Below are 53,207 nucleotides of genomic sequence, written 5' to 3' on the forward strand. Positions count from 1 at the left end.
TAGCAGTATTTACACTAGTACATAACTCATCTATTGCCCCTTGGACATTGGTAGAATTTAGTTTACTTACTGTATTATCATAACTTGTTTTCTCTGCTGTTGTTTCTATACTATCTACACTAGTTTTCACCTCGTTTAAGGCACCAACGAGACTAGTTTTATCTGTTGTAGTAAGTTGTGTTGTGTCCCCTATTTTATCCCCTAATTCTTTTTTAGCATCATCTATTTTCTTATTTGTTGCTGTATTATTATCAGTTATCTTTTTATCTAAATTAGTTATACTTGTTTTTATTTTTTCTTCATCTTTTTTAGTTAAAAATATTGCAGTTGGGTCAACAACTAATGTCACTTTCTCCACATTAGATACTTCTATGATAAATTTTAAGTATAAGTCTTTCATGGCTCCATTGCCAATCTTTGGCTTGTAAGTTTCGGGGCTTTTGCAAATTGCAATCATATCTCCTTCATTATCTATAAGAGCCATTTCTCTAACTGTGAATCCACCTATCGAACCAGGGATACATGCTGTTGCAATAATCCAGTTAGGATTATTTTCATCATTATCAAAAGCATTTATATTACCTTCCCAAACTTTATTTTTTAATGCTGTTTGGTCTTCTGTTGGATTATAATAATTTCCTCCACCATCTCCTGCTTGAATCTTCTCTAAAATTACTGGTTTACCTAACATTCCTGCGTTAGCAATCTTAGCTTTACCTATATTTGTTAGTATTGTGTAAAATTGTTCATCAGCCATTTATACCACCTCCTACCTTGGATATACTGTTAATATTTCTGAACTTATGTTATGAGCTAATGCAAACTTAGCTTTTACTTCTTTACTTGAATAAGGATATACTGTTATTTCTTCACTCATAATTGTTGTTTGTGCAAAATAAGTTCTACTTTTTAATAGAGATACTAACTTATAGCTTACAGATAAATGAGAAGGTTTTATAACATTTACTCTCTTATATAAATCTTCTAAGCTTCTAGGAAAACCTTGAGTACTGGTTAATTCAATATCAAAAGTGTATGGAGCTATGTTTTCATTTATTTTTATATTTGCACCTGTATAAGACTGTAATATCGTTGACATTCTTTTAGGTGTCATAATATATTTACTTTGGAGTTTAGCAATGACTTTCCTTCTTCTAGTTTCTATATCTTCATCTAAATTTGTTACTAAACCTACTCTATTTTCCCAAAATTCAAGCCCCCATGTTGCAGTTTGAGGAAATAATTGCAATTCTATTTCTTTATTTAATAATTCTAGATTATCAAATTCGCTTCCTATAGCTTCATATATAGAGTTCATAACTAAAGATTGTTCATAGATAGGAGATAATGTTAGAAGCATTTCTCTACCCTTTTTAGAAGTTATCACGCTATCACCTCATTGATTATCTCACCTATTCCAACAACTTGGTCATTTAAAATAATATTTGTTGTTCCATCATTTATTGTCAAGTTAGAAAAATCTTGTATTCCTTCATCTGCAAGCATCATAGAACCTGTTAGCGAATAAATTGCATTATAAGAAACAGTACCTCCAATATCTATTTTATCAAGATATTTGTCTATTTTATTTTTTAAGATATTTAGCACAGTTTCTTGACTAAATCCATTTGCAAACACAAAACTAGCTTTTACATTAATTAGTAATGTTTGTGGAGTAGCTATAGTTACAATAGCACCTATAGGAGCTTTTCCATCTCGATTTTGACCCTCTTTCACATTTGGATATATATATTCTTGAACCTTATCTATTAATTCTTGTGTTGCTGCTTTTCTATTTTTATCTAGTATTAATACTTTTACTGTCCCTGGTCCAGCCCATTCTGGAACTACATAAGCATATCCAACTCCATCAACTTCTTTAGTCCAACGAATATAATCTGAACTAGCTCCACTAAGTTTATCTTCTTGTTCTGCTACAAGAACTCTTTCTCTAAAATGTTCTTCATCTTCTATATCTGTTCCACCTTTGAAATCTTCTTTATTAGTAACTGATTTAACACCACTAATAGAACCTAATAAAACAGTTATAGTATTTTGAGCTACATTCCCTATAGTTCCTACAATCCTACATTCTGCTTTAATATCTACTGTTTCATTTGCTCCTATAGTTTTAGTTTCAATAAGCTCAAATTCTATGCTCTGTTTTTCATCTGTAGCTATAGTTGTAACAATAGTTCCTTTTGTAATGATAGTTCCTTGCATACCTGTAAATGTAATAACTCCAGTAGCCTTAGTTGGTTGATTTTTAAATACTCCCTTGCATTCTCCTAACCATTCTAAATAAGTTCCATAGCTAGTTTGAGGAAATGCTATCTTTAAATTATTTTGTAATCCTAGTTGTTTTAATTCAGCTATCTGCTCTGCTGTAGGTCTTGTTGCATCATAGATAAAGTCACCTTCTAATGTAGAAATATCTTGGAAGTTACTTAACATCCTTTGATGAACAGTTTCTTCATCTTCGGTTAAAAATACTGGTATAGGTAGCTCTCTTTCCATGTAATAATCACCTACCTTTTTATATTGCCATCAATTACTATATTTTCATCATCTATTGTTAGTACATCAAATTCATAACTAACAAGCCTACTATTTTCAAGCCAAACAAATATAAAATTACTAACTTCTTTTGTATATGGATGAACTAAAATAGTTTCTTTTATTAATCTAGTTATTTCAAGCTCTTTTGCACTTTGAGATAAGTTAGTAGCAATTAAGTCTTTTATTTCACTTCCATATACACTAGAATAAGCTGACCTTTTGTACCTAGGTGTTAATATAGCCTTTTGACACCATTGTTTATATGCTTGGACTTTATCACATTTTTTTAATGTTCCATCTGCATTTTTGACAAATTCACCTTTTATAAAGTCAAATAAAAAAGAACCCTTTAGGTCCAGTTCATTCTCATTATTATTTTTTAATTCTACAGTTTCAAAAGTTTCATTTTGAGGAAATAGGTTTGGCATTTGCAACCCTCCCAATTACTACAAATTCAGCTCCCATAATAGCTACTAACACCTTATCACCTATACTTAGTGGTTTTAATTCTTTTGGAGTTTCTATTTTATGCTTATGTCTATATTCTCCACTTGAAGCTTCATCTGAAAAAGTAAAATAGTCCTCTTTTAACATAAGATTCTCTAATACTAGATAATCCTGTATTTCATCTTTATAGCCACTAACTTTAAGCCCATTTGATGTTATTTCTGCAAGTTCACAACCCATTCCAAAAGTGCCATTTGCTACACTTTTATTCATATTTTCTTTCAATATTCTAGCAATTTTATTAAATCTAGCATCAGTCATTTGTATAAAACTTCCTCCTTATATATTCTAAAGTCCCTATATTGAGCTTCATTTTTGGGGTAGAATCTAATGTATGAGTAACATCTATAACATAATATTCTTTACTTTTTAAACTTACCTTGTCACCTGCTCTTATTCTATTTATATCTACTGCACAATCTACACTTATTGTTTCCTCTCCACTATTGAACATTGCTTCTGCTGCTTTCTTAGCTTCTTTAGCATTTTTTATCTTTTCATCTTGTTTAATTTTTTGTAGTGTTCCATACTTATCTGAGTCCTTCTTATATGTTCCAATAACAGATGCTTTTGTATTTTCATCTTTACTCTTACCTAGCACTTTTACACTTGTTACTGCATCATTAAAACTACTTGTAAAGTTAGCATCTTCTAATATACTATCTAATTTATATACATTTGCATTAGTACCAAGCTTAAATAATTTTAATTTATTATCCATCCTTACTCTAAATAAGTCCCCACCTTTACTCGCTGTTTCTTTTAAGTCCTTTTTAATCATATCTAAGATATTAGTCTTATGTATTACTTTAGCAAGTTTTACAGAAGTGTTCGCTAGATTGTAGTAAGGTATATTCCATTGTTTACAGTAATATTCAATTCTCTGTGTTGCTGTATTTTCTTTAAACGAGTATTGTTCTTCGCTTTCTTCCATGTAAACTGTTCTTTCTCTGCAAGATAATGTCAGTTTTTTACTCTTTTCACTTCTCCTAGTTTCCCATATGACTCCATCAAAGATTGTTTCTTCTTTTTTACTCTCATATGCTATATCAATCAGAACTATTTTATCACCTTTTTTAATATTTATATCTTTAAGTTGTTTAGGTTCTATTAAAGATACATCCATCTTGTATGCAACTCCGTCTATAGCTTCACTTAATGTTATTCCCTCGTTAAAATTTGCAATATCATATTTTCCATTTAATATTATTTTCATTTAGAAGGTATCACCAACTTTTGCCCTTTTTTAATCACATTAGGATTTTTACCAATGACTTTTTTATTTTCGGGTATATTGTAAATCTCTTTCCACCTTGAACCCTTACCTAAAAGATTTTTAGCTATCTTATATAATGTATCACTTGCTTTAACAGTATATATTTTAGATTTAGTTTGAGTATTAGGTCTATTATCTTTTAAGTCTGTTTTAGCATTACTCTTAGTCTCTTTTTTTAATGTCTCTATCTTCAGTTCTCTGTAAGTTCTAAATGTTATCTCAATGTCCCTATCTTCTTCTCTTCCTGCTGTTTGAGTATTGCTAAAACTAGATATTGTAACTAATCCATTGTAGCCAAAACCAGTTATAATAAGTCTTAGAGGTTCGGCTTGGTCTACCCATTTTTCAAGCATTGCAACTATTTCAATCGGATTTTTTAACTCGCTATATCTACAATAAGAAGCATCAAATTGAAAAGGTAGAAATGTTTTAAATGATATTTCTCTTATCTTCTCCCCTTCTTTTTTAATGTCAAATTCGCCTAAGTTTACTATATCTACAGTTTCAAACCTTTTTTCTTTTTTTATAGATAGAGAATCTTGCGGAGTTACTGGAAAGTGAAAATCTATTTTTTCTTTTTCATTTTTTAGATAAATATCTATTACCAAGTTATCACCTCTTTTTTTACAATAAAAAGCTCCTACAAGTTGTAAGAGCTTTAAAGTATTATACAAATATTAATTAAACATAAAATTTATTTGTTCTTCTATGCTATTAACTTCTGTATTTGTATTATTAATATGATTATTAAATTTTGGTGGATATATATGAAAATCATCACTTATGGCAACAGATTTGTCAGGTTCATCTTTTTTATTATATTGCATAACTGTTACGACTTCTTCTCCAGTATCATTTTCATAAAATTGAAATTGAATAGTATCATTGCTTTGATTATCATATACATCAATTTGCCTTAGTGTGGTTTCGTTTGGTTCTATAATTTTATATTTATAACCAAATATGTCTATGTTTGATTTTATTCCTTCATAAGATGTCATGTTAACACAATTTTTATTTTTTAAGTATACATCATTAAAAAACTTTGTTGGTTTATTGTTTTTCTTATTTTCGGATGGTTTTTGCTCATCTTCATTCTTTTTTTGTTGTTCTGCTAATTTTATAGCTTCTTCATCTTTTTTTTGTTTCTCTGTTTGAGCCTTCTGCTCTTTTTGTTTTTTAGTTTCTTCTTCCGCTTTCTTTTCAGCATCTTCTCTATCTTTATTACTAGAAACTTGATTGACTTGAGTAGAATTTTTATCATCTAAACCTCTTGTAAGATAAACAGTCCTAGCACAACTTAATGTTAATAATGCTAAAAAACATCCTAAGACTATTTTGCCTTTATTTTTAGCTTCAATAGCTTTCATTAAAAATTCAATTGAAAAAACAGCTAAAGTGATTGGTAAGAAACATATTGCTATAATACCTATAATAACTTTTAAGAAAGCATTTAGACTTTTAAATTTCTGCCACATAAAATTTCCCCCTCATAAATTTGCATATTTTAACAATATTATATCATTTATGAGGAAGATTTTTTTAACAACAATTCGACATTATCCAATATCTTGTAATGCTTCTCTTATTCCACTTTCTACTTGAGATAATAGTTCTTGTATCATTTCTTCTTTATTATCACTATTTTGAACATTTATAGATATTCCACCTAAATTTACAGTGTTATTAGAAGAATTAACACTGTTTGGTGTAGCTTCTTTATATTCTTTATTATCTGTATCCAAAACATTTGTAAGAGGAAATTGTCTAACATTATTTACAATATTAGAATAGCTTCCTCCAATTTTTTGAGAAGGAGTTGAACTTAAACCTAACATTTTTCCAGTTTGTTCATATAATTCTATTGCTCTACTTCTTCTAGTGTTTGTAAGAGGGATAACCATTTCAGCTCCATCTTCTCCACATATAGATGGTTTACTTGCAACTCCTCCTTCTGCAAAGTGACCAAATATATTACTTAGTATTCCACCACTACTTTCATTTACTGTCCTTTTGACAGTTGTTTGAGTAGTCTTAACATTAAAAGATGCAGATATTGGTGCTGAAACGGTTGCTCTTACACTATCCCAATAGCTTATAACTTGACTTGACATAGCACTAACTTGACTTACTACAGAACTACACATAGCAGAAATAGCACTTATTGCTGAACTACTTAAACTCGTAAAAGATGTCCTAGCTCCATTGTACATGCTACTACATGCTACCCTAACATTTGTTGCTAACATATTAAAAGAAGTTGTAGCACCATTGTATAAACTTGAACCTGCTTCTCTTCCTATTTGTGCTAGTTGCGTAAAGCTTTGTTTAGCCCCGTTATACATGTTTGTCGCTCCTTGCTGAACTGTTGCAGTAGCTTGGTTAAATGCCGTATCTATTCCATTTGTAAGATTACTATTATCTATTTGAGGAGTTGCACTATTTACAGCATTTGTTACTCCGTTTTGTGTAGCTGTAGCTAGTTCATTACTTTTTTGCTGTACAACTGGCACTCCTGCCTGTACTCCATTTACTACGCCATTAGTCAAATCTGTGCCTAATTGTTGCCCTGCTTGTTGTACAGTTGGGTTACCTTGAGTTAAAGCATTAGCCACTTCTTGATTTGCTTGTTGAACAGTTTGAGAAGCTGAACCTTGTATTTGACTTGAAGCTTGAGCAAATATACTTCTTACAGTTTCTAAAGCTTTTGGTCCTTCTATTCCTAAATTATTTAGATTTTCCAAAACTTTAGAAGCTTGTGTTTCTATTGGTGTGCTAAAGTCTACATTAGCAAATACTTGCCCCATCTTTCCATCCATTTTGCCTAGAGCTTCTTGCATTTGAGGTCCTATTTGGTTTATAGTTCCAAGCATACTATTTATTGCTCCATTCATACCATCCTTATTAAATCCACTTTTAAATGAATTAAATGTATCACTCAAGCCTTTTTTTAAGTTTGTAGTATCTAGTGCAGTAGAAGCTTGCGAGAAAATAGTTCTTAATGTATTTATAGCTTGTGTTCCTTCCAAACCTAGATTATTTAAATTTTGCAATACTTTAGTTTTTTGTGCATCTATAGAAGAATTAAAGTCTACTCCTTTGAAAATCTCACTTGCTTTACCTCCTAGACCTTTTAAAGTTTCTAAAGCTTGTGGTCCTGTAGCTTTTAAAGAGTTCAACATTCCTGTTACTCCGTCTTTTAATCCACCTATATTTGTTCCTTCCTTAAAAGCATTGAAAGCATCACTCATACCTTGTTTAATACGATTTGAAGAACCAGTTCCATATTCATTTATAAAATTCATAGTTTCTTGTATGCTATTTCTATAGTCTTCTGCATTTAGTTTTCCTGCTTTAAAAGCATCATCAAGATTTTTGGTGATTTTGTTAACTTTATCGCTAGGTTTCATATTAGCACTTACACCTGACAAAATTATAGCCATATCGTCATTTAAACCTCTCATCATAGTAAGAGAACTTTCTCCCATACCATCCAAGCTACTACTTAATGCCTTTGCTATTTCTCCTGACTTTCTTTCAGTTACATTTTTAGATTGTTCAAAAGCTGTTGAAAAAGCTTTTGTTACTTCTTGTAATTCTTCTTGACTAGCAGTTTTTAACATAGCTGTAGCATTTGAAGTTTCTCCTGCTATATCGCTCAAAGCTTCTTTTGTTATTACTTTTGCATCTGCCCAAGTCTTGCCAATAACATTTTTTATTCCAGAAATTTTTTCACCCCAGCTTTTATCTGAAAGTGCTATTCCGATCGCTTCCACTACACCTCCAATTATATTTATTAAATTCCCAAAAATTAATTTTATTGTTCCTCCTACACGTTCCATATGCCCTGTTACAAAATCACCAAAGATACCAAATCTCTCTTGTAAAGACATTATTGCTGTTTTATTATTAGAAATAGCAACAGACATTCCTGCAAAGGCTACGACTATAGCTCCTACAACGATTGGTAATAACATTGCACCTATGCTTGTAGCTCCTATAGCTACTTTAAGTAAACTTAATGATTTTATTGCACTACCAAAAGCAAAAGCTGTTTTAAGCACTAGTATTGCTCCAACTACAGACATTATCCCAGGAATCAGCACTTGGAATCCTGCCTTTATTTTATCAAAATTGTTAACAAATTTTTCTACTACTCCAACTATAGCATCACCAATTTGTGGCATTTTCTTAATTAAATCTTCTACAAATTGACGAGTCATAGGACCTAGTTTACTTCCTACCGATATTCTTACATCATCAATAGCGCTTTTTAAAATTTCAAATTGTCCTGACAGGGTATCTAGCTTCATGTCAGCAATTCTCTTAGCTTCTCCTTCACTTTCTGCAATAGCTGTAGTTAACTTATTAAAATCACTTTCACTAGCATTTACTACAGCCGCCCAACCTGCCATGGCTGTACGACCAAAAATAGAAGATATTGCAACACCTTTTTCAACATCTTCTAATCCGCCTAATTTTTCTCTAAGACTTCCTATTGTTCCTGCTAAATCTAAACTCCCATTTTTATTTTTCTTTAATTCTATTCCATACTTCTTTATTGCAGATGCAGCTTCTTCTGGTGGCTTTATTAATCTAACTAGACCTCCTCTTAGCGAAGTACCTGCCATGCTTCCCTTGACACTTGCACTAGCCATCAATCCTGTCGCAAGAGATAAATCTTTCATAGATACTCCTAATGCTCCCCCCATAGAACCAACATATTTGAACGTTTCGCCCATTAGCTCAACACTTGTATTTGAATTTGTTATAGTTGCTGCCATCACATCAACAAATTCAGTTGTGTCATTTGCAGTCATTCCTAACGCTGTTAGTCCATCAGTCACAATGTCACTCGTTAGTGCTAAGTCGGTTCCTCCTGCTGCTGCCAAGTTAAGAACGTCAGGAATTGCTTTTATCATTTGCTCGGACTTCCATCCTGCCATACCCATATAATACATTGCGTCTCCTGCATCTTTAGCTGTAAAACTAGTTTCTCTCCCAAGTTGTCTAGCTTTTGCAGTTAAAGCTTCCATTTCTTTTCCTGTTGCTCCACTTACGGCTTGTGTATTCTTCATACTTTGTTCAAAAGTAGCAAATCCTTTTACAGCAGAACCTACACCAATTCCACCTATTAAAGCTCCTGCGGTAGTAGCCAGTCTAGCAAATTTACTAATAGCTCCACTTACAAAAGAATCTATTTTTCCTGTAAGCCCTCCAAGTGCTGAACTAGCTTCATCTCTAATCTTAACTGCTGCTTCATATCTCTTACTCACAAATTCTTGTAATTTATTTTTAGTTCGAGAAATAGTATTTATAGCTTCATCAGCTTGAGACTTTATTTTTATGATAGTATCAGCTTTTAGATTCTGAATCTTAGCTTTTACTTTATCTATTATAGAACTAGATTCATCTTGTCCTCGTATGATTATCGGAGGTGTAGGTTTAGCAACTTCTTTTATCTTATTATTAACTTTGTTAACAGTAGAGCTTGCGTTATCTGTAGCTTTTAATCTTGCGGTTACTGTCTTTCTAGCTTTATTAACATTACTATTAACTTTACTAACTGTAGAACTAGCATTATCTTTAGCCTTTATTGTTGCGGTTACTGTTCTTCTAGCTTTATTCATGTTGCCATTTATTTTATTTATAGTGCTGGAAGCTCTATCATTTATTCTAATAGCTGGGTTAGCTTTTATTTTATTAAGCTTTTGCATCCGTTTTTCAGTACGTTCAGCTATTTTTTCAGCAGCACTCAGCTTGTTTTTAGTTTCTGCATCCCCTTTTACACCAATAACGACATCAATATGATACATCTCTTTTTTGGCTATTTCTCTCACCTCACTTTCTATTTAGATTTGTTTGCTTTTTCTTCTAATTCAATCTCATGTCTTACAAATTCACTTATTAATTTTTGTACTAATTTATCTTTTTTAAAGAAATCGTCTGGTAGAACTCTAGCTTTAACAAATATATTAAATAAATGAGTTACAACTCCACCATGCTTAATTAGTTTTTTATTTCAATTTCCTCTAATACCTCATCATATCTAGACAATTTTAAGATTTCATCTGCAATAGCTTGCAATTCACCTGCTAAGAAAAGTCTTTTTAGTGCTTCTCTTGCATTAGAATATTTATTTTCCTCCAAAAATCTTTTATTATTAAAATTAGGTTTTGTAATTCCTCTTTCTAATAACATTAGATTCATTAAATCATCATCTACTTTTTCTTCTGTAAGTCCATTCTTCAATTTTCTTGTTTTAGTACATTTTTTTCTTATATTTGTTATTTCTTTTTCTGTAAAAGCTTTTATAGTAATTGGTATTTTTACTCTGTCGATTTTAAGTGTTCTTGTAGGCGGTTCAATTACCCCTGTCAATCTTCTAAAAATTTCATCATCAGCTAAATTAAGCAATATTTCATTTTCTTTAGCTTCATCTAACTCATCATCCTCAAAATCATCTTCTATTTCTTCATCTATACTATAATCATCATTTTCTAAGTCTTCAGTAATGATATTATTTTCTTTTATTACTTCCTCGTTTTCTAATTCTCTTTTATCCATATCTAACATATTTTTTTCCTCCATATTTTTTATTTTAATAAAAAAGCTACAAACAAAATCAATTGTTTATAGCTTTAAGTGCAGTACTGTTTTATTTTAAAGTGCATCTAATAATTCATATCCTCTAAATGCACCTTCTAATTCCTCTTTTACATCTTCACCCGCTTTTGAATTTATGACAGGTATCTTTTTAAGTCTACAGTTTTTTAACCTTACTCTTTCATAACCAAAAGTTTCAGCATTTCTTAATTCATAAATTATCTCAAAAGTTTTAAAACCAAGTTTTAATATATTTGAATTAACCTTAAATCTAGTTAAAGAGAAAGACCCCTTTTTTGTCCCACCTCTTGAAATCTCGTCTTCACACCCTAATAACTTTACACTTTGCTCATCTTGTTCATAGTCTGCTTTTATTTCTTCTGCATACATTTCTTCTTCGCCATCTATAATTATTCTTACATTAGAACCATTCAGAAAACTGGCTTCTTCTATATAATCATCATTATACATAATCTATAACCTCCTTTATCCTAAATATCCAGTTCCAAAGATTTTCTTCATTACATCAACCTTAACAGCATCCCATTTCCAATAAAATTCATCAGCTTTGGCAGTAGCCTGTAACTCTGTATCTATCTCAACATTAAATTCAGATATAATACCTTGACTCATCAATTCTTCAAAATATTTCTTCAATGCACATATAACAGTTGTCTGCCCTGTTGAATCGTTAAATATTTTCCCTACAAATTCTTTTCTTTTTAATGAAGTATCTTTATTTATAGTGTTAATAAACATGATATTAGAGATATATCCCATTGCTTCGTTTTTATCGTCTACATACTTTTTAAATGTGTTTACATCATCAACTATAATCACATCTCCATCATCAAAATCAAGTATTAGTGTACCTGATTTCAAACACTCTTTTACTTCACTTTGGCTTAATCTTGGTTCTACTTCTTCAAATATAGTCTTAGCATTACATATACTTCCTGTTATACCTTTACTTACAGAAAGAGCAGCAATATAAACAGCTACTTCACTAGGTGTATATTTTACATTTTCATAATAAGCTGAACTTCCAATGTTAACTATATTTTCATCATTGAAACCTTTTGATTTATCATTTATCTGTTTTATATTATCCTCTTTTTTCCCACCTAGAAATAATAATATATCTTTTCCTAGCTCCTTATTCTTAGCTACCCAAGCTTTTGTAGTTTCCTGCAATGCTTCATCAGCCACACCATCAAGTACAAAAGAGTCAAAGCTATATCTTTCAAACTCCTCCAAAGCTTTTAAATAAGACTCATTAGTAATAGATGTGCAACCATCATTGCCACCCTCTAAAGCTTGATTTACTACATTTGCTATAGTTTTATCGCTATCAGCTACTTTAGTCGCAACCACATATTCATTATCTAAATTTGAGTTTATTTCTAGTACTATTTCATCTATAGTACCTTTAATACTCGAACTAAATAACTGCTTAGTTCCTTCAAAGAATATAAAGTCTTTTTTATCTGCATCTACTAGATTAGATTTTATTGTTACATTAAAGTTTCTAGCTGTTGGATACTTAGTTTCTAGCTTAATTACATCTTTTGCACTATTCTCTGTAGTATCTTTTAGTGTTAATGTACCCTTCTTTTGTTTTCCATCTACAAGCCTATATAATAACAGCTCTTTTACATTCCCTAATAAAGCTAGTTTTCCTAGCTTGAAAGCTGAATAACTCATATCATCACCAAATAGAGTTTTAAGCTGTCTCAAATCATTTTTTATTGTTACAACCTTGCCAACTTCTCCCCAATTAGCTTTAACTGGTATTGCTAATCTACCCTTTAATCCTGTGTTTGTAGACTTTTCTGCTTGTGTTTTAAAGCGATTGTAAAAACCAGGTATTTCTTTTCTTTCTTTTTCATTCCATGTACCAGTTGCCATTTTATTTCACCTCTCTTTCTAAGAAATCTTTTATAATCTTCTCAAACTCTGATTTTGTAAGTTCTTCTTTCTTACAATTAAATAAAGCACCTGCAACTACCATTTTTTCGTAGCCAAGTGCTTCACTATTTTTTAAGAAATCACTTTTCAAATATTTTTCTTCCTGCTTACTCACATTAGTCTTTTTATTATTTGTTTCAGCCAATCCTTGCACCCCCCTATCTTAAATTTCCACTATTATAAATCTCATTCATAATAGGTTCTTCTCTTTTTATTTTACCTATCATTTTAAGTACTACAGTCAACTGACCAGTTGTAAACATGTCTGATTCTCTATCTTCAACTACGCTAACAAGAGTTAAGTACATATTCTTATCCTCTCTAAGTCTTACTCTTTTATCTATTATTAACTTAGTCTCTAATTCTTCAAGAAACTTAACTATTTCATCCTTATTTTTACTTACAACATGACATTTCATAGTTTTTGTAATCTCAATTAGATGATAATTAATTCTTTTGTTTTCAACATTTGTAGTTCTCCATAATGCACAAGGTGCTATAAAGTTTTTCTTCCAATTATCTTTATAACTCTCGATTTCTAATAAATCTTTTGTATACTTAGATAGAGCTTCTACCCATCTATCATTAGTTATATCTTCTTTATCATCTAAAGCTATTACACTAAATTTCAGACACCTTATTATAGCTTCCCATTCTTCATCTATAACATCTTGACCAACTGCACCCTCATAAATACAAGTAAATACCTCATTAGAAGTATCATCTGTTATAGTTTTAAAATCTAAAGTCTCTATGACTTCTTTTGTAAGTTCATCCAGTTTATTAAATGTAGTCCTTTTCTCATATAACCAAATATTTATGGTCCTTCTAAAACCTATAACATCACCTTCATTGTCAGCATCTTCACCTTGGACAACTACAATATAAGGTTTTATAGTCTTTTTATTAGGGACAGTTGGTTCATAACAATCTTTAATTCTTGGTATGTTCTCAATTAAGGCTTTTCTTATTCCTGCTCTCATATTATTTACTCCAATGTCCTTCTATTAATTTCCCTATTTTAGCAATATTCTTGCTGACCGTAGATTCTAAAGAATGAGTGGGTTTAGTTCCAGGATGCTGCACCTTCATAACAGGATGTGAAGCTCCATTCCAAAATAAAGCTTTAGCATTCTTTGGTTTTATGATATGAGGTGCTGAACCTTCCTCTAAAACAGTTCCATAGTCAACTCCATGACCTAACCTAACAATGTATTGATTTCCTCCACCTAAACTTGTTCCTGTTATACCTTGTCTTGCATTTCCTGTCCTATCAGTCCATTTTGCACTATTTTTAGCTTCTCCTTCTAACATAAAAGCTATATTCATACACAAAATTGGCATTGTAGCCTTTTTTCTATCAATTTCATTTATAGCCTTAGTAAACACACTCATACTAAACCACCTCTAATCTATCTTTTCAAGACCACATATATATCCACAAATCTTTTCCTCAACTACAATAGGATTTACATAGTTTAATTTCATAGTACCTTCGATACATTTAAATGTTATATCACTTTCAGTATTCAATTTTAAATCAGCTTCTTTATCTGCAACCATACCAAAGTTTTTATTTTTATAAGCTGTACCAATAGTTTCACTACTTACTACTGTATCGTTGCTTTTTTCGGGATATATAACGACCGTTAATTCTTTCACTTCATTTGTAAGCTCAATAGCTCCATCCACTATTTGTTTAATTTCCTGCTCTATAGTTATTGTTTGAGGATTTAAAGCTATCCCCCGATTAATAGTCTTTATTATCTTATCAGCTCTTAACTTTCTCATTGTCCATCAACTCTTGTCATAGAAGTTTTATATCCTGTAATCGTTGTTTCATTCTTTGATTTTTCTTCTAAATAATCAGTTTTATATATATCTGCTAATGATAACCAGTATGAACTATTACTACTCTTAGTTTCTATAGGTCCTATTTTAATGCAATCATCTGTAGCGCCTTTGAGTAAACAACCTCTCCATGAAGCTTTTAAAACATTATTCTCATTAGATTCTAATAACATCACAAGTTGTTCGTCTGTAAAATAAGGATACTCTTCTTCTTGTAGATTGAGTTTTAATTTATCTAAATTGGTAATAGACATATCTACTCACCATCTTTATTAAGAAGCTCATTGTCACTATTATTCTTTTCTTCAACTTCTCCTAAAACTTCTATATATCCTTTTTCTTCCATAAGTTCTTGGTCTACTTTTCTAATCTCAAACACATCCTCTATTTTATAACAAGCATTATCATATTTTAAGTAAACTAAAGCTTTTACTTGCATTAAATTCTCTTTCTTTTTAGCCATAATATCGCCCCCTTTTTTTAAGATGCTACTGTAGCAAAGAAACAGTCATCTGCTCTTTCAAAACTTGGTATTCCGACCATAGATACTTTTGTATCTACTGCAACAGGGTCTTCTTTAACCATAGTTGTAATTGCTATACCAGTTTTTACAACCTGAGTATCTAGTTTTCCGCTACCATATTGGCTGTCAAATTCCTCTGGAGTAGTACCAAATATAGTTTTTCCTAGCGCTCCTTTTGGAATTAAAGATACAAGATTATCTTCATAATAATTCATTGACACTTCTTCTTCATTTAAGAAGATTCCATTCAAAAATCCTATTTCTAAATCTAATTTCTTCTTTAAAAATGAAATATAATCATCATCAGTAAGAATTATATCTCCAAAACTTCTAGTTTTTAAATCATTTGTTATAGCTTCGTTTTGAGTTATATATCTAAATGTTTTTTCAGTTAACAACATTCTTGTTGGCTTTTCTAAACCTTCATCAACGAATACCTTTTGCCATCTCTTTATATCTCCTACTATATCAGCTTTAGGATTACTCCACATTGCACTTCCTGTTAAAACTTCTTTATGATTAGTTGGTATATCATAATCAACAACAACATCCCCATCTTTTGTAATTAACTCTATTTCCCCCTTTTGCATCAATTGCGCTCTCATTCTTGTCATTTGAACTCCTGCTCCATCAACTAGGTTTGCATAATTTTCAAAAACTGTTTTTGTCAGAAATTCTACTAGATTTTGATTGTTGGCAGTTTGATATATAGTTAATTGTCTTCTGTCATTTTCATCAATTCCAATAGCTTCTTTAAAAAAAGGCATTTCTTTTTTCTTTATAGATACATCCGCTTTTAATGCTCTCACTTTTGCTGCTGAATTAAATGTACTCATTCTCAGTGCAACTGGATTTTTCTTACTACCTTTTGCTATCTCTATCTCCGTAGATAATTGCTTTGTTACTGGAAATAAGGCTTCATCAATAGTTACTCTTGGTGGTAAATTTTTAATATATAAAGCTATTTCCTTTGAATTTATAAAACTTTTTAATTCCATTAGTGTTTTCATCCTCCTATTTATATAAATAATATTCTTCCTGCTACTGCTTTTTCAGCTTCAGCAGTTATTTCTTCGTTTGTGTATTCTTTTAATCTAGCTTTATTCAAAAATCCATGTACCAAAATTGGTAATATTTCTGTTCCTTTTGAATCATTAAAATCAACTTCATTAAATAGTACACCATAAGTTGTTGCATCATTTGCAGGCAATCCAGTGCTATTTACTAAAATACCTGCTGGTAATACTCCATCAACTAATTTACTTTGCACATCAGTCTTTTTTACTTTGAAATTTAAATTGATATAATGTTCTCCTGCTATATCTCTAATGTCTTTTTTACCTACATAAATGGTTTTTGAGCTTTGTCTCATCTTTTATTCCTCCTTATATTTTATTTAAAAAAGCTGTCTAGTGCTTCTGTAGCCTTACTTGCTTCTGCTTTTTCAGCCGCTAATCTTTCTCCTAGACTCTTTTTCTCACTTCCTTCTTCACTTGATGTAGTAGAACCTAAACTATCAAGTGGTTTACCATCTATTTTTATTTTTATATCTTCTTTATCTTTAAATAAATAACTATCACTTTCTTTATAAGCCTTTATTTGTTCATCCAATCCAATGAAATTACCATCAATTAATTTAACATTTTCTTTATTTATCAGTGCTGCCAAAGCTTTTGGATTTCGAGGATTATAACTTTCAATAGCTCTTTCAAAAGCTGTATTAAACTTTAAAACCTCAATTTCTTTTTCTGCATTTTCTTTAATTTCTTTATTTGCATTTTTAAGACTTTCAATTTCATCTGACAACTCTTTATTATCTTTAACTTTGCCTTGTAAATCATTTAGTTGCTTATCTCTATCCCCTATTTGCTTTTTATACTCTTTAATCTCTTTATTAGCATTTTCTAGCTCTGTCTTTTCAACGTATCTAGAACTTTTAATATTATCTAAAAGAAGCTTATTTTCTTTATCTTTAGATAATTTTTCATAAACTTTTTGTCCTTCTTCATCTCCAAGTAACTTTTTAAAATACTCTAACATTCAATTCCCTCCTTTAATGATTTTCGTAAACTTTTTACTACTTCATTTGTTACAAGATTTAAATCAAACATATTAGGTATTGATATTTCATCTGAAACAAGTTTTATTATATTTTCATTTATTATTAATGTATAATTAGAATTATAATTTTCTCTTAAAAAATCTACTACTGGGTTACAAAGGGATTTCAATTTATATAACTCTAACTCTTTCCTTAAAACATTTTTTTCTTTATTTTCATTATTTAACTTTCTTTGTAAACAGTTTATTTCTTTAGATTCTCTTACTAATGATTTTATTCTTTCTTCTTCTGACTCCATACTTTATACCCTCCTTATAATTCAGCATAAAAAAAGCACTCATTAATATTTAATTAATAAGTGCTCACTTTATTTTTGTATCAATTCTTTTAACTTTTCTTTGTACTCAGCATAACTATTGTATTCATCATAGTTAAATCCAGGTGCATTTTTACCATATTTTTCTTTATATAATCGTCTCAACTCTAACAGCTTTTTATCTTTTCTCATTTCTTCAAGCAATCTAAATCCCTCCTAATAATTCGTTAAATATTTTATCTAAACTATTTAAATGTTCTTTAATAAAACTGTTTATTTCTTTATTATTCTGATACTTTAGTGTAAATAAATTAGCAAATATTTCTTTCTCTTTATTTCTGTTTTTACTCCAATACTTTTCACTATGAGTTGCTAATAAATCCTCAAACTCATTATTGGATAATGCTCCTAATATGTCACTAATAAATTCGTTATTATACAGCTCATTAGAATTAGTATATATACTTTGCAAGTTCTCAATATTCTTCATAACATATATAGAGCTACTTTCAATAGCTTTTTGAAACTTAATATTATTATAGCTCTTAATTTCTTTTATATCAATTCTATGTGCAAACTCATGAAGTAAAGCAGCTTCTTTATTATAAGACTTAAATTCCTTGATGTTTGGATTAATACCAACTAAATCAACCTTAGTATAATAAATAAAAGGTATTTTTTGACTATTATCTATTATTATTTTATTTGGATTTACATATTTATTAATATATTTTTGAACATACTTAGGTGCTTTCTTCGACTTATTCTTGATTGAATTAGTAATATTCTTTTTAATTCTATCATCTTTGCTATTTGTAGTTATTTTGTTCTTTTTATTTCTTTGTTTCTTAATGATTGGAGCACTATTATTTTGATGTTTTATTTCGTCATACCAACTATCAAGAATATCATTATCTCCACCACCTAACCAGTTCTCCATCATTTTAGAAGCTTCACTAATTGGTACAATCACTTGAACTGGATAACAAAGACAATTTGGATGTGGTATAGGATACTTTTCTGCTGGGAAAACTCCCTCGCCTAGTCCAAAACGATTTTGTTCTGCATATTCGTCGCATTCATCCTCGCCCCTCCATTTTACTTGTCTAATATAATGTTGAGAGCTTAGGTTCCATTGTAGTCCTACACAGAAAGGATTATTTATTGCATTTTGAACACTTGTTTCTACAAAGGCATGTGTTATAGAGGTTCTAGCAAGTCTTTGAGCTTGATAAGATATACTTTTATTCATGCCAATTTCTAACGTCTTAGCATCTGTTCTTTTAGTTGGATTAACATAATTATCTAAACTCTTTGCTAACGTCTTTGCATTAGCACCTCTTGCAATATTAGCTTTTATTAATCTATCAATATTTTTTCTATTTTTATTACTATAGCCCCAAATCCTACTATCTAATGACCTTTTATCTTTATAAAAGTTACCTGCAACTATTTTTTCCACAACATTAGTAGTTGTCTTTATACACATAGCATCACATGCAAGATTTATAGATTTATTTGGAACTATTGATTGATAGTAATACATTTGCAAGTCTTTAGCTATATTAGAAGCTTCTATTACGCTTTTTTCTGTAATAGGTACCAATCTTTGATTTAACTCGTTAATGTACTTCTCGATTGATTTATTTAGCTTTTTTAAGTATTTATTACTTAGATTTAACTCTTTATTTTTAGCAATATCACTTAAAATAGTTTTACTAGCATCTTTGTAGACATTTAATATCTCTATTTGTATTTTTTTATCTAATAATAAAAGTTTTTTTCTAGCTTCAAGAACTTTTTTTGCATAAGAGTTGTCTTTCATATTAATACCTTGTTATTCATTACTGTTCTTATTAGAGTTTTTATTATTAGATTTACTATTTAATTCTTCATCAATATCATCAACCTCTATATCTGCATCTTTTCTGAACTGGTCTTGCTCTACTGATTGTATTTTTTCAATATCTTCTAATACTTCATTAAAAGATGTTTCATAATCATCATCACTACCAAAATCTTTTATATAGCTTCTATGGCTTCTAACATTGTTGTTAACTTCCTCCATAGCAAGACGTTTATTATCTTCCTCATCTTCGGGTATTGGGAATTTCTTTTCTAAAACTATTAGATAATCTAGTTTAGTCCAAGTTTTATCATAGTTATCATAACAATTAAGTTTGTCACATGCTTCAATTATTAAGCTAATCAATAATTTTATACCTGGTTCCCAATCGTTCCATTTCTCATAACATCTAGCTATTAAATCATAGTAAATATATTTTAAAGCTTTAGCACTAGGGATATTAAGAAGCTGTTCGGGTTTTGGAATACTCAGCTTATCTGACATACTATCTTCAAGTCTCTTTAAAAACATATTGATTGGTTCAGCGCTAGAAAATGAACTTTCAACTCTTTTTGCTTGTGCCTGTTTTCCATTTTCGTTTGCATCATTACTTTTCAATGGCATCAATGCATTAGGAGCTATTTTGGTTTTATTTACAGTTTCTTCAGTAGCATCTATAATAGCAGTTTGACCAAACATTTGAAATCTTAGAGCATCTGAAAAATCAGAAACCCTCCTGTTAAGTTGATTTTGAAGCTCTTTTAACTGTGTTATGTCACTTTGACCTCTTGTATTTATTAAGTCACTTTCATTTAAAAATAAGACACATGGTATTTTTGTAAATATTGTATCGCATGTTTCAACACTAATAGGATTACTTAAATCTTTTTCTTTAAACTGTTCTATTTTAAACTTACACACATCATTTTCTAAATAATAAGTATATCTATTGTATAAATTATCATCATCCATTTTACTTATAAATCGAACCACTACAACTTTAGTTAGATTACCTTTCATATCAACTTCATAATTAAAGTCGCTTGAATCATGATAATATAAACTAATTGGCTCTTTTTTGTTAGCTTCAACTCTCAAAAGCACTCTTTTAGTTACTGTTGCAATCCTAAAAGCTTTTAGTGTCTCGCTCCAAAATTTATTATCATCTAGTATATCATCAATGAAAATTCTTAAATTCTCACATGCTTCCTTATCTTTTTTATCTCTAGCCTTAAATAATAAGTTAGGTTCTTTTCCTAAGAAAAACCTTGCTTGTTTTTTAATTAATGGTTCTATTTTATTGTCAATTAATTGTGTTGGAACATAGTCCAAATCATCATTTACAATCCAACTTTGACCTAATAAACTTTCATCAAGTTTATTCTTATCTTCTTCACTAATTGCACCTTTGTAAAAAAAATAATCCTCTTTTATTCTTGTCATTTCTTTTTTTTGTTCAGATGTTAAACCAAGCAAAGTATTTTTTACACTATCCACTAAAATACAGCCCCTCCTTTCTTATTATATTGATTTTGTATATTATTTTTCTTCAATCCTAAACCTTTGTTATAAATATCATTACTATATTTTAACTCTTTAATGTCTGATACCTCATATCCATCAAGTCCATACCATATAGCACTAAATGTATGAGGGTCTATATTAAATTCATCATATATTAAGTTTCCGTTTTTATCTGTAGCATATGTTAAGTTCTTTAATTCCTTTATTGTATGCTTACACTCACTTGAACAATAAATTTTTTTAAATCTCTTAACCTTCTTAGTGTTTTGTAATCTACTTCCAGCATATTTTTTAGCTCCAAATATATTAAAACCTTGTTGTCTAAAATATTTTATAGTTTTAGGTTCAGCAGAATCAGCTTTTATTAGTTCTTGAGTATCTTTAAATTCTTTAATATCTTTAACAGTCACATCATCTGTAGTTTGATTCTTATAATACTCCCAGTAAATATATAAATATTTATTTTCATGGTCTATAGCTAATCTCAAAAGTGCATTATATGATTTTTCAAATCCAAAGTCGAATCCAACTTTATAATACCTTTGTGGTATATTAGATATTTTATTTATAACTTCTTGATGCTCCATAACTTCAAACTGTGGTAATACCTTAGTTCCATTTATACCAAATCTTCCTTTTCTTGCTATTCTGTATAAGTCATAGTCATATTCTTTCATTTCATCAAGCTGTTCAATATAACTTTTCGGCAGAAAAAAATTATCATCTGCAACTGAATGATGATAATAGGTATTATTCTTTGTTACTATTCTATTTTTATATAATACAGTATCATCTAATACAAATCTGTCTTTTTCTTCATCTCTAAAAAAATGTTTATAGGTCCAGTTATCTTCGCCAATTGGGTTAGTTGAACAAATTATATGATTAGATAGACTTGGATGTCTCAAACGTCCTAAGAGTTCTTTAAAACCAGTGTATTTAACTTCCGAACACTCTTCTAGCCATATTATAGATACGCCATTTATTGACTTCAGTTTAGCTGGGTTATCCATTCCTTTAAAAATTATCTTACTTCCATTAGGAAAAATAACTCTCATAGGACTTGTTTTAAATGATAATATATCTCCTAAATTCATGCTTTCTGCAACTTCTTCCAATAGAGAAAAACAACTATCTCTCATTGTGTCATATACTTCCCTCACAACTAGAGCTTTTCTTTTTTCTTCAAGAAGCTTAATAATTATTTTAGTTGCTACATGATAACTCTTTGAGCTTCCATATCCTCCAACCAGAAAATAAAATTTATAATCCCAATTAAATATAAAATCATGAAAATGGTCATTAGATATAAATTTACTTTCCATTTTCTCCACCTGCTTTCACCACTTTTACAGTTATTTCTTTATTTTTATTTTCTTTGTCTAAATTACTCTTTTCGATTTCAAATTTTTCTTTATCCATTTTCAGCTTTTGTAATCTTTCTATATTCTTAGCTTTTTCTTTCTGTATCTTAGTTAATTCAGCCTCTAGCTTTTGCACTCTTTCAAATATAGAAACAGCTCTTGTGACAGTCTCTGTCTGTGTCTGTTCATTGTCTTTAAGTAAATTACCTTCTATCTTTAAAGTTCTTTTGTCTATGCTTTCTAGCGTAATTTTATCAGCTTTTTCTTCATACTGCTTTATTCTTTTCATATGTCTATGTTCTCTAACTGTAAGTAAACTTATTTCTAATTCAAGTCTGTGTATTTCATCTTTATTTTCACTTTTTATCAATTCAATTTCTTCATCTGTTAGAGTGTTAAAGAATATTTTTTCATATATACCATCTTTTAAAGCATTTTTATTATTCTTTTGACCACCCTTTTTCTTTGTAGTACTACATTTATTTGTTTGCAGTACTACATTCCAGTTATCTCTACATTTCCAATTACTTATTGTTTTCTCATTTTCATTTAATAACTCTGCTATCTCTCTATTTGCAATATTTCCATTATGCTCTTTAAATATATCAAAAGCTTTATCTCTGTTTGGACTTCTAGCCTTTGCCACATCACCACCTCGTTATTCGTTTTTACTTTTTTATTATGAAGCTTGTTTATCTACTTTTACTTCTTTGCTTTCTCTTGTCAATAAATAAAAGAATGGAGTATCTGCCAAAGCTAAGCAAAACTTAACTACATATTGACTCATTATCATAGTTACTAGACTTGGTACAGTACCCCAAAATCCAATCGTAATAAAAATGCTTGTGTCTATTAGTTGACTCAACATAGTACTAGCATTATTTCTTAACCACTTATGTTTTCCTCCAAACCTCTCTTTGAGTTTATGAAATATAAATACATCATTAGTTTGAGCTAATATATAAGCTGTTAAACTAGCTAATACAAACCTTACATTCTGCCCTAACACTACTTTTAGATTGCTTGAATACTCTGTTGCAAAACTCGCACTTGGAAGGGCTATAGCTATTGTAATCAATAAAAGGCTGAATAACTGCATTAAAATACCTCTTTTGACTGTTCTGTTAGCTTCTTCTTTGCCCCATATTTCTCCAATTACATCAGTGCATAAAAATGTTAGCGGATATGCAACAACCGCGGCAGGAACTATAAGCCCAAATATATCGATTACCTTTCCTGCTACAATGTTAGAAACCACTAAACTCGTTACAAATACACAATTTAATAATGTTAAATTTCTTTCTGTCTTTTTCAATATCTCACTCCATTCATATATTTTTGATATTTAACCCACTCACACATGCTGTGCGCTACTAACTTTTTTAAATCTGTTTTCTTATTACCTTCTTTTTTTAATCTTCTTATATGTATATCTCCATCTTTAAATGTATATAATTGCTGTCCAATGCTTGCTCCTACAGTCCAACTACTACTATCAACACTATAAAACTTGAATGACTTTAATATCTTTGTTTTAGTAAACCCTAACCCATGTACTTTCACACCTTTTTGATAAGCATACTCAACCATTTTTTGTATTAAAGGATACTCCTGTTTTTTTATATCATTTATTGCAAATCCTCCAACTGCAATATATTTATATGTTGCACATAGTTTTTTCCAGTACTCCACACCTCTTGTTTTATGCCAAACTGGTATACATTGTCTACCTACTTCATTTTCTATTTTTCTAGTCCATTTCTCTACCTGTTCCAATCCAAATATCACATCTACATCAACTTCAAAGAAATATTTTATATTGTAGTCTTTAATGAACTTTATATATCTATCAATATAGTTTTCCATTTCTTCTTTTGAGATTTCTGTGCCATTCATAAAAGAAAAAGCCCCCGAATCTAATAAGAAATTCTCATTTCCTACTATACTCATAGCTTCCAAACACGCTTTTTCTTTGTTAAAAAAAGTTTCTAAGATGTATTGAGGTTTACATTTCTCTATTGTTTCTAATCTTAACTCCTTATTCATTCCACTTTTTGTTGCTGCTAAAAATACCCTCATTTTTATATTTCAAACTCCTCATTACAGTGTGGACATTTCACCATTTTACCTTTTTTCTCTTTTTCTTCTAATTCTTCATCTAATATAAAATCTTCATCACTTATACTTAAATCTTCAAAATCATTAATATTAAAATTGAACTCTTTCATATCAATATTAACTATGTCAGATAATTCATCAACTAATTTATTATAATCCCAACTAGCATATTCATTAGTCTTGTTATCTACTAACCTGTAAGCTTTTATTTGCTCTTCTGTTAGATTCTTTAGAACTATGCAAGGTACTTGTTTAAGTTCTAATTGTTTAGACGCTTCATACCTCGTATGACCTGCTATTATTATGTTATCTTCATCAACTAAAATTGGGTTCGTAAATCCAAATTCATCAATTGATTTAATAACCTTTTCTATTGCTTCATCATTGCGTCTAGGGTTATTTTCATAAGGTTTTATATTTTCTAAATTAAGATAAACAACTTCTCTTTTGTTCAATTTAAGACCTCCTGTTCTAAATTTTTGTATAAAAAAAGACCTAGAAATTAATCTAAGCCTTTTTAATGGGGATACATATTATTAAGGGAGCAAGTTCTAAGAATCGAACTTAGATTAAACACCAGCACTTGCATGGTGAGTGAGGTTACCAAGCCCCACCCGATTTTTAGACCTCTGAATTAAGATAAAATTGTATGAGATTTTAATCTCAATTCATATACTATTTTTAGTGTATCCGTAGGTTAATTGAAATAGAAAAAAACTAAAGATTGAACATAGTTAGAATTGAACTAACAGCGTCCTCACGCCCTGCCTAGTCTGTTCGTAGTGACTAGGGCAATCCCTTAACCCTAGCCTAGTATATATTTAGTTTTGAGAGGGAAATTTTTTCATTTCCACAATACTATTATCTCATGTCTAAAACAAAAAAACCTGCACATTTTCAGCACTCAAAATAACTCTTATTTTTAATTTAGTTTGTAATCTAACAATTCAAAAAGTGGTTCTTGTTCTATTAATGCTTTCTTCCCAAATAACGCTATTGATATTGAGCTAATAGCTTGACTAGCTCTTACACTTAATTGTCTTTCTTCTAAATGTACTATATCAACCATTTCTTGCCACATTAAACCATCTATATATTTAAGTTCAATAATTTGTCTGTGTATAGGTTTTAAATTCCTTATAGCTAAGTCTATTGTAGATTTAATTATTTCTGCTTCATATAACTCTATTTCTTTTTCTGTTATTAAGTCTGATACATTAACAATAGCATCCTCAATTATGTTACTAGTCTTGTTTGTTTTACCTGTTTTGACACTATCATAACTTATAGCTTTTGTTAAATCACCAACCGAATTATCTTTTAACATTTGTATTTCATTTTTCAATTTTATTATATTTGCACTTAATTGTTTATAATTAGAAAGTTGTTTCTTAGTTGCATTAAAAAACTCTTTTTTAGTTTTAGACATACTCACACACTCCTATCAATTATGTTATAATATTATTGATGATAATTCTATATTTTTGACAAGCGGAGTGTGAAAGCACTCCTTTTTTCTTTTACTTAACAATATCTATAAGCGTTATATTTAGCTAAGTACTTAGCCATGCCATGCATAGCTTCATTAAAGCAATTATCTATATGCTTAAAGTCTACATCTACATAATCTTTAATATTTTCTTCATAATAATTAACATATGTTTCTTCCGTTTCATTTTCAGCTTTTCTACTTTTATTTATTAAATTAGAAATACCCTCAAAGTTGTAAACTATTATTAGCTTTTTAACTCCCATTTCTTTTATTTCTCTCATAGCTATTATTGCTGCTTTTATTTCTCCTGCTATATCTTTTAATAATAATGCTGCTCTATTTTCTCCATTGTCCCATTCTTCATAAACCATCCCATTATGTCTACATATAGCTACTCCAGACCCATATTTATTCAACTTTTCTGAATAACTTCCACTTATGTATGCTATCATAGTGTCTTTATCTTGCTTTATATCCTCTAGCCCTAAATTACATCCTTCTAAATATAGTTTTGCTTGTTTTAATGAGTAAAAGCCCTTATATTCTGCACATGAATACACTCTCACTTGTTTATATGCCTCCTCCCAATTATTGTATATTCCAGTTTTATGACCTTTTCTAACAGCATAATATTTGCTAGGCATTTTATTTAACCCTCCTTAAATAACATCTTCCAACTCAACCTCAACCCTTGGCTTATCACTATAATATTTACTAGCTACAACCTCAACAATCTGTGTATCATCCTTATAAGCTATCTCATTGAGTGAGTCAGCTATAATCTTGACTACATTGTCAATGTCAGGTTTTTTACTGGGTCTTAACACATTATTTCTTTTCTGCTCTTTAACTTTTTTACTATTACTTTTAGCTATAGAATAGTAACATCTTAAAGTCATTTTTATATAACCTTCAAAGTAATGTTTAACTTTTGATTGATATAGCCATTTTATTAACTCCTCATAATCTCTAGTCTTATTAGGTGTATAGGTCCTTTTAGTTATAGAGTTCATTCTAGGTCTTTCTTTGCCAACTGGTTCTCCATCTATTACAAGAAAAACTTTCATTTTTTCACCTTCTTAGCCTTCTTTCTACATTCCTTACAACAATAAACATCCTTAGATTTTTCCTCAAGATAAAATAACTTACCACACCAACTGCATCTTCTTCGTTTCATAAACTCACTTCCTAGTCACAAAACCTATTTATAAAATTTTCAACATATCTATATATTTCTTTGATAGAAGCATCTTCTTTATTTCCACCATCAATCATCCAATCAAGTATTCTTCCATTTATATCGTCTAATATGCCAAACGGGAAATTATACTTATTTAGAGCATCATTTAACTCTTGTATGTTGTTTATCTCAACTTTATTTTCAGTATTCTTCATACAATATTTCCCCTTTTTCAACTTGTTTATCTTCTATTTGTCCTAGCACTCTTTCATATTCTTTACGACCTTGCCATTCTTTTATTACAGCATTTTCAACATTTTGTACAAATATAGCTAACTTTCCATTTACATTTGCTATTTTTAACCATATAAGTTCATGTGTATTTTTCTTTTCTACCCATATAGTCATTTCCTTATTTTCTTCCAAACATAGATTATCTAGATATATCTCATTATTTATCTTATACATTTGAGTAGTAATCATAATCTCACCTCTTTTATAAGTCAAAGTAAGTCTATAATATTCTAGTTTCATTCATAAACTTACCTTGACTATTTATTTTATTTTTTTCTTCTTTCATAGAAATCTTTATTAATCCATGAAGTTAAATTTTCAAAATAAAATGCTTCTCCACAAATCGGACATACTGGTAACATTTTTTTACCCCTGTAACTACTTTCAAGTCTTTTAAATACTATTAAGTGTGGTTTATAACTAGCTATTTCTTTTCTCTGTTTTAATAATGTGTTTACTTGCCCATTTACTCTTTCAAAGTTCATTGCTAGTTCATATAGCGCATCATATGGCTCTACTCTAAATCCACATTCTGAACAATGAACTGATTTATTGACTGTATCTACTATAAATTCTCTATTCTTACACTTACATTTCTTATCATTATTTCTATTAATTCTTAATATATCAATTTCGATAACATTATCTGGTAAATCCATTTCTAAACCACTCCTTTACTAAAGAAACTTATCTGTCTTTCATTTTCTATATCTTCATTACTAAATCGCTTTTCTAAGTCATGTACTGTAGTTCCATCAGCTTTGAAAGGTACTGGACTATCTTTATCCAATTTAAGCATACCCCCCCACAAATCTGGATAATATTTCCTTAATGTTCTGAGGCTATCTAAACTTTGTTTAGGGCATAAGTAGCAACCTGTTCGTTTGAACCTGTGATGAATCTTATAGTAAAAGCCTTTTTCTTCTAGATACTTCAAGCAATCTTTTTCAGTCATTTTTGCTTCGTAAAGTGGTGCTATACAATTATTCTCTAACCTTTTGTATCTATTAGGTTCATCATAAGCTATTCCAATATACCTTTTATGTTCTCCTATAGAATTAAAATATTTATCGGCAGGAGCAATCTTTAATCTACTATTACACCATGCTCCCAAGGTGTATGGAAAACCCCATATTTGCCCTTCGCGCTTACCTCGCTTATTAACAGTATAAAAGTATTCTTCAAAGTTTTTTTCTGCTTTAATTCTTGTTATTTTAAAGTTTATTCTTTTCTCAAAATCATCTATTATATCATAAATTTCTTTAAACTCTAGTCCTGTGTCTATAAATACAATTTCATCAAGAGGTAATTTCTTTTCTAATATTAGAAGGAGCATCGCTGCTGAATCTTTTCCTCCACTAAAACTAGCTACATATTTCATATGAGCACCTACTTCTCATTATAGAAATTAACACTTTTAATAACTATATCTACAGTTCCATTCCCGTTATGTCTAATACCATACTTCATAAAATCCTCAAAGTCATCCATCTTGCCTTTTATCTCAAATCCTGTATCCGTTTTTATATGTCGATTTTTCAGATTCTTCTCAACCCACTTTTTATCAATATTAAAACTTTCAATTCCTTTTTCTTCTATATGGTCCTTAAAACTATCTTTTAAATCTTCCTTTATTGCCTTTTCAGTGAACTCATTTATATCAAGATTTTGCTTTTCTTTTAGCATGTAAAGCAGTATACTTCTTACGTCTTCGCCCTGTTTCATATCACTATATAAATTTGCTATATAAGAATCCACAAAAGCTTTAAACATCTTAGTCTTATACTTATCATCTTTCACTTTAGTAGCATTTAAAAACTCTGTAACAAACTTAGAATTACCTTCTTCCTTTTCTGCATCTTTGTCTAAAACACTCAAATGGTATTCATCATTGATTCCACTCAAACCAATAATTGCCCCTATTTTAATTGCTTTAGTCTCTTGTATATTAACTTCATTAGTTGACATCTGTATGTTGAATTTATCATCCTCAAAACTAATAGAATGAGTATACGACTTGTTGTAATCAAGTTTTAATATAGCAACTTTCTTTTCGTCTTTTTGAGAGTATAAGCAAATTGCTAAGTCGCAAGATTCTAATGTAGCATTAAGCTTCATAACATCAAATAAATAAGCTGCAATCTCTTTAGAGTTATTTAAAAACGAACTTTCATCATAAATAATCTGTTCACAACAACTCTTAATTAAATTGTTACTATAGTCATTAAATACTGCTGTTCTGATGTCATTATCTCTTGATACTTTGCTTATTTTCTTTTGAAAGAAAGCTTCAATATCTTGACTGACTCTACCCTCAAAATCATTTAGTATTGGTGTATCACTATTCTTATCTAAAACATGTATTATAAATTTGTGTATTATCATATTTCAATTCCTCCATCACAATAATATTCAACCATTTTTTGACTTCTAGTATCCTTTATAACTTCTTCAACTTTATCTATTGTTACAAGCAGTATCTTGTCATCTTTAGCTAATAATTCTGCTTTTTGTTTTAACATTTCTTTACTTCCACATGAATAATTTATCTTGCGTTCATCTAGTAATAATCCTTTTTGCCATCTCAATACATATTTTGACATTTGTTCACCCCTTATTTTCATTTTTGAGAGTTACAAAACACTTCAACAATACTCATACTAAAAGACATTTTGCAACTCTCTAAACTGTTTTAATTAGATATTTTCTGTATATAAAAATCCTTTTAATCTTTCTATTTCTCTGCTTATTCCATCATTCCAAATTTTTATAGCTCTACCTCCATATCAAGCCACTCTTTGCATCCATCAACACATTTTTCATCTACATCACAAATTTCATATCGATATCGACAACTGCAGTAAAAACAAGTACAACTATCACCAATTTCGTTTATAAATTCAGCCAACTCTTTTTTACTCATATTTTTTATCATTTCAAAATTAGTCATTTTTAGCACCCTCTTCATTTCTCAATAATTCATGAGCTTTTTCTTCATCATAACTGCAAATATTTCTACCATCACAATAATGACAAAGTAATCTAGTATTTTTAGTAATGATAGGAAACATTTTTTTGCAAATCTCCAATCTATCATCCATTCTTATACACCTCTTTTATTATCACAATTTTCACACTCTTTTAGATTCAATCTATACTCATAAACCCTACCAGCTATAAAACTTCCTATTACTAATATCACACTAGCTAAGATATTCATTCTCAAGACTCTCCTTACGTTCTAAGAACTCTGCTCTGACTTCCTCTAAATTTTCATATTCATTACCAACTACTTTGTAATCTCTACTATGATATATTTCTGTTTTATTTATAATCTCTATCCATTCTCCTTCAAACTTCTTTAAATAATGCCATTCTAAATATATTTTAATGCTGTCAAAATTTCTTTTTACAATTCCATATTGACTTGTATCACTAGAATTATCATATCCTTTCAATATATCCCCCTCACAAATTTCTTGATTATTTCTAGCCCATGTTCCAGAACATATTCCGACATTACAAACCTTTATCCATTCACAACATTCTGACAACATAACTAAACATAAAAGTATATTACTCCACATTATTGTTGCTGAATAAATCCACTTTTCGTTCTCAAAATCATAACCTCTGTACTTAATTAAACTCATTTCTAATCATCCCCTCGCACTCATATCTACTTAATATTTTTATAGCTGTGTCAATTGCCTTATTAACAGAACACTTTTTCTTATTTAATATCTTTTCAGCTAACTTAATTACTTGTTCCACATTTGCTAATACCATCTGACACCTCTTGAATATATCTAACTTTCCAACCATTTTTAGTAGTCTTTCCTGTTCTTGCTAGACGAGCAATATGAAGTTCTGTAAAATATAAATATTTACTTGCTTCGACAGCACTGACAAATATTTTACTCTCTCCAGTAATAATGTTAGTACACTCTACTTTCTTACTTTTTCTTCCTTGACCTTTAGAATTTGTTCTACCAACTAAACCTTTTTGTTTACTTTTATTTCTCATTTTACTTAGATTACATCCAAACATATCTTCTATATCAATAGTTTTTTCTAACAATTCTCCTGCGTCCATCCAAATTTTAGCCATATCTTCGCCCCCTCCTTATTCAACTGGCATTTCAAACACTTTTTCTTTGTTGCATCTAACCCCGTCTTTATTTATAATGTCAAACTTAGTTCCTGCAATAATAGCCTCCTGTATTCTGTTTAATACTTCAATAGCTCTTTCTTCTGATTTATACCTACCTATTTCTCTAGCATTTGATTCTTCTTCAAACACTGCACATACTTGTTTATTACTTATTTCAACTCTATTAACTCTCATTAAATCTAATCTATCTTGACTTCTAATTATTATCATTCCTAGTACCTCCAGCGTTAATCTAAGTTATTTACTAACAATATTATTACTGCACAAAATCCATTTGCCATTATTCCATTCAGATTTCCTGTTGATGTATTTATTCCTAAACAAACTAAATTTATTAAAACTGCAATCCTTACAAGCATCTTATTTACTCCTCTAGGCATATATTTTTAAATCTCCTCCTTAATTTCTAGCAAATAATTAAGTATAATTTTTTCTGAGAATGTCTTTGCTGTTATTATATCTATTGATTGTATAATCATAAAAACAACAGAAAGAACTATGAAAAATAAACCAAGAGCTATAAATACTGGAAAATCCCCTTTATCATATTTCCAATCTATATAAATCAATAAAGCACCAACAACTATTCCAATTACACATATAACTATCCAAAATATACTTGTAGATACCTCATAATTAATACACTTAGTAGTTAATGTTTGTAAATATGGAAATATATTAGTGTTAGACCAATCAATAGTCATTCCAACTTTATCGCTTAAATTATCTAGAATTTTTATAATTTGTTCACTAAATTCCACTTTCTATTCCTCCAATTTTTAACTTCTAGGAAGTTAATAGTTATATTAACTCCCTACTCCAAACTTCTCTTTTTGACTTTTCTTAATAATGTCGTCTAGCTCATCACTTGTATACTTAGTAAATGTTTCATCAAAATTATGAAAGTTAGTTTTTTTAATTTTACTAGGAGTATTCACAACTTTATTATTAGACTGTTTCTTCTCCTGCTTATTCTTCTTCCTTTTCTCAAACTCTTTTTGATACTCTGTAAGTTCTAAACTAGTTTTTACACCTGCTTCTATCCAATTATTTAATATTGTTTTAATGTATTTATAATTCTTAACTCCATTCGCTATTGCTTCATCAATAGCTCTTATGATAACCTCAGCTTCCATGCCATCATCTAAATAACTTAGTAACTCTAAGAAGTTGTTAGGAGTAATCACACCTATATATTTTTCAAAGTATTTTTTTATGTAGGTGGTTTTATCTTTATTGGATTGTTCGTTAATAACAATAGTAGTAACATCATTACTTACTTTAAAGTCATTACTTACTACTTCCGTGTTTTCCGGTTTCCGAGAAACCCGGTTTCCGGGAAATTCGGTTTCCGGGAAATCAGTTTTTCGGGATTTTAGCTTCTGAGGATTTTCAAGTGGTATCTCATATACTTGATAATCATATCCTCCAAGCATCTTATTAGTATTAGAATCTCTACAAGGTTTTCTTGTTACATATCCATTTTCTATAAGTTCTTTTAAAATATTTGCTGTAGCATCCCTTCCATTTTTACTTCTTTTATATAGGTCATTAACATAGATTTTCCAATGGTCGGGCTTACTAATCAGATATGAATGTAAGCCTTTTGCTTGCCAACTTAATTTTACATCTTCCAAACAAGTTTTATTTAAAACTACATATGGATTATCTTTGTCTTTGCTTACTCTTATAATCCCCACAATATCACCTGCCCTTATTGCTTATTTTCATAAGCATTACAAATAGTGTCATACTCTTGTTTTGTTAAATCTTTTATCTCTTTTCCAAATCTTTTAAATACTTTTTCTTTCAAACTTTCTTTATCAACATTTGCATTACTTGCTATTGCATATAACCTACTTAATTGTTTATCTGTTAAAATTCTATTGTTAGAATTACTTTTAGCTTCATTTTTGCCACTAGTTGCGTCAAAAGTATCATTCTCAGTTATATTAAGTAACTGAATATATAAATATCTAGTTTGATAGGTCTCTATACCTCCTAGTGCTTGTAATTCATTAGAACCTTTAAGTTGTAAGTCTCGCATTGGAGAAGTGAATACAATCTGTTCTGATGGGTTTTCTCCATTTATTAATGTTAGTGTTGCATAGTCATTTGTAAAGGTCACTATAGGGCATAATTTAACTTCTTCTAATAAGTCTGTTGCTTGTGGTAAGAAGTCTGCTAACTCAAAATACTTGAAGTTAGCGAACTTATTCTCTCCACTTTTCTTTAGATTCAACTTACTAAATTTAACTCTTACATCCATCAATTTAATGTAAATATTAGTTTCCAATTCCATCACGCTCCATATCTTTTATATTCCTTTTTAAAACTGACATAAAGCCATTTATATAATCACCATACATATTTTTTGATTGCTTTTCTAAATTCTCTTTGAATTGTTTCAAAGTCCACCCTTCCTTGTGTTTATCTATGCAAAATTCTAATGCTGATATTTCTCCAAACCTTTCGTCCCAATCAATTTCATCAACTATCGTAAACTTTGAAAAAAATAATCTATCTTCTAAATCCTTAATTATCTCATTTCTAGTTTTCATTTCTTCCCCCTTGTGCTATAATATAGCTACATAAATTTGATTTACCTTTTGATTAGAGCCAGTCGTAATGGCTCTTTTCTTATATCTGAACATCTATAGGTCTATCTCTTTCAAGTTCTTCTTGTGTTATCATAAACTCCCTAAATTCAGTTGATGCTTCTAGCTCTATATCATGTTCCAACCCTTGTAATATATTTTCACTTGCAAACTTAACAGCTTCCCACCACATTAAACTACTGTTGTTTCTTGTTCCTTGCAATCTACTTATTTCTTTTTCAGCCTGTTTGATTTGACCTATTGCTATTAATCTAGCTGCTTCCATCTAAATACACCCCTTCACTTAATCTCTATTTTGTACTAATCCTACTAAACATATCGCAAATAAACCTACCATTATTAAAGCTGCCATTTTATTTCCTCCTAATTTAAAAATTTAATCTTATAATAGTTATCTTGAATATCTTCTACTGTTAATGCTTGATATTCAATACGCCTCTCTCTTTATTAAGATAGGCTAAGTTTAATTCGTTTTCAGTTGCTACCACTATAATGCAATCTCTTTCGCCTTCATACAATGAATTGATTCTTATTGTTTTACCTACTTCAATATTTTCTAAATTAAAATTAACTTTTAAAACTTCCATGTTCAATCCCCCTTAAAGTTCTGGTCCTCTTTGTTTACATTCTTCCATATAAGCTACACACTCTATGTAAAACTTTGGTGTAGGTACTTTTTTATGTTTTTTACAAAATCTTAGAAACCATCTTAGAGTCAACTAAATCACCCCCTTTCTTTTTTTCATTACATTCTTATCTTTTAGTACATTTTTCATTACATATTCTTCAAAAGAAATTAAATCTACTCTGTAACTTACTCCAACTTTGATGACTGTATATAAATTTTGTGCTTCTGCTTCTTTTATCATGTTTCTTGCTGTTACATCTGACACTTTCAAGTATTCTTTAAACTCTTTTAATGTAACTAAATTCATTCTTTTAATTCCTTCTCTATCTAAAAACATCTTGATGATGTCTGTTGTATCGTCTCTTCGCATTAGCTCTTGTACTAAGTCTTTTGTATCTATGAATTGTAATGCTACACTCACTTTTATCTCACCCTTTCTATCTTCCAACTAGTTCATCTAATGTAATATCTAAATAATCAGCTATTTTTATTAGAGTGTTTACAGTTGGATTTTTATTTTCACCCCTTGTGATTCTATATAAATTACTTGGTTCTATTTTTAGTTCTTTTGACAAATTCAGAACATTTATATCTCTTTCTTTTAAAATCTTTTTTAAATTTCCATCAATTCCCATTTAATATCTCCTTATGTTATAATTTATATATGGTTTAAATACCAAATATATTTAAAGGTGGTGCATAATTTGTCAGACAAATATAAAAAGATTATTGACCCTTTTTATAAAATCCGTGAACAGGAAGAAAGAAGAAAAAGACTATTTATAAATCCTGCAGAAATTATTATTAAATCAAGTTTTAAAAATAATATAGTACACAATATGAATTTATCTCAAATAACTCAGATAAACATCCCTAAACCAGAACTTATATCTATAGGAAATCAAGGCAAGTTTATTGACCATATGAATTCATTTGAACAAGTATCACAAATAATTCGTTCTAATGAATTTAATATAAATCAAATACTTAAACCTGCTATATCTACGATATATGAAACGAACCAGTTATTTTTAGATTCTATTACTAGTTCTGAAATTTTCTCTGGTAATCTAAGTAATTCTATTAATTATTCTATTAAAAATAATATTTACGGATTTGTACAACTAACTGAAAGTATTATGAATAAATTTCAATCATATGATATTGAATCTGTATATTTAGACCAAGATGTTATCTTAGATTCTTTTAATGGCATTATTGATAATGCCACTGAGTCAGGAGATATTGATACTGAAATATCTAATATATTAAAAAAACTATTATCTAAATTACAATCGGCTGAATGCAAAGAAAAAATTAAACAATTTGCTATAACTCTTTTTATTCCTTTGGCATTTAATGCATATTTTTCTATTACATCAGGTAACATCTTAGATAAAATTTATGAAGAAGAGAGAAACAAAACTGAACTTCTACAAGACATATTAGACGAAACTAAAGCAAATAGAAAAACAAATGAAGCTATCCTTGAACATCTAAAGAAAATAGATGAAAATTTTAAATTAGAAAATAACTAGTGTTGTATTTTGTTTTGCAAATCTAAAATTATTTTTTGATATTTTCTAATATTATTTTGATTAGATTTAATAATTTCATCATTTCGTTTAATGATTTTATCGTTTCTTTCAATTATATTTAGATTTTTCATTATTACTTTATAGTTTTGAATATTTCTTAGACTTATAATAGTTGTTGTTACGATTGAACAAGTAACAAATGCTAATATTAAAAAATTTGTTACTTTACTTTTATTATATTTCATTAGAAACCTCCTATTTTGCAGTTATTGGAGCTGAATTATTGATATATAAATTCAGTTCCATATGATTTTATTTTTAAGAATATTCTGTATTTAGTTTTCAAAGTGCTGTCATGTTTTAACTTAACATTGATAATTGTTCTTCTTCTTCCTTTAATAATCTTTTTAGAATGTACTCTTGACCTTTTCCTGTAACTCTTGTTGTTCTATAGGTAAATACACCTGTTGATGTCTCTCTAGTACCTTCCACAGTTTCTAAATAACCTTTTTCCACTGCAAATTGTTTTGGTTCAGTTGAATTTTTAAATACCAAACCCCATACTCTTAATTTTTCATATAGCCTTTTCTCACCAATTATTATTCCGTTACTTTTAGAAATTACTTTTGCTACCTCCCTCACAAGTAAACTATTTTTTGAAGATGCTATTTGATTGATAAATCTATTTTTTTCTTCAAGTTCTCTATTTTTACTTTCTATTTTTCTTTGAGCTACTTGTAATGCTCTTGCCATAATTTCATCGTCTGACATATCTTCAGTTGTATGTATATATCCTCCGGTTTTACGAATTTCTTTTAGTATCTTTTTAACTTCTTTTTTAAATTGTTTAGCAATTTGTTTTCTACTTTGCATCAAAACCTCATACAACCCATCTTCTGTTAAAAATAATTTATTTCCACCACTATTACTATTTGTAATAGTCACTTTTTCATCTTCATCTATACTCATTAGCATTTTAGAAGTATTATAGTATCCTTCGCTTGTCTTACTGTAATCTATCCATTCAGCTACATCTCTAGCTAAAAATAGTGGATTTTCTAAAGTTCCATAAACTTTAAATTCTTTACCTAATAATTCTTGTTCTTTAATTGTTTGTAAATTATTCATGTTTATCTGCCTCCTTTTTAAAATATTTTATATTTAATTTTCAAGGTACTTTTCTTCCAACCTCTTTGTTTTCATTTTGCTAACTTTCTCTATAAAAAATCTCCTCTATTGTTACTTCTGGTACTCTTTTTTTTATGCAATTATATATGTTAAACATTTCTGCTTGAGTGAACTCTCTAGCTCCCTTTTCTTTCATATAATATGATGTCAGACACATGTTAGCCACAGTTGCCATTTCTTTTTGTGACATTTCCATAAACTTTCTATATCTAGCAAGATTGTTAACCATTTTGTCACCTCTCTTTGTTTTCATTTTGTTAACTTAATTATAGTTAACATTTTGCTAACTGTCAATAGTTTTTTATGAATTTTTTAATAAAAATATACATTTTGCTAACAATAGTTATCATTTTGCTAATAACATGTTATCATTTAGTTAATTATTAAAACGGAAGGTGAATACTATGACTAACACATTTGGAAACAGATTGAAAAATTTAAGAAGTGAAAAAAGAATAACAGGCGAAGAACTTGGGAAAATATTAAATGTTACAAAAGTAGCTGTAAGTAATTGGGAAAGTGATAGAAGATTTCCTGACCAAGATACATTAAAAAATATCGCTGACTATTTTGATGTATCAGTAGACTATTTACTATGTAGAAGCAATGTAAGAAATACAGTTAATGACGAAGTTAATACAACTAATACAACTTTTGATATAATCGAAAATTCAGATGCTGATAAAAAAGTTAAAGAACTTGTGAAAAAAATATACTCTCTCAATGATGATGATAGAAACGCTATAGAAAAAATGATTGATAATGCTTATATAGTAAAAACAAAAGAAGAAGAGAATTAGAACTCTTCTTTCTTTTCTATTTTTTTTAATAAACTTTCAAAAAACTCAACATCCAATTCTAATAATAACTCTAATTCTTCTAGAGTCTTTTTGATGCGTTCTTCGTTAATACTTTCATTTAACTTATCCATATATATCCCCCTGTTACAAGAACTTACGTTCTCATTTTTAGTTAGAAAATTCCAACGAATTTCAATAAAATCATATAACTATGTATTTTCATTTCTAGAAATGTTTTTTAATTATTCAGAATTGTGTTTAGATAATTATCTTACCTTTATAATAATACTTTTATTTTCTAAATGCAATAAAAAAAGCGTAATTGTAATAAAAAAATCGAAATTTGTAGAGTGTTGGTTATTTTTTCCATTCCTATATATTATTAATCGTCTTTTTAATTATAATTTTTTGCATTTTCTTGTTTATATAATATTTTTTATAATTTTTGTTAATTTTTATATGATAAAAATAAAAAAGTCGATTTACATAAAAAGTTTTAAATAATTTAAAATTGTATTAACAACAAATATATAGTAAAGATGAAACTTTATTATTTATAGTCTTTTTTATTTTGTTTAAAATAATATATGTTATTATATAATTAATTAAGAAGCAATTTAAGATGGGGAGTGTATTTTACATAACTAAATTAGGAGGGTAGAATAGTGTTTGAAAATGAAGAATTATTAGAATCATTTAATATACCAATAATAGATAAGGATAGACAATATTGGTTAGTTCGTACTGATGGTGGTGATTTATGGGAACAATTTAAGGTAGAAAGTTTTATTGGTATTGGTTGGAATGAATTTAGTGATGAAAATGAATTTGCTCAAATAGAAAAAAACAAAGATTTAGAATGGGAACTTAAAGATAAAATTCGTAAAGAATATAAGGTTGATAAGCCGGGTCTAATTATTAATTCTATAAAAAGATTTGTAACACAGATGAAAATTGGAGATATTGTTATGATTCCTAGCGACCGCTCTACTATAATTTCTTTTGGAGAAATAACTTCTGATTTATGTCTACATGAATTAACAGAAGAAGATATCAATGAAGAAAAATGTGATTATGTTAAAAGAAGAAATGTTAAATGGATAAAAGATATCTATAGAGATGATTTAGACCCCCTTTTATTTAAAATGTTTCAAGCACATCATACTATTGTAAATGCTTGTAATTATGCAGATGTAATAGACAGAACACTTCAAAATTTATATATAAAAGACGGAATTACTCACTTAAAAGTAGATGTAAAAACTCAACAAAAAGTTGGAAAAAATTTATTTATGCTTCAAAAAATGTTTTTTGATTCTGAACTAGATGTTTCAAATTGTGTTAAAATGAAAATCAATGTCCAATCTCCAGGTTTTTTAGAAATTATAACAACGCATATTTGGGATATTATCAAAATATTATTAGCATTAAATGTAGTAGTTGGTGGGGGTAAAGCTTTTGGTTTTGAAGTTCCTGGTTTAATGAGTATTTTAGAAAAAATATATGAAAAGAAAAAAGAAAGTAAAAAAATAAAATTTGAAGAAGAAATGGAAATATATAAGGAAATTAAAGATATATATGGAGATGATATTAAAACTCTTAAGATAGAAACATCAAATATAGTTCTAAGTGAAATGATAAAAATAAATAAATCATTGAATCCAGAAGTTTCAACAGATGAATCTAATGATGATGAAAATAATGCTTAAAATTAACATAAAAAAGAGAAGATAATTTTATCTTCTTCTCTTTAACCAGCTCGAATCAAAAACTAATATATTCTTTTTAATTAATAAAATATAGAGCAGGGTTGTTAAAATAAGTGTTACGTAACTAGCGTAAACTAATTTAAAAACAGCATATAATATTAAAAAATAAACTAGCAATACTAAGTTATATTTTGAAAAATAATGTAATATTTTATATAACATTGTAACACCTCCCCTCTCTTCTTAATTAAATTATATTGCTATTTGGACGTTTTTTCAATAGGTATTTTGTTTTTATATTGTATGCTTTATGTTGAAAAACATTCATTTTATTTTATTTTTATTACTTTGGGAGAAGTAAAATTCTTATCAAAAACTTATAAAGGGAGTGTCTACATATGAATATCAAATCAGCTTTTATAAGAAAAAGAGGGGAAAAATTTCATGTATATGTGGAATATGTGGAAGAAGAAACTGGCAAAAAGAAACAAAAAAGTTATGGAAGTTATGAAAAGAAAAAGGATGCTGAAAAACATTTAATTGAAATAAAATCCACTATAAACAATAATAAGTTTATAGCTCCAAATAACATAACTCTTGTAGAGAGATGTTATAAGTACATAATAACAAATGAAAACAATTGGTCTCCTTACACAACTGTAAATAGAAAATCTTGGGTTAATAATTATATAGAACCTTTTTTTAAAGATACAAAACTTATAGATATAAATCCTGTTTTAATTCAAACTTTTATAAATACAACTTTTAATAATTGTACTTTTAGTAGCTCAAAGATAAGGTATCGTTTTATAAGTTCTGTTCTGAAAGAAGCACACAGATTAAGAGAAATAAATGAAAATCCATGTGATTTTGTAAAACTTCCTCATAAAGAAAATTCTTCTAAGATTGAAATATATAATAGAGAAGAAGCTTTATTGTTGATAGAAAAACTAAATAATAGTAACATAGAAATACCTATTTTACTAATGCTGATATTAGGTTTGCGACTAGGAGAAGCTACTGGGCTTAGATGGACTGACGTTGATTTAAATATCTGCTCTGTAAGTGTAAGTCAAACACTTATATACGCTAATAATAAAATAGAATTTAAAGAACCTAAAACAACAAAATCAAGAAGAACATTGTCAGCTCCTGATGAGCTAATAGAAAAACTAAAGATTGAAAAATTAAGACAAAATAAATTAAAATTACAAGGTGTACTTAAAAATGAAAATAATTTAGTTTGTTTAAACAAAGATTATAATCCATTTTTACCATCTACATTAAGAAAATCTTTTCATAGATTTATTAAAAAAAATAATTTAAGAAATATTAGGATGCATGATTTAAGACATACAAATGCAAGTTTGCTTTTGTTAGGAGGTACTAACATGAAGGTTGTTTCAGAAAGGTTAGGTCATACAGATATACAAATAACTATGAACAGATACTCTCATGTTTTAGAAGAAATGGACAAAAAAGCATCTGATAATTTAAGTAAAATATTATTCAAATAAATGATTACTGGCTGTCAGTTAAATGTCAGTTGAACCTAAAAAAATGGGTTTTGTCAGTTAAATGTCAGTCAGTTAATTTATAATAATTTCTTTTAAATATCGCTAAAACTACACGTTTTAACATCTATTTATACTTATTTATAAGTATTTATTATTATATTTTGGAATAGTTCCACCACTTAATGGATTCATAGCTACAACACCATATCCATTATCAACAGCATACTTAGCACCTTTTAGCCTATATGGAAAGTTTAATATATTAATTCCCATAGTTACACCTTCAAACTTATTTTCACCTAAAATATCTATAACTTCATCTCCTGGTTGGTGAGATGAGAATACTATATGGTCTATCAATCCTTCTTCTTTACATTTTAATAATCCTTCATATTGACCTCCTGATCTCATTGCTAGCTCGTAATGCTCCATTCTTCTAATATTCCATACATGATAAAAATTTATTTTAGATACGCCTAATCGCTCTATTGATTTTTTTACAGCAGCTATAGCTTTTTCTGATGTATCACATACTTTTGGCTTTTCTTTAGTTGATACATAGAAATCGGTTTTACCTTCCTTTATCATTTGTCTAAAGGCTAGTCCGAATATATCTTCACTTCTGTCATCACAATACCCTGGAGCTGTATCAAAATAATTAATACCTTTTTCATATGCATATTTAACTAAATCGGCATTTTCTTGATTACTTTTGTCTAAATCAAACCTTAATCCTCCATAACCAACTACTGAAATCATTTTCCCAGTCTTTCCATATTCAACGTATCTCATTATAAATTCCTCCTTAGATATATTAAGACTTAATTTCTTTATAAAAAATATTATACCATAAATATTTTTTATAAATTATTTATGGTATAATATTTTTTTTATAAATTATATTTTTTTACAATTAACACTTTATAGTTAAATTAAAAACTATAAAAAGGTTCAATATGGACTATTACTTGAGCATTTTCATTAATCTCTTCTTGTATTTGTTTCTCAATTTTGTGTGTTAAATCATGAGACTGTTCTACACTTATAAATGGGTCTACCATTACATGCATATCAATGTAAATAGAACTTTTGCTACCTCTACTTCTGATATTGTGAACATCCCTTACTTCATTAAATTCAAACACAATTTCTCTTATATAGTCCTCATCTACAGCTACTCTATCGACCAAAATTCCAATAGATGGCCTAAATATTCCATATGCTGAATAAATTATAACTGCAGAAATAATAATAGGAACTATAGATTCTATTATTACTGGAAATCCTAACTTGACACCAACTAAAGTAATTAATACTCCTAGAGACACAAATATATCACTTCTTGTATGCAGGGAATCTGAAATCAAAACATAACTATTCAATTTAGTACCAACTCTATATTCATACATACATACAAAAATATTTATAAAAAGTGTAATGATTAGAACAATTAAACTTTCTATTGTTATAGAAGGTGCAATCGGACTAGTTATCCTTAATACTGCACTAAGAATTATATTAATTGCTATAACAAACAACATACCACTGATAAATAAACTGGTTATAATTTCAAATTTTTTGTGTCCATAAGGATGATTTTTGTCTTTTGGCTTAGATGCAAAGAAAATACCTATGAGACCCACTATATTTGATGCTCCATCTGACAGAGAATGAAATCCATCTGCTGTCATACTATAACTTTTGATTTGGTTGCCAATAATAATTTTTAATAATGCTACTAAAAAATTAGCAAATAAAATTATCCATAATACTTGCTTCACTTTCTTATAGTTATCCATAACAATTTACTCCTCCTTTCGATTTAATTAGAAAAATACTATGTATCAATGTCAATCAACTAGACAAGAAAATTGTATATAAGCACATTTACTATATTTATATTCAAAATTGGTTGTACTTGTTCATTCAATTTGAAACTTAATTATAAATAAAAAGCTTAGGTATAGTTTTGGTATACATAAAAATAAGAAGCTGTCTCAAAATAGAGATAAGCCTCTTTTTCATTGTTGAAATGATAAAAATATATTTGATTTCACACAAAAAGAGTGCCTCATGAATTAAAAATTCATTTCGAGACACCCACTTAAGTTTTTGATATAAACTATTAATTTTTTATATTAAGCCTTCTTTAACTAAGAATGAATGAGCAACATCTTCTGGTGATTTACCAAGTTCATCAACTTGATAGTTAAGTTCTCTCATAGTCTCTTCATTTACTTTTCCTGAAAGCATATTCATTACTTTTTCCAACTCAGGATATTTCTTTAAAGTATCTTCTCTCACTAATGGAGCTGCATAATAGGGTGCAAAGAAGTTTTTATCATCTTCTAGTATCTTAAGATTGAATTTTTTAATAAGACCATCAGTTAAGAATGCATCTATTACCTGAGATTCATTATTATCTAAAGCCGTATATCTTAAACTTCCATTCATTGCTTTTACATTTTTGAATTTTAAATTATAATCTCTAGAAAGTCCTATAAGACCATCTTCTCTATTTTCAAACTCTAAAGTTGGTGAGCAAGTAAAGTCTTTGCTGTATTTAGTCAAGTCAGAAATAGTATTTATTCCATACTTTTCAGCAGTTTCAGGCATCATGGCTAATGTGTAAGTATTATTAAATCCAAGAGGGTCAAGTAGAGTTAACTGATTTTCTTTTTCCATAGTATCTTTTACAACATTATATGCTTCATCAGCATCTTTAATTGGAGTATGTTTCATTACATTTACCAAAAGTGTACCTGTATAGTCTACATACATGTCTAGTTCACCAGATTTAATTGCATTAAATGCAACAGATGAACCACCTAGATTTAAATTCTTATTAACCTTTAGATTCGTATTTTTTTCTATCAATTCAGCATAAACATTACCAAGTACAAGTTGTTCTGTATAATCTTTAGAACCAATAGTTATTGTATCTTTTTTGCTTGAAAAACTTGAGCTAAAAACAACAAACAACATTGAAACAACTACTACAACAGATACTACTTTAAGTGCTATATAATTTTTCTTTGGTGCTTTTGGATTTAAACCTTTTGGAGTAACTGCAACTTCAATCTTACTAAATAAATAATCAACTAGTAATGCAATTATACATGATGGAATTGCTCCTGCTAAAATCATATTATTATTTACAGTTTGAACACCTGAAAATACTAAATATCCTAAACCACCAGCACCTATAAATGCTGCAAGAGTCATCAAACCAACAGCTGTAACTGCAGATATTCTAACCCCACCCATTATTATGGGAAGTGCTAAAGGAAATTGTATTTTAAATAAAGTTTGATTTCTTGTAAGACCAATCCCTTTAGCCGATTCCAATACTACTGGGTCAATACTCGTTATACCTATATACGTATTTTTTACAATTGGTAATAATGAATAAACTACTACCATAAATATTGCTGGTTTACTTCCTATCCCAAGTATTGGTACAAGAAGACCCAAAAGTGCCATAGATGGAACTGCTTGGACTAAGTTTACAAATCCAAGTATAATTTTTCTAAGAGACGCGATTCTTGAAATAATTATCCCAAGAGGAACACCAACTATTATAGCTATCAAAATAGATGTAACAGTTAAACTCATATGTTGTATTAAAAGCTCTATAATCTTATCCTTTTGTAATAGTATAAAGTTAAAAAAATTATCCAAGGACACTCACCTCCATTTCTAAGAATTGTTCACTTAAAACTGAAAGTAAACTACTTCTAGTAATTAGCCCCACAAGTTTATTCTCATTAGAAACAACTGGAATATATCCAACTGAATTACGGTTCATTACATTCAGTATCTCAACTAAGTTATCTTCTTCATTTACATGTAAAGGCTCTCTTGACATAATATCAGCAAGTAATATTGATTTATCATCAATGTCTTTCATATCCTTTACAGTAACAATACCATTTAATGTCTTAGCTCTATCTATGATTAACAAACTGTCAACCTTACTTGTTCTCATAATTTCTATCCCTTGAGTTACAGTTCTCGTTGAATTGACAGCAATAGGATTTTTTATCATAATATCTCTTGCTTTTATATATTCTGGATTATCCCAAACTCTATCTTCTCCAATAAAATCTTTTACAAAATCATTAGCAGGATTTCTAAGTATATTTTCTGGAGTATCATATTGCGCTATTTTTCCATCTTTCATAATACAGATTTTATCAGCTATCTTTAAAGCCTCGTCCATATCATGAGTTACAAATATTATAGTTTTTTTCAATTCATCTTGAAGAGAAAATAATTGTTCTTGTAAAGATGTTCTTGTTATTGGGTCTAAAGCACTAAAAGGCTCATCCATCAATATTATTTCAGCATCAGTAGCAATGGCTCTTGCAACACCGATTCTTTGTTGTTGTCCACCACTAAGTTCTGAAGGATACTTGTTTAAAAATTCATCACTACTAAGACCTACCATCTCAAGTAGTTGCAATGTTCTTTTCTCAATTTCTTCAACGGATTTTTCCTTTTTCAGGCGTGGAATTAACTCTATATTTTCTTTTATTGTAAGGTGAGGAAATAGGCCTGTGTTCTGTATAACATATCCTATTGTTCTTCTAAGCTCTATTTCATTTTCCTGAGAAATTGGTTTGCCATTAATATATATTTCACCAGACGTAGGTTTTATTAATTTGTTTATAAGCTTCAAAGTAGTCGTTTTACCACAACCACTTGAACCAATCAGAACCACCAATGTTCCTGTTTCTACGACTAGAGAAATATCATCTAATATCACATTATTTCCTATCTTCTTGGTTACATTTTTTATCTCTATCATAATTTATCATCCCCTTTTTCAACAAGCAACCTTTGTCAACACGATAAGTTGTTTTTATAATTATATCATACTATTTTATTTATGTAAACAAAGTACGACTTTTAGGTCACTATATATCTGAATATTGCTACAAATATAAAGTACTTATATAGTATATAATATATAATGTCAAAAAAAAAGTATAAAAATATTCATAAAATAACACTAGCCTTAATTATTATTAAAACTAGTGCCAATTTATTTAAACAAAACTCATAGTTGAATACTCTCCATGTACTCAAATAAAGTAATATCTTTGTAAGTTTCTTTTTTGTCGCTTAAATTTGACATTGTAACTCCTAATAGCCTGATTTGTTTTCCATTCATCTCAACATTTCTCAATAAATTATCTACACCACTTCTTATATCGTTGTATTCGTCAATATAATGCTCTAGACTAAGGCTTCTGGTTATTTTTGTAAAATCCTCATATTTAATTTTTAATGTTAATGTCTTTCCAAACTTCTCAGAGTTTTTTAATCTATGACATACTTCTTCGCAAAGTTCATCAAGAATATTGCGTGTTTCTTCTTCATCAATATCTAAATTATGACTTAACGTAGTCTCTGCTCCAATAGACTTTCTAACTCTATTTGGCTCTACTGGTCTATCATCTATACCTCTTGCGAATTTATATAATTCGTAACCTCTTTTTTTGAATATATTTTCAAGTTCAAATAAATTTAAACACCTTAAATCATATCCTGTTTTTATACCTAAATTTTTAAGAGTGTTTGAGGTGACTTTTCCAACTCCAAAAAATTTATTCACAGGTAATTTATCTAAAAAGTCTTGGGCATTTTTTTCGGTTATTACAGTTAAGCCATTAGGTTTTTTTAAATCTGATGCAATCTTAGCAAGAAATTTATTATATGACACACCAGCTGAAGAAGTAAGACCAACTTCTCTAAGTATATCTCTTTTTATTTGCTTTGCTATCTCAATTGATGAATCAATATTTTTTTTATTTTTCGTTACATCTAAGTAAGCTTCATCTAAAGACAACGGCTCAACTAAATCTGTGTATCTATAAAATATCTCTCTTATTTGCTCTGACACACTCTTGTATACATCAAATCTAGGTCTTACAAAAACTGCATATGGGCATCTATTATAAGCTACAGCTGATGGCATAGCTGAATGGATACCAAATTTTCTAGCTTCATAAGAGCATGTTGCAACCACACCTCTGCTTTGTGGATTTCCACCAACAATAACAGGTCTTCCTTTTAGTTTTTTATTATCTCTTTGTTCTATAGATGCATAAAAAGCATCCATATCTATATGAATTATTTTTCTATGAAGTTCCATTCTTATCACCTTTTAAAGTAAAAATAGATTGAGTTTATTTAGATTACTGTTTTATTCCCTTTTAATTATACCAAACTTATGTTTCTTTATGTTATTTTTTCATCACTTTCTTTATATATTAACATTTTCCACACATAAACATGTATATAATCAGTTAACTTCAATATAATTTATAAAAAATACTTAAAAACACTTGCAAAAACTATATAAAAGCTTTACAATAAGTATTCCAAGGAACTAAATTTAAAATTCCTTATGGATAACAGTATATATATTTAATTTAAATGGGATGTTTTAAAAACAAAAGACTGCCTTATACAAGACAGCCTACTGATTTTACTATAATTGTAATGGACTGCTCAGACTATTACTTTAAAACAGCCCATATTTTTTTTATATAATTTTAACTATAGTAAAGATTTTGTGAAGGATACTCTGGGTCACAAGTTACATCTATACCAAGTTTTCTAAATGTTTGTTCATCATCTCTATTTAATATAGTAGTAGAATGAGCTTGACACCCTTTTAATAATGTTAACTTTTCCATAGCAAATTGTGCAGTTGGATTAGTTACAGCACAAATGCTAAGTGCAGTTAACACCTCTTGACAACTAAGTGAAACATTTCTACTAGCTAAAGTTTTTGTTTTTAGATTTATAATAGGTTCTAATATTACAGGTGATATTAAATGCATATCATCAGATATATTAGCTAAGTATTTAATTGCATTTAATACAGCAGCTGCTGTTCCATTCATTAAGTCAGAACCCTTACCAGTTAATATTGTCCCATCTTCCAATTCTAATGCAACTACTGGACAAGTATCATTCTTATCCGCACTTTCTTTTAGTTTATTACTGTAATTTCTAGCAGGTAATACAACATTTCTATCTTCCGGCTTTAAGTTAAGTTCTTCCATAATCATTTTCATTCTATCATAAGCACCTTTATCAACTTGTCCTTTTTTATACTCACAAGCAGTTTTAAAGTATCTTCTTATTATTTCTTCTATAGAAGCTTCTCTTATTACTTCATCATCTATTATTCCAAACCCAACTCTATTAACACCCATATCTGTTGGAGATTGGAAAATTGATTCTTTTCCAGTTATCTTTTCTATTATTTTTTTAAGTACTGGGAATAATTCTAAATCTCTATTATAGTTTACTGACATTTCACCATAAGTTTCAAGATGGAATGAATCTATCATATTTACATCTTTTAAATCAACTGTAGCTGCCTCATAAGCTATATTTAAAGGATGTTTTAAAGGTACATTCCAAACTGGGAATGTCTCAAATTTAGAATATCCAACTACATTACCTCTTTTATTTTCATGATATAGCTGACTTAAACAAGTACCAAGTTTTCCACTATTAGGTCCTGGTGCTGTTACTACTACTATTGGTTTTGTAGTTTCTATATACTCATTTGCTCCATAGCCTTCATCACTAACTATAGTCTCAACATCTGATGGATATCCCTTTGTTGGATAATGTTTATAAACTTTAATGCCTCTACGCTCTAACTTATTTATGAATACAGTTGTGGCAGGTTGTCCTTCAAACCTAGTAATTACTACACTATTTACATCTAGTTCGTAACCTCTTAAATCATCTATTAATCTTAAGACTTCCATATCATAAGTTATACCAAAGTCTCCTCTTATTTTGTTTCTTTCTATATCTCCTGCATAGACACAAATTACAACTTCAACTTTTTCTTTCATATGTTGTAAAACTTTTATCTTTGCATTTTCATCAAATCCTGGAAGTACTCTTTTTGCATGAAGGTCTCCCATCAATTTTCCTCCAAACTCTAGATAAAGCTTGTCAAAATTATTTACTCTTTCTAAGATATATTTAGACTGCTCTTCTAAATATTTTTTGTGGTCAAATCCTACTTTCATATTAACACCTCACTAAATTAAATTTCTTATTGATAACAGTATATTTATATATATTTTTTTAGTAAAACATCTTATAAAAAATGTTAATACTTTTTCACTTAAAGTAATATTATACAATTAAGATTAATTTTTTTCAAGATAGTTTTATAGTAAATAAGATATACTTATATAACTAATAAAATAAGAATATTATATTTATATATATAAATATAATATTCTCACCTTAGCATTAATTTATTTCAATATTCTCATATATCTTTTATTCTAAGTTTAATACCTTCCTAATATCTTTTATCCCTTGATAAACTTCTTGTTTAGAAAAATTCATAGCCTCTAATTCTTCATCAGTTTTTTCCATAAGCATAGTATAAAATTCTATTGCTATATACTGCATATTTTCACTATTTACAGTGTTAGCCTTATCAAATAAAATTTCTTCTGCCTCGTTCACATTCCCCTGAAAAACTAATCGTTTTAAAGTTATAAGTATAACTTCTTCTTCTGTATTGTATACTAAGTCTTTTTCTTCATATTCACTGTATTTTTTCCCCAATAAAAGTCTTGCGACCATAAGTTTTATCTCATTGAAAATCTTATCCACTATAGCCATTTTTACATCTCCTATAAATAAAATTTATTTTCTTTTTAATTATATCAGACTTTATAGAAAAAATTATTGTATGTAAATGAAATAATCCAAAAATAAATTTTGAAAAATAAAAAAAGAAGGCAGCGGGGGATTTCCGACTACCTTCAAACACTAGATTGTGATTGGTTTGGTATTTTAATTATACCCATCATAATCTTCGTTAAATCATCTAAATTGATTTTTTTAGCATCCACATCCTCCGTCAAAACCGTCACCACATTCACAAAGGATTAATAATAATATTAAGAAAGGTATCCATGCACATAAGTCCATTTCAGCCCAACAATCTTGGAATGCTAAGAATAAGAAGAATAATATTATTATCCACCAAGCACATCCGCCAAATCCGCCTTCACCAAAAAATCTATCCAACATAATATGTTACCTCCTAGTCATTTTGTATGTGGAGTTTCAACTCCTAAAATATACTATGTTGAAGGGGTAATATTTGCTAATGATTTTTTAAAATTTTTTAAAATATTTTTTCAAAAAACTATTGTTTTAGGCTCAACTTATTACCATCACTATTGATAACTACATCTCCATCAGAAGTTAAAAAAATCTTTACATTCAAATGTCGTAATATTTTCAAAACCTTTTCATCTGGAACTTTTTTCTCTGAACAGGTAATCACAGCATATTTGTGGCATCATAAAAAAAAGAACAATACACTTATAAACTATATTGTTCTTTATACTGTTTTTTTATAAAAATTAAGATTCTCTTTCTAAATTTATAGCTTCAAAATCAAAACTAATACCCTTCTCAGTAATATAATTCTGTATTGATTTAGCAAGCCCACCAGATGCTCCAAATCCTCTTCCAAAAATTGACCCCTCATTTATGTCTTCATTTGAACATTTTGATAAATCTATATTAAATGCTTCAAATAATGCCATTAGTTTTTCAAAAGTAAGTACATAATCTACTAAATCACATCTTTTTTGCTATATTTCTACCACTATGTATATTGTATTTTTTATTTATTTCTACAAATTATTATAACATAGGCATATACTTTGTTAAGTTATATACAAAATATTATATATGTAATTTTTATTTTAAGTGTATATAACTTTTATTTTAAATTACACAATAATTAAATATATAAATAAAAATAGAGTTGTCCAAAAGTTAAACTGCAACTTAGAACAACTCTATTAACAATATGTATTCTTTGTATTATCTTTATTTTTCTAAATTTATATTACTGAAATCTTTTATCTTTGTATTTGCTAGAACACTCTTCTTAGTTGATTGAGAATTTTTTCTATCAAAAGTGGCTTTAACTTTTGCACCTGATAAAAATTTACCAGAACCATTTATACATCCACCTTCACACATCATCCCTTCTATAAAATTACCTTCTAGCTTTCCTAAATTAGCCATAGTCATAGTTTTCTTGATTTCTCTTGAACCAGAAATCTTTACAGGTTCAAAATTAACACCTATACCTTTTTCAGCAAGATAATTCTCTATAGCTTTTGTAAGACCACCAGCAGCTCCAAAACCTCTTCCAAAAATTGATGCATCATCTATATCTTCATTTGAACACTTAGCCAAATCTATATCAAATGCTTCAAATAATGCCATTATTTCTTCAAAAGTAAGCACATAATCAACAGCTCCTTTTAATTCTTTCTTGGCTGCCTCACTCTTTTTAGCTGTACATGGTCCTATAAATACAACTTTAGCATCTGGTTCATAACTTTTTATAAATCTACCACTAGCTATCATAGGTGACACTGTAGAAGATATTTTTCCTACATGATTTGGGAATGTCTTTTCTATATAACCAACAAATCCTGGACAACAAGAATTTGTCATAAAAGCTTCTCCCTTTTCCATTCTTTCAGCAAACTCTAAGCTTTCATGAACTGTAACTGCATCTGCTCCACAAGCTGCTTCTAACACATCAACAAAGCCTAATGATTTTATAGCATTTTTTATTTGACCATACGTAACATTTGCTTCAACTTGACCTGTTATAGCAGGAGCTACTACTGCGTACATTTTCTCTTTTTGGACTAATTTTCTAGCTACAGGAGCTATCAAACTCTTATCAGATATTGCTCCAAATGGGCATGCTGACATACATGCCCCACAGTTTAAACATTTACCTTCATGTATCATAGCTTTCATATTCTCTCTATCAAACCCTAAGGCATTAGTTGGGCAAACACTCTTACATGGTCTAACAACCTCAGAGATGGCATCATATTGACAAGCTTTTTTACACATTCCACAAGCCTTACATAATTCATGATTTATATAAGCCATGCCTCCAACATGTGTTATAGCACCAAATTTACAAGCTTCTTTACATCTATGTGCTAGACATCCCCTACAAATATCGGTTACTGTAAATTCATTTATTGGACAACTATCACATGCAGCTTCCAAAATATATATAATTTGTTCATCTTCTTCTATATCCATTGTATCTAAATCTATCTTATCTTGACCTGGTTCTAATCCCATACTTACATTTACTCTCTCAGATATTATGGCTCTTTCTTTATAAACACAACATCTGTATGTAGGTTTTTCACCTTTTATTATTTCATACTGAATATTATCCATTGCTTCTCTTGTAAGGTTATCTTCTTTTCCAAGCCTAGCTATTGCAATTAAAACATCATGTCTTAATTTGTGTATTTGTGTTTCAAATTGAAACATTTTAATACCACCCCCGTAAATGATTTTATACGATACCATTATAACATAATATGTCCTTTTATTAATATATACATAAAATATTATATATTTAAATTTTATTTTATCGAATATATATAATATTTCTATATTTTATTATATAATATTATTGATAT

General features: G+C 28.9%; 71 protein-coding genes and 2 pseudogenes. 4 read left to right on the forward strand and 69 right to left on the reverse strand.

Annotated features, from left to right (window positions below):
- The 54 genes from KGF42_RS10270 to KGF42_RS10535 form a co-directional block, all read right to left on the reverse strand.
- The coding region (locus tag KGF42_RS10270) for a phage tail protein (RefSeq protein ID WP_227826254.1) at positions 1 to 757 on the reverse strand (757 nt) is incomplete at its 3' end.
- Positions 758 to 769: 12 nt separating this feature from the next.
- On the reverse strand, positions 770 to 1,387 hold the full coding sequence (locus KGF42_RS10275; protein ID WP_227826255.1) for a YmfQ family protein: 618 nt from the start codon (positions 1,385 to 1,387) through the stop codon (positions 770 to 772).
- On the reverse strand, positions 1,384 to 2,517 hold the full coding sequence (locus tag KGF42_RS10280; protein WP_227826256.1) for a baseplate J/gp47 family protein: 1,134 nt from the start codon (positions 2,515 to 2,517) through the stop codon (positions 1,384 to 1,386). The genes KGF42_RS10275 and KGF42_RS10280 overlap by 4 nt, the downstream gene beginning before the upstream one ends.
- 11 nt (positions 2,518 to 2,528) lie before the next feature.
- On the reverse strand, positions 2,529 to 2,987 hold the full coding sequence (locus KGF42_RS10285) for a DUF2634 domain-containing protein (RefSeq protein ID WP_227823432.1): 459 nt from the start codon (positions 2,985 to 2,987) through the stop codon (positions 2,529 to 2,531).
- A complete protein-coding gene (locus tag KGF42_RS10290) occupies positions 2,962 to 3,327 on the reverse strand; it encodes a hypothetical protein (RefSeq protein ID WP_227826257.1) in 366 nt (121 codons plus the stop codon). Before KGF42_RS10290 ends, KGF42_RS10285 begins: the two co-directional genes overlap by 26 nt.
- Complete coding sequence (locus KGF42_RS10295) at positions 3,320 to 4,282, reverse strand: XkdQ (RefSeq protein WP_227826258.1); 963 nt, start codon at positions 4,280 to 4,282, stop codon at positions 3,320 to 3,322. Before KGF42_RS10295 ends, KGF42_RS10290 begins: the two co-directional genes overlap by 8 nt.
- Positions 4,279 to 4,950 (reverse strand): LysM peptidoglycan-binding domain-containing protein, encoded by a 672-nt coding sequence (locus KGF42_RS10300; RefSeq protein WP_227826259.1) that lies wholly within the window; start codon positions 4,948 to 4,950, stop codon positions 4,279 to 4,281. Before KGF42_RS10300 ends, KGF42_RS10295 begins: the two co-directional genes overlap by 4 nt.
- A gap of 69 nt (positions 4,951 to 5,019) precedes the next feature.
- Positions 5,020 to 5,820 (reverse strand): hypothetical protein, encoded by an 801-nt coding sequence (locus tag KGF42_RS10305; protein ID WP_227826260.1) that lies wholly within the window; start codon positions 5,818 to 5,820, stop codon positions 5,020 to 5,022.
- A gap of 81 nt (positions 5,821 to 5,901) precedes the next feature.
- Positions 5,902 to 10,182, reverse strand: coding sequence for a phage tail tape measure protein (locus KGF42_RS10310; protein WP_227826261.1), 4,281 nt, complete (start codon positions 10,180 to 10,182; stop codon positions 5,902 to 5,904).
- Positions 10,183 to 10,351: 169 nt separating this feature from the next.
- Positions 10,352 to 10,918 (reverse strand): phage tail assembly chaperone, encoded by a 567-nt coding sequence (locus tag KGF42_RS10315; protein WP_021371674.1) that lies wholly within the window; start codon positions 10,916 to 10,918, stop codon positions 10,352 to 10,354.
- Positions 10,919 to 11,005: 87 nt separating this feature from the next.
- Positions 11,006 to 11,419, reverse strand: coding sequence for a phage tail tube protein (locus tag KGF42_RS10320; RefSeq protein ID WP_227823190.1), 414 nt, complete (start codon positions 11,417 to 11,419; stop codon positions 11,006 to 11,008).
- 15 nt (positions 11,420 to 11,434) lie between these two features.
- Positions 11,435 to 12,856, reverse strand: a complete 1,422-nt coding sequence (locus KGF42_RS10325; RefSeq protein ID WP_227823189.1) for a phage tail sheath subtilisin-like domain-containing protein — start codon at positions 12,854 to 12,856, stop codon at positions 11,435 to 11,437.
- 1 nt (position 12,857) lies between these two features.
- On the reverse strand, positions 12,858 to 13,061 hold the full coding sequence (locus tag KGF42_RS10330; protein ID WP_227826262.1) for a hypothetical protein: 204 nt from the start codon (positions 13,059 to 13,061) through the stop codon (positions 12,858 to 12,860).
- A 13-nt stretch (positions 13,062 to 13,074) separates the two neighbouring features.
- A complete protein-coding gene (locus tag KGF42_RS10335) occupies positions 13,075 to 13,899 on the reverse strand; it encodes a hypothetical protein (RefSeq protein ID WP_227823187.1) in 825 nt (274 codons plus the stop codon).
- Between the two features lies 1 nt (position 13,900).
- Complete coding sequence (locus tag KGF42_RS10340) at positions 13,901 to 14,311, reverse strand: hypothetical protein (RefSeq protein WP_227823186.1); 411 nt, start codon at positions 14,309 to 14,311, stop codon at positions 13,901 to 13,903.
- Between the two features lie 12 nt (positions 14,312 to 14,323).
- Positions 14,324 to 14,707 (reverse strand): hypothetical protein, encoded by a 384-nt coding sequence (locus tag KGF42_RS10345; RefSeq protein ID WP_227823185.1) that lies wholly within the window; start codon positions 14,705 to 14,707, stop codon positions 14,324 to 14,326.
- The gene (locus KGF42_RS10350; protein WP_227823184.1) at positions 14,704 to 15,021 is read right to left on the reverse strand and encodes a hypothetical protein; all 318 of its coding nucleotides are present in this window, start codon (positions 15,019 to 15,021) and stop codon (positions 14,704 to 14,706) included. The genes KGF42_RS10345 and KGF42_RS10350 overlap by 4 nt, the downstream gene beginning before the upstream one ends.
- 2 nt (positions 15,022 to 15,023) lie before the next feature.
- Entirely contained in the window at positions 15,024 to 15,230 is a 207-nt protein-coding gene (locus KGF42_RS10355; protein ID WP_227823183.1) for a hypothetical protein, read from the reverse strand.
- Between the two features lie 17 nt (positions 15,231 to 15,247).
- A complete protein-coding gene (locus tag KGF42_RS10360) occupies positions 15,248 to 16,288 on the reverse strand; it encodes a major capsid protein (protein WP_227823182.1) in 1,041 nt (346 codons plus the stop codon).
- A gap of 20 nt (positions 16,289 to 16,308) precedes the next feature.
- Positions 16,309 to 16,662 (reverse strand): hypothetical protein, encoded by a 354-nt coding sequence (locus tag KGF42_RS10365; RefSeq protein WP_227823181.1) that lies wholly within the window; start codon positions 16,660 to 16,662, stop codon positions 16,309 to 16,311.
- A 20-nt stretch (positions 16,663 to 16,682) separates the two neighbouring features.
- Positions 16,683 to 17,330 (reverse strand): phage scaffolding protein, encoded by a 648-nt coding sequence (locus KGF42_RS10370; RefSeq protein ID WP_227823180.1) that lies wholly within the window; start codon positions 17,328 to 17,330, stop codon positions 16,683 to 16,685.
- Positions 17,324 to 17,650: a hypothetical protein gene (locus tag KGF42_RS10375; RefSeq protein WP_227823179.1), complete on the reverse strand. Its 327-nt coding sequence runs from the start codon at positions 17,648 to 17,650 to the stop codon at positions 17,324 to 17,326. The genes KGF42_RS10370 and KGF42_RS10375 overlap by 7 nt, the downstream gene beginning before the upstream one ends.
- A 69-nt stretch (positions 17,651 to 17,719) precedes the next feature.
- The gene (locus KGF42_RS10380) at positions 17,720 to 17,872 is read right to left on the reverse strand and encodes a hypothetical protein (RefSeq protein WP_021370617.1); all 153 of its coding nucleotides are present in this window, start codon (positions 17,870 to 17,872) and stop codon (positions 17,720 to 17,722) included.
- A gap of 1 nt (position 17,873) precedes the next feature.
- A complete protein-coding gene (locus KGF42_RS10385; protein ID WP_227823178.1) occupies positions 17,874 to 19,493 on the reverse strand; it encodes a hypothetical protein in 1,620 nt (539 codons plus the stop codon).
- A 12-nt stretch (positions 19,494 to 19,505) separates the two neighbouring features.
- Positions 19,506 to 21,011, reverse strand: coding sequence for a phage portal protein (locus KGF42_RS10390; RefSeq protein ID WP_227823177.1), 1,506 nt, complete (start codon positions 21,009 to 21,011; stop codon positions 19,506 to 19,508).
- A complete protein-coding gene (locus KGF42_RS10395) occupies positions 21,011 to 22,363 on the reverse strand; it encodes a PBSX family phage terminase large subunit (RefSeq protein WP_227823176.1) in 1,353 nt (450 codons plus the stop codon). Before KGF42_RS10395 ends, KGF42_RS10390 begins: the two co-directional genes overlap by 1 nt.
- Positions 22,353 to 23,048, reverse strand: a complete 696-nt coding sequence (gene terS, locus KGF42_RS10400; RefSeq protein ID WP_227823175.1) for a phage terminase small subunit — start codon at positions 23,046 to 23,048, stop codon at positions 22,353 to 22,355. The genes KGF42_RS10395 and terS overlap by 11 nt, the downstream gene beginning before the upstream one ends.
- A gap of 33 nt (positions 23,049 to 23,081) precedes the next feature.
- The gene (locus KGF42_RS10405; protein WP_227826263.1) at positions 23,082 to 23,717 is read right to left on the reverse strand and encodes a queuosine precursor transporter; all 636 of its coding nucleotides are present in this window, start codon (positions 23,715 to 23,717) and stop codon (positions 23,082 to 23,084) included.
- A complete protein-coding gene (locus KGF42_RS10410) occupies positions 23,714 to 24,481 on the reverse strand; it encodes a hypothetical protein (RefSeq protein WP_227826264.1) in 768 nt (255 codons plus the stop codon). Before KGF42_RS10410 ends, KGF42_RS10405 begins: the two co-directional genes overlap by 4 nt.
- 2 nt (positions 24,482 to 24,483) lie before the next feature.
- Positions 24,484 to 24,975 carry a ParB N-terminal domain-containing protein gene (locus KGF42_RS10415; protein WP_227826265.1) on the reverse strand — a complete coding sequence of 164 codons (492 nt, stop codon included), beginning with the start codon at positions 24,973 to 24,975 and terminating at the stop codon, positions 24,484 to 24,486.
- 467 nt (positions 24,976 to 25,442) lie between these two features.
- Positions 25,443 to 25,949 (reverse strand): hypothetical protein, encoded by a 507-nt coding sequence (locus KGF42_RS10420; RefSeq protein WP_227826266.1) that lies wholly within the window; start codon positions 25,947 to 25,949, stop codon positions 25,443 to 25,445.
- A gap of 95 nt (positions 25,950 to 26,044) precedes the next feature.
- Complete coding sequence (locus KGF42_RS10425; protein WP_227823371.1) at positions 26,045 to 26,656, reverse strand: ribonuclease H family protein; 612 nt, start codon at positions 26,654 to 26,656, stop codon at positions 26,045 to 26,047.
- 15 nt (positions 26,657 to 26,671) lie between these two features.
- Positions 26,672 to 27,079, reverse strand: coding sequence for a RusA family crossover junction endodeoxyribonuclease (locus KGF42_RS10430; protein ID WP_227826267.1), 408 nt, complete (start codon positions 27,077 to 27,079; stop codon positions 26,672 to 26,674).
- A 121-nt stretch (positions 27,080 to 27,200) separates the two neighbouring features.
- The gene (locus KGF42_RS10435; RefSeq protein ID WP_227826268.1) at positions 27,201 to 27,407 is read right to left on the reverse strand and encodes a DUF6877 family protein; all 207 of its coding nucleotides are present in this window, start codon (positions 27,405 to 27,407) and stop codon (positions 27,201 to 27,203) included.
- Positions 27,394 to 27,675: a hypothetical protein gene (locus KGF42_RS10440; RefSeq protein WP_227826269.1), complete on the reverse strand. Its 282-nt coding sequence runs from the start codon at positions 27,673 to 27,675 to the stop codon at positions 27,394 to 27,396. Before KGF42_RS10440 ends, KGF42_RS10435 begins: the two co-directional genes overlap by 14 nt.
- A gap of 77 nt (positions 27,676 to 27,752) precedes the next feature.
- Positions 27,753 to 28,145, reverse strand: a complete 393-nt coding sequence (locus KGF42_RS10445; RefSeq protein WP_227826270.1) for a hypothetical protein — start codon at positions 28,143 to 28,145, stop codon at positions 27,753 to 27,755.
- A 2-nt stretch (positions 28,146 to 28,147) separates the two neighbouring features.
- Positions 28,148 to 28,867, reverse strand: coding sequence for a phosphoadenosine phosphosulfate reductase family protein (locus KGF42_RS10450; protein ID WP_227826271.1), 720 nt, complete (start codon positions 28,865 to 28,867; stop codon positions 28,148 to 28,150).
- Positions 28,868 to 28,875: 8 nt separating this feature from the next.
- Positions 28,876 to 29,871: a nucleoid-associated protein gene (locus KGF42_RS10455; RefSeq protein ID WP_227826272.1), complete on the reverse strand. Its 996-nt coding sequence runs from the start codon at positions 29,869 to 29,871 to the stop codon at positions 28,876 to 28,878.
- Positions 29,868 to 30,089, reverse strand: a complete 222-nt coding sequence (locus KGF42_RS10460; RefSeq protein WP_227823362.1) for a hypothetical protein — start codon at positions 30,087 to 30,089, stop codon at positions 29,868 to 29,870. Before KGF42_RS10460 ends, KGF42_RS10455 begins: the two co-directional genes overlap by 4 nt.
- 164 nt (positions 30,090 to 30,253) lie before the next feature.
- Positions 30,254 to 30,436, reverse strand: a complete 183-nt coding sequence (locus KGF42_RS10465; protein ID WP_227826273.1) for a hypothetical protein — start codon at positions 30,434 to 30,436, stop codon at positions 30,254 to 30,256.
- A complete protein-coding gene (locus KGF42_RS10470) occupies positions 30,429 to 30,587 on the reverse strand; it encodes a hypothetical protein (protein ID WP_018112752.1) in 159 nt (52 codons plus the stop codon). The genes KGF42_RS10465 and KGF42_RS10470 overlap by 8 nt, the downstream gene beginning before the upstream one ends.
- Before the next feature lie 102 nt (positions 30,588 to 30,689).
- A complete protein-coding gene (locus KGF42_RS10475; RefSeq protein ID WP_227826274.1) occupies positions 30,690 to 31,139 on the reverse strand; it encodes a hypothetical protein in 450 nt (149 codons plus the stop codon).
- Positions 31,126 to 31,275: a hypothetical protein gene (locus tag KGF42_RS10480; protein ID WP_227826275.1), complete on the reverse strand. Its 150-nt coding sequence runs from the start codon at positions 31,273 to 31,275 to the stop codon at positions 31,126 to 31,128. Before KGF42_RS10480 ends, KGF42_RS10475 begins: the two co-directional genes overlap by 14 nt.
- Positions 31,244 to 31,597, reverse strand: a complete 354-nt coding sequence (locus tag KGF42_RS10485) for a hypothetical protein (RefSeq protein WP_227826276.1) — start codon at positions 31,595 to 31,597, stop codon at positions 31,244 to 31,246. Before KGF42_RS10485 ends, KGF42_RS10480 begins: the two co-directional genes overlap by 32 nt.
- 15 nt (positions 31,598 to 31,612) lie before the next feature.
- Complete coding sequence (locus tag KGF42_RS10490) at positions 31,613 to 31,870, reverse strand: hypothetical protein (protein ID WP_227826277.1); 258 nt, start codon at positions 31,868 to 31,870, stop codon at positions 31,613 to 31,615.
- Between the two features lie 17 nt (positions 31,871 to 31,887).
- On the reverse strand, positions 31,888 to 32,040 hold the full coding sequence (locus tag KGF42_RS10495; protein WP_227826278.1) for a hypothetical protein: 153 nt from the start codon (positions 32,038 to 32,040) through the stop codon (positions 31,888 to 31,890).
- A gap of 6 nt (positions 32,041 to 32,046) precedes the next feature.
- Positions 32,047 to 32,421, reverse strand: coding sequence for a hypothetical protein (locus tag KGF42_RS10500; RefSeq protein WP_227826279.1), 375 nt, complete (start codon positions 32,419 to 32,421; stop codon positions 32,047 to 32,049).
- A gap of 45 nt (positions 32,422 to 32,466) precedes the next feature.
- Entirely contained in the window at positions 32,467 to 33,360 is an 894-nt protein-coding gene (locus tag KGF42_RS10505; protein ID WP_227826280.1) for a DnaD domain protein, read from the reverse strand.
- 14 nt (positions 33,361 to 33,374) lie between these two features.
- Positions 33,375 to 33,956, reverse strand: coding sequence for an ERF family protein (locus KGF42_RS10510; protein WP_227826281.1), 582 nt, complete (start codon positions 33,954 to 33,956; stop codon positions 33,375 to 33,377).
- The gene (locus KGF42_RS10515) at positions 33,946 to 34,221 is read right to left on the reverse strand and encodes a hypothetical protein (protein WP_054272196.1); all 276 of its coding nucleotides are present in this window, start codon (positions 34,219 to 34,221) and stop codon (positions 33,946 to 33,948) included. The genes KGF42_RS10510 and KGF42_RS10515 overlap by 11 nt, the downstream gene beginning before the upstream one ends.
- 79 nt (positions 34,222 to 34,300) lie before the next feature.
- Positions 34,301 to 34,543 carry a hypothetical protein gene (locus tag KGF42_RS10520; protein ID WP_227826282.1) on the reverse strand — a complete coding sequence of 81 codons (243 nt, stop codon included), beginning with the start codon at positions 34,541 to 34,543 and terminating at the stop codon, positions 34,301 to 34,303.
- A 148-nt stretch (positions 34,544 to 34,691) separates the two neighbouring features.
- Complete coding sequence (locus KGF42_RS10525) at positions 34,692 to 34,865, reverse strand: hypothetical protein (RefSeq protein WP_227826283.1); 174 nt, start codon at positions 34,863 to 34,865, stop codon at positions 34,692 to 34,694.
- A gap of 132 nt (positions 34,866 to 34,997) precedes the next feature.
- Positions 34,998 to 35,327: a helix-turn-helix domain-containing protein gene (locus KGF42_RS10530; RefSeq protein ID WP_227826284.1), complete on the reverse strand. Its 330-nt coding sequence runs from the start codon at positions 35,325 to 35,327 to the stop codon at positions 34,998 to 35,000.
- 16 nt (positions 35,328 to 35,343) lie between these two features.
- On the reverse strand, positions 35,344 to 35,541 hold the full coding sequence (locus tag KGF42_RS10535; protein WP_227826285.1) for a helix-turn-helix domain-containing protein: 198 nt from the start codon (positions 35,539 to 35,541) through the stop codon (positions 35,344 to 35,346).
- Between the two features lie 69 nt (positions 35,542 to 35,610).
- Between KGF42_RS10535 and KGF42_RS10540 the strand changes: the two genes are divergently transcribed.
- Positions 35,611 to 36,444: a hypothetical protein gene (locus KGF42_RS10540; RefSeq protein WP_227826286.1), complete on the forward strand. Its 834-nt coding sequence runs from the start codon at positions 35,611 to 35,613 to the stop codon at positions 36,442 to 36,444.
- On the opposite strand, the gene KGF42_RS10545 is transcribed toward KGF42_RS10540, so the two are convergent.
- The 3 genes from KGF42_RS10545 to KGF42_RS10555 form a co-directional block, all read right to left on the reverse strand.
- Entirely contained in the window at positions 36,441 to 36,689 is a 249-nt protein-coding gene (locus KGF42_RS10545) for a hypothetical protein (RefSeq protein ID WP_227826287.1), read from the reverse strand. The two genes, KGF42_RS10540 and KGF42_RS10545, sit on opposite strands and share 4 nt — an antisense overlap.
- A gap of 115 nt (positions 36,690 to 36,804) precedes the next feature.
- Positions 36,805 to 37,572 carry a phage antirepressor gene (locus tag KGF42_RS10550; protein WP_131043406.1) on the reverse strand — a complete coding sequence of 256 codons (768 nt, stop codon included), beginning with the start codon at positions 37,570 to 37,572 and terminating at the stop codon, positions 36,805 to 36,807.
- A 79-nt stretch (positions 37,573 to 37,651) separates the two neighbouring features.
- Complete coding sequence (locus KGF42_RS10555; RefSeq protein ID WP_227826288.1) at positions 37,652 to 37,861, reverse strand: hypothetical protein; 210 nt, start codon at positions 37,859 to 37,861, stop codon at positions 37,652 to 37,654.
- Positions 37,862 to 38,036: 175 nt separating this feature from the next.
- Between KGF42_RS10555 and KGF42_RS10560 the strand changes: the two genes are divergently transcribed.
- Positions 38,037 to 38,432, forward strand: a complete 396-nt coding sequence (locus KGF42_RS10560) for a helix-turn-helix domain-containing protein (RefSeq protein ID WP_227826289.1) — start codon at positions 38,037 to 38,039, stop codon at positions 38,430 to 38,432.
- Here the strand turns inward: KGF42_RS10560 and KGF42_RS19855 are convergent.
- Entirely contained in the window at positions 38,429 to 38,563 is a 135-nt protein-coding gene (locus tag KGF42_RS19855) for a hypothetical protein (RefSeq protein ID WP_255650948.1), read from the reverse strand. The two genes, KGF42_RS10560 and KGF42_RS19855, sit on opposite strands and share 4 nt — an antisense overlap.
- A gap of 534 nt (positions 38,564 to 39,097) precedes the next feature.
- Between KGF42_RS19855 and KGF42_RS10565 the strand changes: the two genes are divergently transcribed.
- Positions 39,098 to 40,141 carry a hypothetical protein gene (locus KGF42_RS10565; RefSeq protein ID WP_103927984.1) on the forward strand — a complete coding sequence of 348 codons (1,044 nt, stop codon included), beginning with the start codon at positions 39,098 to 39,100 and terminating at the stop codon, positions 40,139 to 40,141.
- Between the two features lie 398 nt (positions 40,142 to 40,539).
- The gene (locus KGF42_RS10570) at positions 40,540 to 41,658 is read left to right on the forward strand and encodes a site-specific integrase (RefSeq protein ID WP_227826290.1); all 1,119 of its coding nucleotides are present in this window, start codon (positions 40,540 to 40,542) and stop codon (positions 41,656 to 41,658) included.
- 138 nt (positions 41,659 to 41,796) lie between these two features.
- Here KGF42_RS10570 and KGF42_RS10575 read toward each other — a convergent pair whose 3' ends face one another.
- The 11 genes and pseudogenes from KGF42_RS10575 to KGF42_RS10625 form a co-directional block, all read right to left on the reverse strand.
- Entirely contained in the window at positions 41,797 to 42,450 is a 654-nt protein-coding gene (locus KGF42_RS10575; protein ID WP_227826291.1) for an aldo/keto reductase, read from the reverse strand.
- 140 nt (positions 42,451 to 42,590) lie between these two features.
- Positions 42,591 to 43,457 carry a cation diffusion facilitator family transporter gene (locus KGF42_RS10580; RefSeq protein WP_227826292.1) on the reverse strand — a complete coding sequence of 289 codons (867 nt, stop codon included), beginning with the start codon at positions 43,455 to 43,457 and terminating at the stop codon, positions 42,591 to 42,593.
- A gap of 334 nt (positions 43,458 to 43,791) precedes the next feature.
- Positions 43,792 to 45,339, reverse strand: coding sequence for a glycine betaine ABC transporter substrate-binding protein (locus KGF42_RS10585; protein WP_227823082.1), 1,548 nt, complete (start codon positions 45,337 to 45,339; stop codon positions 43,792 to 43,794).
- Positions 45,332 to 46,468 (reverse strand): ABC transporter ATP-binding protein, encoded by a 1,137-nt coding sequence (locus tag KGF42_RS10590; protein WP_227823081.1) that lies wholly within the window; start codon positions 46,466 to 46,468, stop codon positions 45,332 to 45,334. The genes KGF42_RS10585 and KGF42_RS10590 overlap by 8 nt, the downstream gene beginning before the upstream one ends.
- Positions 46,469 to 46,720: 252 nt before the next feature.
- Positions 46,721 to 47,818: a DNA polymerase IV gene (gene dinB, locus KGF42_RS10595; protein ID WP_227823080.1), complete on the reverse strand. Its 1,098-nt coding sequence runs from the start codon at positions 47,816 to 47,818 to the stop codon at positions 46,721 to 46,723.
- A gap of 403 nt (positions 47,819 to 48,221) precedes the next feature.
- Positions 48,222 to 49,727: a DUF1846 domain-containing protein gene (locus KGF42_RS10600; protein WP_054272899.1), complete on the reverse strand. Its 1,506-nt coding sequence runs from the start codon at positions 49,725 to 49,727 to the stop codon at positions 48,222 to 48,224.
- A gap of 259 nt (positions 49,728 to 49,986) precedes the next feature.
- Complete coding sequence (locus KGF42_RS10605; protein WP_227823094.1) at positions 49,987 to 50,337, reverse strand: DUF6483 family protein; 351 nt, start codon at positions 50,335 to 50,337, stop codon at positions 49,987 to 49,989.
- Between the two features lie 222 nt (positions 50,338 to 50,559).
- On the reverse strand, positions 50,560 to 50,751 hold the full coding sequence (locus KGF42_RS10610) for a hypothetical protein (RefSeq protein WP_054272897.1): 192 nt from the start codon (positions 50,749 to 50,751) through the stop codon (positions 50,560 to 50,562).
- Between the two features lie 118 nt (positions 50,752 to 50,869).
- Positions 50,870 to 51,019: pseudogene (locus KGF42_RS10615) on the reverse strand (MBL fold metallo-hydrolase); the annotation flags it as partial.
- A 70-nt stretch (positions 51,020 to 51,089) separates the two neighbouring features.
- A pseudogene (locus KGF42_RS10620) lies at positions 51,090 to 51,296 on the reverse strand (iron hydrogenase); the annotation flags it as partial.
- A 268-nt stretch (positions 51,297 to 51,564) separates the two neighbouring features.
- The gene (locus KGF42_RS10625) at positions 51,565 to 53,055 is read right to left on the reverse strand and encodes a 4Fe-4S dicluster domain-containing protein (RefSeq protein WP_227826294.1); all 1,491 of its coding nucleotides are present in this window, start codon (positions 53,053 to 53,055) and stop codon (positions 51,565 to 51,567) included.
- Positions 53,056 to 53,207: the final 152 nt, after the last annotated feature.

The sequence above is a fragment of the Clostridioides sp. ZZV15-6383 genome (assembly GCF_020657735.1).
Lineage (GTDB): Bacteria > Bacillota > Clostridia > Peptostreptococcales > Peptostreptococcaceae > Clostridioides > Clostridioides difficile_D.

Bases quoted from the DNA above. Each gene is read 5' to 3' on its own strand.
- KGF42_RS10470 (WP_018112752.1), bottom strand. From the start codon at position 30,587: ATGGATGATAGATTGGAGATTTGCAAAAAAATGTTTCCTATCATTACT.
- KGF42_RS10555 (WP_227826288.1), bottom strand. From the start codon at position 37,861: ATGGTTAACAATCTTGCTAGATATAGAAAGTTTATGGAAATGTCACAA.
- KGF42_RS10515 (WP_054272196.1), bottom strand. From the start codon at position 34,221: ATGAAAACTAGAAATGAGATAATTAAGGATTTAGAAGATAGATTATTT.
- KGF42_RS10430 (WP_227826267.1), bottom strand. From the start codon at position 27,079: ATGAAAGTTTTTCTTGTAATAGATGGAGAACCAGTTGGCAAAGAAAGA.
- KGF42_RS10450 (WP_227826271.1), bottom strand. From the start codon at position 28,867: ATGAAATATGTAGCTAGTTTTAGTGGAGGAAAAGATTCAGCAGCGATG.
- KGF42_RS10570 (WP_227826290.1), top strand. From the start codon at position 40,540: ATGAATATCAAATCAGCTTTTATAAGAAAAAGAGGGGAAAAATTTCAT.
- KGF42_RS10580 (WP_227826292.1), bottom strand. From the start codon at position 43,457: ATGGATAACTATAAGAAAGTGAAGCAAGTATTATGGATAATTTTATTT.
- KGF42_RS10535 (WP_227826285.1), bottom strand. From the start codon at position 35,541: ATGGGAATTGATGGAAATTTAAAAAAGATTTTAAAAGAAAGAGATATA.
- KGF42_RS10395 (WP_227823176.1), bottom strand. From the start codon at position 22,363: ATGGAAAGTAAATTTATATCTAATGACCATTTTCATGATTTTATATTT.
- KGF42_RS10520 (WP_227826282.1), bottom strand. From the start codon at position 34,543: ATGGAAGCAGCTAGATTAATAGCAATAGGTCAAATCAAACAGGCTGAA.
- KGF42_RS10335 (WP_227823187.1), bottom strand. From the start codon at position 13,899: ATGAGAGCAGGAATAAGAAAAGCCTTAATTGAGAACATACCAAGAATT.
- KGF42_RS10455 (WP_227826272.1), bottom strand. From the start codon at position 29,871: ATGATAATACACAAATTTATAATACATGTTTTAGATAAGAATAGTGAT.
- KGF42_RS10280 (WP_227826256.1), bottom strand. From the start codon at position 2,517: ATGGAAAGAGAGCTACCTATACCAGTATTTTTAACCGAAGATGAAGAA.
- KGF42_RS10560 (WP_227826289.1), top strand. From the start codon at position 38,037: ATGACTAACACATTTGGAAACAGATTGAAAAATTTAAGAAGTGAAAAA.
- KGF42_RS10610 (WP_054272897.1), bottom strand. From the start codon at position 50,751: ATGTTGGATAGATTTTTTGGTGAAGGCGGATTTGGCGGATGTGCTTGG.
- KGF42_RS10375 (WP_227823179.1), bottom strand. From the start codon at position 17,650: ATGGAGTCAGAAGAAGAAAGAATAAAATCATTAGTAAGAGAATCTAAA.
- KGF42_RS10460 (WP_227823362.1), bottom strand. From the start codon at position 30,089: ATGTCAAAATATGTATTGAGATGGCAAAAAGGATTATTACTAGATGAA.
- KGF42_RS10290 (WP_227826257.1), bottom strand. From the start codon at position 3,327: ATGACTGATGCTAGATTTAATAAAATTGCTAGAATATTGAAAGAAAAT.
- KGF42_RS10425 (WP_227823371.1), bottom strand. From the start codon at position 26,656: ATGCCTAGCAAATATTATGCTGTTAGAAAAGGTCATAAAACTGGAATA.
- KGF42_RS10440 (WP_227826269.1), bottom strand. From the start codon at position 27,675: ATGATTACTACTCAAATGTATAAGATAAATAATGAGATATATCTAGAT.
- KGF42_RS10340 (WP_227823186.1), bottom strand. From the start codon at position 14,311: ATGAGTGTGTTTACTAAGGCTATAAATGAAATTGATAGAAAAAAGGCT.
- KGF42_RS19855 (WP_255650948.1), bottom strand. From the start codon at position 38,563: ATGGATAAGTTAAATGAAAGTATTAACGAAGAACGCATCAAAAAGACT.
- KGF42_RS10370 (WP_227823180.1), bottom strand. From the start codon at position 17,330: ATGTTAGAGTATTTTAAAAAGTTACTTGGAGATGAAGAAGGACAAAAA.
- KGF42_RS10525 (WP_227826283.1), bottom strand. From the start codon at position 34,865: ATGGAAGTTTTAAAAGTTAATTTTAATTTAGAAAATATTGAAGTAGGT.
- KGF42_RS10545 (WP_227826287.1), bottom strand. From the start codon at position 36,689: ATGAAATATAATAAAAGTAAAGTAACAAATTTTTTAATATTAGCATTT.
- KGF42_RS10285 (WP_227823432.1), bottom strand. From the start codon at position 2,987: ATGCCAAACCTATTTCCTCAAAATGAAACTTTTGAAACTGTAGAATTA.
- KGF42_RS10480 (WP_227826275.1), bottom strand. From the start codon at position 31,275: ATGGTATTAGCAAATGTGGAACAAGTAATTAAGTTAGCTGAAAAGATA.
- KGF42_RS10350 (WP_227823184.1), bottom strand. From the start codon at position 15,021: ATGTCTATTACCAATTTAGATAAATTAAAACTCAATCTACAAGAAGAA.
- KGF42_RS10605 (WP_227823094.1), bottom strand. From the start codon at position 50,337: ATGGCTATAGTGGATAAGATTTTCAATGAGATAAAACTTATGGTCGCA.
- KGF42_RS10485 (WP_227826276.1), bottom strand. From the start codon at position 31,597: ATGGCTAAAATTTGGATGGACGCAGGAGAATTGTTAGAAAAAACTATT.
- KGF42_RS10625 (WP_227826294.1), bottom strand. From the start codon at position 53,055: ATGTTTCAATTTGAAACACAAATACACAAATTAAGACATGATGTTTTA.
- KGF42_RS10305 (WP_227826260.1), bottom strand. From the start codon at position 5,820: ATGTGGCAGAAATTTAAAAGTCTAAATGCTTTCTTAAAAGTTATTATA.
- KGF42_RS10590 (WP_227823081.1), bottom strand. From the start codon at position 46,468: ATGATAGAGATAAAAAATGTAACCAAGAAGATAGGAAATAATGTGATA.
- KGF42_RS10575 (WP_227826291.1), bottom strand. From the start codon at position 42,450: ATGAGATACGTTGAATATGGAAAGACTGGGAAAATGATTTCAGTAGTT.
- KGF42_RS10475 (WP_227826274.1), bottom strand. From the start codon at position 31,139: ATGAGTTTAATTAAGTACAGAGGTTATGATTTTGAGAACGAAAAGTGG.
- KGF42_RS10435 (WP_227826268.1), bottom strand. From the start codon at position 27,407: ATGAAGAATACTGAAAATAAAGTTGAGATAAACAACATACAAGAGTTA.
- KGF42_RS10410 (WP_227826264.1), bottom strand. From the start codon at position 24,481: ATGAGGGTATTTTTAGCAGCAACAAAAAGTGGAATGAATAAGGAGTTA.
- KGF42_RS10550 (WP_131043406.1), bottom strand. From the start codon at position 37,572: ATGAATAATTTACAAACAATTAAAGAACAAGAATTATTAGGTAAAGAA.
- KGF42_RS10295 (WP_227826258.1), bottom strand. From the start codon at position 4,282: ATGAAAATAATATTAAATGGAAAATATGATATTGCAAATTTTAACGAG.
- KGF42_RS10420 (WP_227826266.1), bottom strand. From the start codon at position 25,949: ATGTCTAAAACTAAAAAAGAGTTTTTTAATGCAACTAAGAAACAACTT.
- KGF42_RS10445 (WP_227826270.1), bottom strand. From the start codon at position 28,145: ATGGATTTACCAGATAATGTTATCGAAATTGATATATTAAGAATTAAT.
- KGF42_RS10355 (WP_227823183.1), bottom strand. From the start codon at position 15,230: ATGGCTAAAAAGAAAGAGAATTTAATGCAAGTAAAAGCTTTAGTTTAC.
- KGF42_RS10320 (WP_227823190.1), bottom strand. From the start codon at position 11,419: ATGTATAATGATGATTATATAGAAGAAGCCAGTTTTCTGAATGGTTCT.
- dinB (WP_227823080.1), bottom strand. From the start codon at position 47,818: ATGGAACTTCATAGAAAAATAATTCATATAGATATGGATGCTTTTTAT.
- KGF42_RS10315 (WP_021371674.1), bottom strand. From the start codon at position 10,918: ATGTTAGATATGGATAAAAGAGAATTAGAAAACGAGGAAGTAATAAAA.
- KGF42_RS10325 (WP_227823189.1), bottom strand. From the start codon at position 12,856: ATGGCAACTGGTACATGGAATGAAAAAGAAAGAAAAGAAATACCTGGT.
- KGF42_RS10465 (WP_227826273.1), bottom strand. From the start codon at position 30,436: ATGACTAATTTTGAAATGATAAAAAATATGAGTAAAAAAGAGTTGGCT.
- KGF42_RS10385 (WP_227823178.1), bottom strand. From the start codon at position 19,493: ATGAAAGACAACTCTTATGCAAAAAAAGTTCTTGAAGCTAGAAAAAAA.
- KGF42_RS10600 (WP_054272899.1), bottom strand. From the start codon at position 49,727: ATGAAAGTAGGATTTGACCACAAAAAATATTTAGAAGAGCAGTCTAAA.
- KGF42_RS10345 (WP_227823185.1), bottom strand. From the start codon at position 14,707: ATGAGAAAGTTAAGAGCTGATAAGATAATAAAGACTATTAATCGGGGG.
- KGF42_RS10490 (WP_227826277.1), bottom strand. From the start codon at position 31,870: ATGATAATAATTAGAAGTCAAGATAGATTAGATTTAATGAGAGTTAAT.
- KGF42_RS10495 (WP_227826278.1), bottom strand. From the start codon at position 32,040: ATGCCTAGAGGAGTAAATAAGATGCTTGTAAGGATTGCAGTTTTAATA.
- KGF42_RS10365 (WP_227823181.1), bottom strand. From the start codon at position 16,662: ATGAGACAAAGCTCAAAAACCATTTATGTAGGTAAAAAAGACATTAGA.
- KGF42_RS10360 (WP_227823182.1), bottom strand. From the start codon at position 16,288: ATGGAATTAAAAAGTTTTATAAATTCAAAGGAAATAGCTTTATATATT.